Raw genomic sequence first — 57,671 nt, 5'->3', positions numbered from 1 at the left:
TCTCTTCATAGCTCATAGCAAAACTCATTGGTACAAACCTTCTTTTTCGATATAATCAGCCACAGCTTCGGGCAATAAATAACGGATAGAACGTCCCGCTGCAATCCGCTCCCGGATCAGCGTGGAGGAAATCTCCATCATAGGCACTGCCAGTTCATGGATACGGCTTCGCAGTTCCGGGCCGAAATAATCCAGCAGCACTTTCTCGTCGAAAGGCACCTCCGGCCGGGTTGTGCCGATAAACTGGCAGGCCCCCACCAAATCCCGCGGATGGTTCCAGGTGGGCAGATCGTTGATGGAATCCGAACCCGTGATAAAGAACAGTTCTGCATCCTCTCCCTGCCGCTGCTGCATCTCCTGCACCATCAGCCAGGAATAAGATGGCCCCTTGCGCTCCATTTCCAGCAGATCGATGGCAAAATGCGGATTGCCCGCAATAGCCAGCTCCACCATCCGGATGCGCTGCGCGGCCGAGGCAATCCTGCGCCCCTGCTTGTGCGGCGGCTGCGCCGCCGGGATAAAGAGTACCCTGTCCAGCGCAAAAGCCTCCCGGGCTTCTTCCGCGATATGCAGATGCGCCAGATGGATGGGATCAAAAGTCCCCCCCATCAGGCCAATGCGTTCCTTCACAGGCTTACGCCTCCCACAAAATACAGAATCAGACAAACAACAACCATGGTCAGCAACATGATAAGCAGCGCCCGGGCATAGTCCCGGCTGTCATGCGCCCCCTTAGGGGTAGCGAGATATTGCCGCAGGGTGCGGTAATACCCGGATAGATGAAACATCAGCGAATCTGCCCCTCACCCATGATCAGATATTTGCAGCTCGTAAGCTCCATCAGCCCCATCGGCCCGCGGGCATGAAGTTTCTGCGTGCTGATGCCGATTTCTGCACCGAAACCGAATTCAAAACCATCCGTAAAACGGGTGGATGCGTTGACATAGACCGCCGCCGCATCCACTTCCTTCTGGAAGCGAGCCGCATTCACGAGGTCATTGGTCACGATGGTTTCCGAATGGCCGGTATTGTAGCGGTTGATATGTGCAATCGCAGCAGCTGCATCAGCCACCACCTTGACGGAAAGAATCAGATCACCATATTCTGTGCTCCAATCCTCTTCCTCTGCCGCCTGCATCTCCGGACAGATGGCTTTAGCCTGCGCGCACCCCCGCAGCTCGACTTTTTTCGCCATCATGGCTTCATAGAGCATGGGCAGGAATTTTTCCGCAATGTCCTGATGCACCAGCAGGGTTTCCATGGCATTGCAAACCGAAGGACGGCTGGTCTTGGCATTGATGGCAATATCGAGAGCCATCTGCAGATCCGCACTCGCATCCACGAAGGTATGGCAGACACCTGTGCCTGTTTCGATCACGGGTACGGAGCTGTCCTCTACCACGCGTTTGATCAGGCCGGCACCACCGCGCGGGATAATCACATCCAGGAGGCCAGTCAGATGCGTCATCACACCTACGGCCTCACGGTCGGTGAAATCGATGAACTGGATAGCCCCCTCAGGGATACCATGCGTATAGGCAGCTTCTGCGAGCAAAGAACTGATGGCGATATTCGAGCGAATGGCCTCACTGCCGCCACGCAGCAGGACCGCATTGCCGGATTTCAGGCAAAGAGCCAAAGCATCCGCCGTGACATTGGGGCGGGCTTCATAGATGATGCCCACCACGCCCAGCGGCACCCGCACGCGGCGGATGGAGAGACCATTGGGCCGCACGGTGCTATAGTCGCCCAGACCAATCGGGTCCGGCAGCGCCGCCGTCTGCCGCAGGCCTTCGGCCATACCGGCAATGCGGTTCTCATCGAGCATCAGGCGGTCCAGATAGGAACGCTTGACGCCCTTTTCCCTCGCCTCTTCCAAATCCTGCGCATTGGCTTCCAGGATCATGGAGCTGCGCTGTTCCAAGGCATGGGCCATGGCCAGCAACGCTTCATTCTTCACCTTTGTCGAAAGCGTGCCCAGCTTATAGGAAGCTGCCTTGGCGGCTTCTGCTTTTTTACGTACTTCGCGCTGAATATCCAATCCGATTCCTCCCGTACTAAAAAACCATCACACCATCAATACCATATTATCCCGATGAATGACCTCTGTAGGTACATCACCAGCTAAAATCTTGCTGATATCCTCGGTCTGCTGGCCGAGGATTCTCTGCAGATCCGTTTCTTTAAAGTTCACGATGCCCCGGGCAATTTCCTGCTGGCTTTGCGTCAAAACCCGCACGGTACTGCCGGCGGCAAAATCACCCTCACAGGCCGTAACGCCCGCAGCCAGGATGCTCGCACCGTTTTCCCGCAGGGCAGCGGCACAGCCATCATCCACCGTGATTTCCCCAGCCAGGCGCTTGCCAAAGGCCAGCCAGGACTTGCGCACCCGCAGATGCGATTCCCGCGCGGGGAACACCGTACCCAGAGCCTGACCGCTCAAGATATCCCGAAGCACATTCTCCCGGGAGCCGGAGGCGATGACCATCGTGACGCCGGCACTCATGGCAATTTGCGCCGCCTGGATCTTGGTCATCATGCCGCCCGTTCCGAGTTTGGAACCAGCACCGCCTGCAATGGCTTCCACCTTCGGCGTGATTTCCGGAATCTCTGCGATTAGCTCCGCCTCCGGATGGGTAGCCGGATTCGCGGTATAAAGCCCCTCGATATCCGACAGGATGATCAAAGCATCGGCATCCACCAAAGTGGCCACCATGGCCGACAGATTATCGTTGTCGCCAATCTTGATCTCGTCCACCGCCACCGCATCGTTTTCATTGATGACCGGGATAGCACCCATAGCGAGCTGGGCCAAAAGTGAATTACGGGAATGGATATACTGATGATGCTGCACAGAATTTTCCTTGGTCAGCAGCACCTGTCCCATCACCTGCCCATATTCGGCAAAGAGCTTCTCATAGATATGCATGAGCACTCCCTGCCCGATGGCCGCCACCGCCTGCTTTTCCGGGATGGAATCCGGCTTCTTGTCGAGCCCCAATTTTCCCAGGCCGGCAGCAATGGCTCCCGAAGATACGAGAATCATTTCCTTGCCCTGATTCTTGAGATCCGCAATTTCCCGCAGCAGCAGGTCAATGCGATGAAGATTTAGTTTTCCTGTTTCATGGGTCAGGGTACTGGTGCCCACCTTGACCACAATGCGTTTGGCCTCACGCAAACGCTCTCTGGCAGTTCCCATGCTTTTGCCTCCGATATATTACGGCAGTTCGATTTTCGGCTTGTCGTAGTTGCGCTTGAACAGCAGACCGTTGCGGCCAATGATCTGCACAAGGTTCACATCGGCACGCTCAGCCAGCATCGTGATAGCATCTTCCGGCTCTTCCATGCAGTTCTGCAGCACACGCACCTTGATCAGCTCACGCTTCTTGATGGCTTCTCGGGCAGCTTCGACTACCGTAGGCGTAACACCTTCCTTGCCCATCATGACCACCGGTTCCAGCTTCTGGCCCATGGAGCGCAAAAAGCTCTTCTGCTTGCCCGTCAATGAATTTCTTAACAAATCTATTCCTCCGTATTTCCTTACTTATACAATCACGCTTAATCACGGAATTCGAATTCCATCTCACCGATATGGATGGTGTCGCCCTCTTTGGCGCCCTTTTCCCGCAGCTTCTCATCGAGATTCTTGATGCGCCAGATATACTGGAAGCGGCGCACAGCTTCATCGTTGAGGAAATTGGTCATCTTCACGAGCTTTTCGATATTCTGACCGGATACCACGAGTTCACCGCTAATATTGCGGGTGATGGTAATCTTGTCCGGATCTTCCTCATTCTCGTCATAGACCACGACTTCATCTTCCGTCTCCGGCTCTTCCACATAGTTGTCGAGCCATTCACCGGTATAGTCGATAAGCTCCTGCACGCCTTCGCGCGTAGCTGCCGAAATGGCAAAGAACTTCAAGCCGTTCTCCTCGGCCAGCTTCTGCAGGCGCGGCAGATTCTCCTGCGCTTCCGGCAGGTCAATCTTATTAGCTACAAGCACCTGCGTACGGCGGGCAATCTTTTCGCTGTATTTCTTGAGCTCCGCATTGATCTTGTAGTAATCATCAATAGGATCACGGCCTTCGAGCCCCGAAGCATCCACGATATGCAGGATCAGCTTCGTGCGCTCCACATGGCGCAGGAAGTCATGGCCAAGCCCCACACCATCAGCAGCACCTTCGATAAGGCCCGGGATATCCGCCATCACGAAGCTCTTCTCATAGTCCGTCTTGACCACACCGAGCACCGGCGTAATCGTCGTGAAGTGATACTCCGCAATCTCCGGCCGAGCAGCCGAACAGCTGGCTACGAGACTGGATTTGCCTACACTCGGATAGCCTACCAGACCAACATCAGCCAAAAGCTTCAATTCCAGAATCAGGTTCTTGGCTTCACCCGGTTCACCGAATTCGGCAAAGGTTGGCGTGCGGTTGGCGGAGTTCGCAAACTTCGCATTGCCACGGCCGCCACGGCCGCCCTTGCAGACCACAGCTTCCTGACCGATTTCCGTGAGGTCAGCCAACACCTTGCCCGTAGCCTCGTCCTTCACAATCGTTCCAGGCGGTACCTTCACATAGCAAGCCGGAGCATTGGCACCATACTGATTCTTGATATCCCCATTCTCACCATTCTTGGCCGTGAACTTCCGGTGAAAACGGAAATCCAGCAGGGTATTCATATTCTGGTCAACGACAAAAATAACGTCGCCGCCCCGGCCGCCATCGCCACCAGACGGCCCACCTTTCGGCACAAACTTCTCCCGGCGGAAAGCAGACTTCCCATGCCCACCATCTCCCGCTTTAACAATCACGCGAGTTCTATCAATAAACTGCATTTTTTCCTCCACATCTATATAAAGACACTGTAATCCCGGCGCCCAAGGACGGGCGCCTGTGGACGTAAATCACGTGATGTGATTTCAGTCCACGTTTTCTTTTGGATACTTTTCTTTGCGCCAAAGAAAAGTATCACCACACATTTGCAATACACAAAGGCAAGAGCCGGCATTGCGTTCAATACCGGCTCTTGCCTTTATGCACTACAACGCAACCTAACGCCGTTCCTTATAATATAACAATACCTGCGCTTTTAGGCGCAGGTATCCGTTATATGTCTTACATAGCTTCTTCAACCGTGTAAACGCTGACCTGACGCTGGTAGCGGCCTTTGCGCTCGAAAGCAACCTTGCCGGCAACCTTTGCGAACAGGGTATCATCCTTACCGATACCAACGTTGTGGCCCGGATGGAAATGCGTGCCGCGCTGACGAACCAGAATGCTGCCAGCCGTTACAACCGTACCAGCCTGTTCCTTAACGCCAAGGCGCTTGGAATGGCTGTCACGACCGTTACGCGTGGAGCTAACACCCTTCTTATGTGCGAACAACTGCAAATCAAAAGTAAACATCGAATTCACCTCCGCTGCTTAAAGAATCCGTACAGCCTCTGGACTGAGCTTCTGAATCTCCATCAGCCCTAGAAGCATTGTCTGTAAAATCGCCTCGGTCAGATCATCAGGAGCCCCCTTGAGCCTCATTTTGAGCTCTCCACTCGCTACGGAATAGTCCAAGTCGCGATGCAGATGCTCGCCGAGTCCCAAAAGCGCCGTCTGTGTAAGGGACGAAACCCCAGCACAGACAATGTCCTGACCATGCTCTGCCGTGCCGCTATGGCCGGCAACTTCAAAGCCAACGATACGACCCGCTGACTCCTTAAAGATTTTCACCTTAATCATGGATTAAGCTTCGATCTTTTCGATAACAACCTTCGTGAACGGCTGACGATGACCCTGACGTTTGCGATAGTTGCTCTTAGCTTTGTACTTGAAGACCAGAATCTTCTTGTCCTTGCCCTGAGCTTCAACCTTGCCCGTTACCTTGGCACCTTCAACAACCGGCTTGCCAACTTTGACATCACCGTCGTTTACTACCGTCAGAACTTCGTCAAACACTACAGCTTCGCCTTCAGCAGCGGAGAGCTTCTCCACCATGATTACATCACCTTCAGCGACCTTGTACTGCTTGCCACCAGTTTTGATAATTGCGTACATGAAAACACCTCCCTATAAGATTACTCGCCAACTACGGCACTGCCACAAGGCAGTTTCAACAGCCTCGCTGTGCGGTTGGGGATGGGCTTTTAACCCAAATCAGACGCACTACAGGCGCCTACAGTTAGTAATAATAGCATAGGGCTCAAGGGGTGTCAAGAAAAATAATACCTCAACACCAGAATATTTTTCCAGTCAGCCCATCAAAAGTGAAAATCCATTTCAGATGCATATCTTCCATTCATTATCTAAAACACAATTTTAATTCCGTTCGGTTCCATTATTTTTTGTGCAAGGTCCCTAACGGATAGCGATATCTTCGGATTCACTTCCAAATCAAAATCTGTAAGCCCCATGATTCCAATGTTGCCAGATACTCCTTGCGAAATGATATTGATCATTTCATTCTCTGACATCTCAACATGTCCCCAGAACATATGCTGCACCAGCTTCGGCGTGCTAAATATAATGATTTTTGTTCCCTGATTTCCTCGACTGGCTTTTTTCATAACAGAGTCAATCTTACTTGCAGCACCTTTATCGTCAGTCAGAACACACAACTTTCCATCTGCTACTCCAGGCAGGTTAGATAAGAGGTGAACACATATTGCTATCATCTCTTCTCCTAAATCATCCTCATGCTCTTTGTTTCCTCTTACCGCGGAAAAGAATCTTTGATACAGATTCGAAGCCTTCAGTTTTTTTCCTTCACGCACTTCTGAATTCAGTCTGCTATCCGCCTTCAGAGTATCTGCGATTGTACTAACAGGGGAGCATACCATTCGCACAGCCCACATAAGATACTCATTTATTCTCTCAATCGAAGAAAAGCAATCTGAAAGAATATTATATGCATATTCTTCATTAAACAATATAACTCTTATGTTGGCATCATTTAGACTCTTTATGTAATCAGTAACTCGTCTCTCCAAGCTATGCTGATTTCCTGACAGCTCCATTAATATACATCTGGTCAGAAAAATCGTTACCCCCTGCTTCTCAAAGTACTGAATCAGTATATTTCTTTCGGTGTCTTTCAGATTGGAATGTCTTTGGAAGGAACATGCATCGTAAAAGAATACTCGGTCAGCCTGATAGAACATACGCTTAATTTCATTAATTTCTGTAATGACTGATGCTTCTATTTCATGCAAATTATCAGGGGTTTCCGTATATGTTGTCGCCATACTTACGTCCCCTTAATCTTCAAATATAACTCACGCATGTTCTTTAGCGCTTTATTGACCGTTCTTTTATTAATGTATTCATCTTCAACAAACTCTTTTCCAACCGTTGATACAACGGTCTCAATGTGAGCATAATCATCCTTACGTGAGGGTTCCATGATGCTTTCATCCAGCCACAAATCTTTCAGCTTTTCATTGATATGGTCTCTTTCAATATTGAATGTCTCTTCCCGCACCTCACTTCTAGCAATCATCCCCAGTTCTAAACTTCTAATCAATACCGCCATATATGGCACCTGATAATATGACATCAATCTTATGATTATCTCAGCTCTATTTCCATCAGAATCCTCTTTGAATTTAGAAAACATTCTTCTAAAACTAACCTCCGGCATCAATAACATACCCGCAAAAAGATTAGCTGCGTACTCTTCTTCATGTTCATAATAGTGATCGTCTGCGAATTCAACCTTGGAAACTAATTCATCAGATCCGAAAAAAACATGATATATTTCATGAGCTATGGCAAAGTTTACATTTACCCGGGGCAAAGATGTGTTCAGTACGACATACCCCATTCCATCCCCTTTATAGCATAATGCTCCGATTTCATCATCAGCAAACGGCATTTCAAAAACAAGATACCCCCTTTTTTTAAAGGATGATCTTACGATTTGTAAAACATTCAAGAGATCACTCTCATATTCAATTCCCGCAAATGAACAGAATCGTTTTACCATAGAATGTATATCCTCACGATTCTTATCACTATAGGCAATGATTGTACGTAAACGATCTATCTCCATTTCCTATCCCCTTGCCATGTTTTCAAATCGACACTTTGCACTCATTACTTCATCGATATTTTCCATTAGCTCCATCAACTGATTGGCAATCTGTTGCTGCTCTCCGGATGGCTCTCCAGCATAAAAAGCAATTTTATTAGCAGCGGATGTGCAGGCTCGCGGAATAATAATTGTATCAGCCAAAAAAAATTCTATATTCTTTCCCAGCCCTCGAGCAATTTTTTCCATATCAGTTCCACTTTCCTCTTGTACGCCGGTCAACAAACGCGACATCTTATTCTTATCAATGCCTGTAATCATGCTCAGATAAGCTTGTTTGATCTTCATCTCTGACAAGTATTTATTTACATTGTTAATAAATTTAGTCATAGCCTCCACCCCTTACGATCTTTAAAAATGAGATTATACTACCTTTAATAATTATTATACTCTTTTAAGGGCAAAACATCAAGCGTAATATCTCATATCTAGAGATATTTATAGACAGCGACTAATACAATATACTCCAGATGAGTATTCCACAACCTTGGATACCATATTTTTCAGTTGACAAACCTCTTAAGCCATGCCATACTGACGTTATAATGACATGTCAGTATATCAAAGGAGGTGCTTATTATGTCCGTCAATGTAATTCAAGGAAGTAACTCTCTTGCCCAAAAGATAAGACAAAGAAGGGCCGAACTAGGGTTGACTATCGAGGAAGCCGCATCTCGCGCAGGTGTAGGCACGAAAACTTGGAGCAGGTATGAATCTGGTGAGTCGATTCGTCAAGATAAGGTCAAAGGCATATGCAAGGCACTAAATTGGCATCAATGGGAAGGCTTGGATGAAAAAACATCAACTGCATTCTCTATTGATTTTTACAAAGCGCATGAAGAGTGGTCTGAATACTTAGAAAAAAGATTCGGAACCATAGCTGCTTTATCTTTTGTCATAGGCAGCGATATCTTACATGATTATATCACGGATGATATGGCAGAACTTGCCAGAATGCCGAAAGGTTCACATATTGGACAATTAGATTGTTCTTTTCTATCCAATATATTACCCCCTCAGTTTCTGATGTACTATAACTATGATTTTCTTTACCATTTACTAACTGAACTTCAACGTTTAATAGCATGTGCACAAGCAGGAAGAGAAATTATTGCGCATAGCGTATTAGATGAATTAATACTATATCTTTGCAACGAAGAAGCACAAATATTGATAGAAGCAGAAAAAGGATCTCTCGAATTGAAACGAAAAGAGTGGGCCAAATACTCCAAAGACTGGATATTTGATTTATTTGATGATATGGATATTATCACCTTCCTATACTCCGATATCTATTTAGATTCTAAGAACCCGTACCATTTTTCACACTGGGGAGACGTACAATTTTATACCAACAATCTTTGATTGAATATTCCAGGCTTGACGGGACGACACCTGCGCTCCGGGAAAAAGAAACCACTCCCATTGCAGCGCACAGCGGTGACAACGGCATAGAGCAGGAATGCTTGATTGATTGCTCTCCTGCCTGTCCGATGAGAAGAGCCACACATTCTGATGGTGAGAGCCATCCGTTCTGATGGGCAGAGCCACCACACCAGACCTTGAGACTGAATGACCGGTGAGATATGTGGCTCTCACCATCATATTACCTGGCTCCCCAATTCCCTCTCAGCCCTCTCCAGGGCACTCTTTATCACATCATCCATATCATAATACTTATACTCTGCCAGGCGGCCACCGAAGATAACATTCCTCTCACCAGCCGCCAGGTCTGCATACTGTTTATACAGCTCCTGATTCCTGTCATTATTCACTGGATAATAAGCCTCTTCCCCTGGCTGCCAATTAGCAGGATACTCGCGGGTTATGTAAGTAACCGGCTGCCTGCCGAACTCGAAATGCTTGTGCTCGATAATACGGGTGTAGGGTACCTCCCTAGCCGTGAAATTCATCACCGCCACGCCCTGGAAGTTCTCCTGCTCCAGCCGCTCCGTCTCGAATCTCAGCCCACGGTACTCGAGCCGCCCCAGCTTGTAACCGAAATATTCATCAATAGGACCAGTGTAGACAATCTTCTTCGCCAATCGATCAAAGTTTGACTTGTCTTTCAGATAATCCGTATCCAATCGCACCTCAATTCCCTCCAGCAGGGCATCTATCAGCTTGTTGTATCCTCCCACCGGAATCCCCTGATAACGGTCATTGAAGTAATTGTTGTCAAAAGTATAGCGCACAGGCAGACGCTTGATGATAAAAGCAGGCAGTTCCTTACAAGGACGTCCCCATTGCTTTTCCGTATATCCCTTGATCAGCTTCTCATATACCGTACGGCCAATCAAAGAAATTGCCTGCTCCTCCAGATTCCGTGGCTCGCCAATGCCAGCAGCCTTACGTTCAATTTCAATCCTCGCCGCCACTTCAACAGGAGTGTGCAATTCCGGCCAAAGCTTGGTGAAAGTATTCATATTAAAGGGAAGGTTATAGAGTTCTTCATGAAAGTTAGCCACAGGAGAGTTCACATAGTTATTGAATTCCACAAATTTGTTCACATAGTCCCATACATCCTTATAAGATGTATGAAAAATATGGGCACCATACCTATGAATGTTGATGCCCTCTTTCTCCTCGCAGTAAACATTCCCGCCCGCATGGCTCCTGCGCTCCAGCACCAGGCAGAACTTGCCTTGCTCCTTCATTTCATGGGCAAAGACGGCTCCAAAAAGGCCGCTGCCTACAATTAAATGGTCGTACATAAACTTCATCTACCATCTAAAGAATCTCACAGCACAAACATAACCTTGCAATACATCTCCCTGCGCTCATGCATAAGAGAGAATGCTTCCTTATATTCTGCCAAAGCATATCTATGGGTAATGAGGCTCTTCAGATCCAGACGCTTATCATGCATAGCCTTGACGGCCTCAAGCCAGTCATTTTCCCTGCTGCCAAAGCTGCTGTTCCAAGTCCCCATCAGGATCAGTTCCTTGCGAAGGATCCTCCAATAAGCATCCTGAGACAGACTCATATTGGCTTGGGGATTCCCCATACAGACCACTCTGCCACCAGCTTTGGCATTGCTCAAGCACTCTGCCCACGGCTCCGGTGCTCCCGTCCCCTCAATGCATGCATCTGCGCCCCTGCCTTCGGTGACTTCATCCACCAGATCTTTCAAGCTCTCCTTTTCAGCATTAACAGCCATATCAAAACCCAATTTCTTCGCAAAATTCACTTTATCATCTGTCCTAGTTGCCAACAGGATATTCTTCACGCCTGCCGCCCTGGCCCATTGGGCAATAATCATTCCAATAGTACCTATCCCATAGATAAGAAGTGTATCACCCTGTCCTACACCACTTTTATGAAAAGCATGGAGGGCTACCGCAGCAGGCTCGCTCATAGCCGCCTCCTCATAACTCACGCCAGCAGGCAGAAAGCAAAGATTCTCACGCTTCACCGCCAGATACTCAGCCATGGCACCATCACGGCGGGAACCGTAGTAGTCATAATTGGAGCAACGGGCATACTGCTCGTCCCGACAAGCTTCACATTTGCCACAAGGAAGAAGCGGAAAGACAGCCGCCCCCTGCCCTACAAGATCCTTATCTTCCGCCTCCACGATTTCCCCGGCAAATTCATGGCCGATAATCGTAGGAAAATGATAGGTACCCTTTGTGAACACCCTAGGGATATCGCTGCCACAGATGCCCACAGCCTTGATTTGCAACAACACCTCTCCTGCCTTAGGCTCAGGCCTCGGCACTTCCTCGTATCGCAGATCTCCCACACCATGCAGATTCAACACCTTCATTTCAGCCACTCATCCCTTTCCGTGGCCAGCATGGCCTTGAATATATCTATATCCTCTGTACGAGTCAATTTGATATTTCTCTCACTGCCCTTCGCAAAGAAAATCTGCCATCCCAAAGCCACCTGCAGTGCCGAGATAGAATCAATCTCCACCCCCTGCTCCGCTGCCCGGGCATACATCTCCCGCATGCGCCTGCCAGACACGCATTCCGGGGTCTGCCCTCGAACCAGTCCAGCTCTTTCCACGACCTGACCGGTAGAGTCGGGAGACTGACGCATATACATCGTATCGGCACAATCCAGCACGGTCATGGCATTGTCATGCTCTTTACACACACGAATCATATCGGAGATTGACTCTGGCGACACCAACGGACGCACTGCATCATGGACAATCAGCACATCATCATCCGCCACATCGCCCAAAGCCATCATACCAGCCTTGGTAGATAAAAAGCGGGTAGCTCCGCCAGAAACGATCCCCCGCAGCTTGGAAATATTAAACTGCTTCACATAACCAGACAGCACTCTTTCCCATCCTTCAATACAAACTGCCTCCACTGCATCAATTTCAGGATGCCGCTCCAGCACCAGCAAGGTATAAATAATTATAGGTATATTATTCACATGAATGAACTGCTTAGGGATATCCTGCCCCATGCGGCTGCCCATGCCTCCTGCCAAAAGAACTACAATATTCATGAAAATTTCAACTCCCGTATAGCCTTTAACGTTTCACCATAAGGTTTAGCCTTGCCAAAAAGCAAGGTTGTCCCCAACACAAACCCTTTAACTCCCATGGGAGCAAATTTCCATATCTTATCCGGGCCACAGGCACCATCCCAGTAGATTTCAAAATCCATTTCATCCTTCACCGACAACAGCTTATTGATTTTTTCCCCCACATAAGGCAGAAACATCTGTCCCGCATTGCCGGGATTCACTGCCATCACCAGTACACTCTTCACAATCCGCAGCATCTCATGAATGGTTTCAAAACTAGTGCCAGGATTGATAGCGATCCCCGGAGTAATCCCTGCATTGATGATCTTCTGTAGCGTTGTAGAAGGATGATACTCCGCCTCAGGATGTATGTAAATCGTATCCCCCAATCGCAAACTCTCAATAAATATCTCAATCGTATTATTGGGATGCTCCACCATCAGATGTACATCCAAGGGCTTATCTGTAAGCGACCGTATACACCGCAAATCATTAAGCGACATGGCATAATTAGGCACATAGCGCCCATCCATAATATCTATATGGAAGGAATCAATCCCGCCCGCATCAAGCTCTTCCACTTCCCGCTGCAAATTTCGGTAGTCAGCACACATCATCGAGGCCATAAGTTCAAATTCCATCTTCACCCCTGCCTTCCCGACAAAAATCTCCATAAATTTCTATTCGCCCATATCCCTTCAAAATCCTGCCACCACTGTAAGACCGTGCTTTTCGAGAAAGGCATTGCAGCCCACATCTTCAAGGAGTGCGTTGAAGAATATAGGAATAGCGGTCATAAAAATAGTTCTTATTGAAATATGTACCACTATGGTCTATAATATTTATATGAGGAGGCTTCTTTATGCCCAATGTTTTAGATAAGTACACACCAACCTATGACCTGGAATCATTCAAGCATTCCAAGTACGAAATCAAAATGTCAGCTATCCGTGGCGCATTCGCACTTGGATTCAACAGAACCGATATTCGTACCGCTATCCAGGCCATGGAGCGCAAGCATTTTTACAAATCCATGACATCCTATCAGGACCATCATATCTGGCAAGATGTTTATCACGTTCCTTATAAAGGGTTCACCCTTTATATCAAATTCACGCAAGGTACCATTACTGACTTTACGCTTTTGTCGTTTAAAGAGAAATGAGGTATTACTATGGAAACAATTAAATATGATGCCGAGACTGGCGAAAAACTCGTCCGTGACATTCGAAATATCACGCTTACCTACCAAGGCCACAGTAAAACCTTCCCCATGCCTGGTTGGTATCCAGCTGACATCGATGAAGGAACCTTCACCGATGAGGATATGAAAGTCTACGACCGTGCTCTCAACCAGGTAAAGGCAGAAGCTGAAAATCTGTTACTTCCCAACGATATACGTTCCATCCGTAAGAAACTGAAGCTCACACAGGTTCAGGCTGGGACTATCCTTGGCGGTGGGAAAAAAGCTTTTCAAAAATATGAGAGTGGTGAAATCCTTCCCAGCCGGGCAATCTCCAACCTGCTTAAGCTGCTTTCCTTGCAGCCTAACCTATTAAAATCTTTATAAGCAACCTTCCATATTCTCCCGCCCCGGCGGGAGCTTTCTTTATGCAAAAAAGTCTAGCCCCACTCCTTTTCAACCCTCTCCAGAACACTCTTGATTACATCATCCATATCATAATACTTGTATTCTGCCAGGCGGCCGCCGAAGATGACCTTCTGCTCCTTGGCCGCCAGCGCCGCATACTGCTGGTAAAGACTCTGATTCTCGTCATTGTTCACCGGATAGTACGCCTCTTCACCTGGTTGCCAATCCGCAAGGTACTCGCGGGTTATGTAAGTAACGGGCTGGGTGCCGAACTCAAAATGCTTGTGTTCGATAATGCGGGTGTAGGGCACCTCTCGGGCAGTGAAGTTCATCACCGCTACCCCCTGGAAGTTTTCCTGCTCCAGGCGCTCTGTTTCAAACCTCAGTCCCCGGTACTCAAGCCTACCCAGGCTGTAACCGAAATACTCATCAATAGGGCCGGTGTAGACAATCTTCTTTGCCAACTTGTCGAAGCTCTCTCTGTCATTCAGATAATCCGTATCCAGCCGCACCTCAATGCCTTCCAGCAGGGCATCTATCAGCTTGTTATAGCCTCCCACAGGAATTCCCTGATAGCGGTCGTTGAAGTAATTGTTATCAAAGGTATAGCGCACAGGCAGGCGCTTGATGATAAAAGCAGGCAGCTCAGTGCAGGCACGCCCCCACTGCTTTTCCGTGTAGCCCTTGATAAGCTTCTCATACACCGTACGGCCAATCAGAGAAATAGCCTGCTCCTCCAGATTTCGCGGCTCTCCAATACCCGCCTCCCGGCGCTCAGCCTCAATCTTTGCTGCCACCTCAGCAGGAGTATGCACCTCCAGCCACAGCTTGGTGAATGTATTCATATTAAACGGCAGGTTGTAAAGCTCTCCTCGAAAATTCGCCACAGGTGAATTCACATAATTATTGAACTCCACAAACCTATTCACATAGTCCCACACATCCTTATAGGAAGTGTGGAAGATATGAGCACCATACCTGTGAACGTTGATGCCCTCTTTCTCCTCGCAATAAACATTGCCTCCCGCATGGCTCCTGCGCTCCAGAACCAGGCAGGACTTGCCCTGCGCTTTCATTTCATGGGCAAAGACGGCCCCGAAAAGGCCGCTGCCAACAAACAGATAATCGTACATGACTTCATCTCACATTCTCCAAAACACCAATTCCCATCAGTTGGTTAGGATATTCTGAAAAAATATGATGCCTATGCTCTGGTGTCATGTCCACAACTTCTTTCCACGTGCGAACAGTTCCACCATTCAATCGATCATATTCATGCGCATAGATATCATGGAATACCGTCAATTTTTTCGCATATTGGCCAAGATTCATATAATCACGCATTGACGCATCATATGAATGATCCGCATCAATAAATACAAAGTCATAACTATTACCTACATAATCTTCCGATGTAGATGGTATTCTCTTACGTAATTGAGGTAAAATATCATGAAATTCCTCAAAATTATCCAGATTATCTGCAATATCCACCAAATCATAAACAAGGTTCGGATTCTTCCTGGCTAACAAAGCACACATAAAATATGAGGTTTTTCCACGAAAAACACCTACTTCTATAGCCGTTTCTATATTCCAATTGCTCAAATACGTGCAATACTTAGTAAATTCATCAGGCCTTTGCTGCATTCCCATAACTGTTACTATAGCATCATCAATTCCATCCATATCCTCATCAAGTAATGGATAAATACCATATCTTCCTACAACTTTACGCATCCAATCAAAGCTTGCAACCTCCTGATCAGATGCCGAAAGTATATTTTTGATAACGTCCAATTGTATAGGTAATTGGACATTAATAATACTATCAACCATCTCTTTAACTGGTGTATAACAATAAACACTTACTATTTTGTCCTTATTAACACCAGCCGCACATAAATCAGCATATATTTCTTTTGCAACTGGATCTTGTGCTGTAATAATAACATAATCTATATCCATGTGGACTACTTCACTTACGGACAATATGTTATAGTTATGAAACTTCATTCCTTCCTGCAACCTTCTATCAATGGCACCTATAATCTTTATTTTCTTATCTTTTTGAAGCCCTCTAAAAATTCCCTCGTAGCCACGAAAAATCCCACCTAAACCGTAAAGAACAACTCTATCCATTTTGCAGACTCCTATTCATTCCCTAAAAAAACGCTCAACAAACTTTTCAGGGTCAGAAAAATATTTAATATTTAATTGAATTTTATCAATATCCCATTCCCACCATTTTATTTTCATCATTTTTTTCACTATATCCTCTTTGAAGCGATATTTGATAATTTTCGCAGGATTCCCTCCTACGATAGCAAACGGGGGAACATTCGATACCACCACACTATCAGAAGCTATAACCGCCCCATCTCCTATTATAAGTCTTCCATTCACTTTAAATCTACATCCGCGACCAATCCATACATCTGACCCGATCTCCAAATAGCCAACATCTGTCTTGACGTCAAAGTCCTCCCACCAATCCAATACGCCATAATCCCAAGTTGTGACTCTATGGTAATCATGCTGTCCGTTCAATCCAAGTTCATAGACACAATTCCATGCCACCGAAGTAAAATCTCCCACTTTAATCTCTGCAGGACCATCACGCCATCCCCACTCTATCCTACCTGAAAAATAGCTTTTTCTGCCTATTGCTATTTTTCTGTAGCCATCGGTGTAAACCTTTGGATAAATAGCATGCGTGTTCTCTCCAATAATGCTTTGATGACTATTTAAATCCATTTTAGGCAACGGTACTATAGCAACTTTTTCTTGCAAAAAACGCTCAAGAACCAATCCCTCCACCCCAAAGATTCTGGCATCGATTATTCGTTCATCTGGAATTGACGGATTCCATTGCTTAATTATATTCTTGCCCACTTGATACTTATTTGTCAACAAAAACACATAATCTATTATTAGTTCCTTATCACCATCTATTACCGAAAGTACCAATCCATTTCCTTCTGGCTTAATCACTGCGCAAATCTTGATTAATCCTTCATCTTCCATGCCATTAATCTTTTTCAATGTTTCCGGAGGAAAATCATCACCAATATATACTAAAATTACACGATATTCGTAACATTGCTTTCCCATTTTACCCACACCTCTTGACGGCTGTTTTATCCAATGAAAACTTTTTCTGCATGGGCAATTTTCCAGTTTTTCTTATTATATAAGAAATATAAGGTAATAAGTCTTTCTGTGCAAAATCCAGCATATCGATTATAGTAGGTATCCTCTATATCCCCTACAATATTCTCTACATCCATGACTATAGGAAACATCCATTCGCACAAATCATTTAAGACTTCACGACGAAGAATGCACATATTACTGGCATAAAAAATTCTTCCCTCGAAAATTTTCTTAGCGGCCTCATAATATTCTAAAGAATGCTTTTTCATAACCTCCATCATTGGCTGCCAAACAGTCGGTATATGCTTGAGCAGATAATCCTCATGCACAGAATGCTCGCAAAGCGTAGGCAATGGCAAAACAGCATCTATATCTGTTCTTTGCAACATCTCTGCAATCTTGTCCAAATCTACCCATAAACGCCTATAATGGCAGATTCCCAAATAATCTGCTGTCTTGTCATTTTTCCACATCCAATAAAATGCTGTCATTTCAGAATATCTACGGTTTCTGTCTGATATATTATCACCTGTGTCATCAGTAAGATTAGCTATTCGCTTTTCTGTCAGTGCTGCACCTACTTGTATAGGCAACACATAATCTGACAGTACAGGTTCTTTACTAAGAGGTTTGTCCACCTCACATCTTGCCATGTATACCTTCATGCTACATGGCTTTATTTCATGCTTCACTGGCATATCTGCCAACATAAACAGTGACTTTCCTTGCTCATTGTAAATAAATTTGAAAAAATCTACCTTAAGCTGATTATCAAGTTTGGCATCGTAAATACATAGGTTCTTAAATCCAAGTTTATGCAAGTGTACCTGGGCTTTATCCTTCCACTTGGCCGAAAAGCAAACTAACACACAGGTTTCACTGCTATTTTTATTTAACTTTACATCCAAAGCCGCCAAATTAAACTTTGATGCATCTATTTCATCTATAGCAGAGCATACTTCCACTACTATCAATCGCAAGTCCGGGCGAAGCTTCTCCAAATACGTTCTAACTCTAACCACATAATCGTGCTGGCCATAAATTATAAGTTCACTGCTATATGAAAACTTCTCTCCCATGATATATTCTGACATATCATTACCACCTTATTCATATTTAATATATTGCTGCAAATTTACAACATGTGCTGATATGTCCATATTATTTATAGCATCAAAAACAATCTGATTGGAGGCCACGATAAGCCCGTCACTGTGTTTTACCTCATCTGTATCAACAATAGTAAAACCAAAAGGTGTAGCATTGCCTATTGACTCATTAAGAGCATCACAAATGCCTCGTAACTGAATATCATGTTTCTTGCAAAATCTTTGAAAGGCCATGCCTCTCTTGCCATTTCCCCACAAATATATAGTTTCAAATCGCCCCAATACTGCCTCAATTTCATTTTTATTCATTTCCAGCTGGTCAAAAAAAGTCATTTCGGCTTTTTGCCCCATTTCGACTCTTTTTGCAACCGCCTCATGGTACTTGTAATCCGTTTCTTTATCAAGGGTCTCAAGCATAGACACCATTCGATTAAAATGTTCCGTCCTTAAATGAGCATCTTTTTCCATACGCGTGCTCCATGCCCCCTCTACCCCGGAGCGATATGCAGCCATTTCATCGTCAATATAGTATGCACCACCCCGCAGAGATCCTTTTATTTGCCATACATAATCTAACTCCATTACCTTTTCAAACTCGTATGACATAACGGACAAAGCAGAGCGCCTAAAAAATAATGAGGCTGATGCAAAATACTGTCCACCACCAGCGATGACATCCTGTACAGGGATAATACATTCATGCTCCTTCGGGCGCATCAAACCTATGCGATTCCCAGTAATAGCATCGACCACTACACCTCTGCCCGCACATAAATCAACTTGAGGATGACTTTCCATGGCATCATATTGCTTTTGCAATTTAAGATTATCAAGCCAGTAATCGTCACCCTCACAAAATGCTATATATTTCCCTTTGGCAGTATCATTTGTCATTTCCCTCACTATTCTTCTTCCACTAGCATATTGGTTTTCATCTTCATAGATAGGAACAATTAAATTCGGGTATCTTTTCGCATATTCACGTAATATATCCGTAGTGCCATCCATCGAACAATCATCATGTACTATAATCTCATAATCAAAATCTGTTATCTGATTAATCATGCTGTCCAAAGACTGCCTTAGCAACTCACCATGATTATATGTCAGGCAAATAATGCTTACTTCAGTTGATGTTGACAAAACAACCACTCTCCTCAACATTAGCCAGCAGTATTTACCCAGAGATAAACACCATGACTACAAATCTGCTAAACTTCACCAAATTAACCAGAAAATCAATAGCAAATCCCTATCCAATTCTCTGGCATTCACGTATACAATTGCAAATCCTACGCACAGCTTCCAAATCCAGGTCAGCATATATAGGCAGGCACAATATTTCCTTGGAAACTCTGTATGCCACAGGCGTGTCCGCTGGCGAGCCTATATCCATATAGCAGTCAAATGCATTGGTCAACGGATAGAAATACTTCCTAGTATTCACGCCTATCTCTGCTAATCTGTCAAACACATCATCTCTGGTGCAGCCGAAGTTCTCCGGAACAACACGAATGGGGAAATATGCGTAATTTGCCTCAACCTCTGCCTGTTCCTTCCAGACCACTATCCCCTTTAAACCATCCAGATTCTCCTGATAAGCTTCTGCCACATGTCTTCTCTTTTCAATTTCCTCTGCAATATGCCGCAAGTTACAAAGCCCCATAGCTGCCTGGAACTCACTCATCTTGGCATTAGCGCCAACATCCTTGATCACTTCCGGTCCTTGAATACCAAAGTTCTTAAGATAATACAGTGGCTTCTCCAAATCCTCATCCTTAAAGCAAACCGCACCACCTTCAATGGTATGGAATACCTTGGTAGCATGGAAACTAAGCATGGATGCATCACCAAAAGAGGCAGCACCTTTGCCTTTATAGGTAACGCCAAAGGTGTGGGCTGCATCATAAACCACCTTGATGTTATACTTCTCAGCAATTCTGTCAATGGCTTCAACATCGCACATATTTCCGTAAACATGCACAGGGACAATGGCGGAAGTGCGCTCAGAAATCAACGATTCAATTTTACTGACATCAATAGTGTAATCATCATCCCTGATGTCGCAGAAAACCGGCACCAAGCCATTCCTTACAATTGCATGAGTCGTTGAGGCAAAGGTAAATGGAGTGGTGATAACTTCACCGGACAAATTAAAAGCCTGTAACGCCATTTCTAAAGCCATATGACCATTGACCATCAACGAGATATGCGGTACCTGCAAATACTTGCAAAGCTTTTCTTCCAGCTCTTTATGCTTTGCTCCCATATTGGTCAGCCAACGCGTTTCCCAAAGGCTTCGTATTTCCTCAACGTATTCTTCAAAAGAAGGCATAGAGGATTGTGTTACATTTATTCTTCTTTGCTTTTCCATGATATCTGCCTCCTCAGTTACAGGCAACAGTATTATCTGATATCTATTTCCCTTGACATCCTGCGAATAAAATCAATGCCATCCCAAACAAGCCTAAAGTCCAAGGTGCTGCCAATAGGAACAACCCTATCCACACCTCTTGGAGCATTCTTGGCAAGAAAACTGCCCCAATCTTCCTTTGGTATGCCATAATAGGAAACCGTCTGACAGCGTTCCTTACATATGGGTGCTATGTCATCAAGGGAATTTGCCATATACTCCATAAAGAAACCACTATTCCCCTTAAAATTTGCCAAATCTCCATCCAATTCACTCAGCAACGCCCTAGTGACGATATTATCCTCTGCTTTTGCTATCTTCACCTCCCTGTTGCTTGCCAAAAGGCAGGATTTTAGCAGCTTGTCAACAGCCTGCACGGGCTGCAAGGCATATTCATTGACAGCAATGTCGTGCACATATTTCCAAAAAACTTCCCTTGCCCTATCCCTGTTGTTCCCAAGCCATATCACAATGCAGGGCGAAGTGCAGGCATTTTGATCTGTATGGTAGGTGTCATTATAAAAGCCGCGCGCTATCCTGTCTTTATCTTCAGCTTCAAGATAGGCCTCCGCCTCAATGACCGCTATGGAATAACGGTCCGCAAGGGTAATCTCTGTCCCCCTGGGAGGAAGTGGCGACTGCCTCAGGAGACTGATGGTCTTATCTCCGCCCCATATTACCCGTATATCGCAGGCTGCAGAGAAAAAGTCATTAATGTCTTTTTCATGGCCGTAGCGTACAAAAGCAATATAAGGGCGAAGTTCCGGCACCAGCTCAAGCATAGACTGTATAGCCTCACAAACAATATCCGTCTGCCGGAAGTCTCTTGACGGCAACCTTACAACGCTGGCATTGCCAGCCAGGAGCGCCGCCACAAAGGAATAGGCAAAATTCAAAGGCACATTGGACGGAGCTATATGGAATGCCATGCCACGCCCAATACGAAACCTGCCATCTTCATAATCCCGTTTTTGCTCAGATATGGAAGCCTTGCGGCACCAAAAAGCAAACGTCATGACATCGGGATATTTTCTTGTTTCTGCCTTTTTTAGCAAAATCTTCGACAACACGGACAGGCCATTCATCGCCAGTTCTGAAAAAATAGGCAAAGGCCTGCAGTCAGGCATGGCTCTAACAACGTCCTCTGAGCCCACCATATATTTGATATTAGAATTTATCTGCATACGTATCACTGCATCCTCTTATTTCCGCATTCTTCAACCGGCCCAGTATCTCGAAATATTTGCCCTTGCGTCCACAAGGGCAGTCATCCACACCCAAAATTACACCTTCATCTTCTGTCAAAAGAGAATGTCCCGGATATGATTTAGGAAGCAAGGATATTACTTGTATGATGCCTTTCTCGCCAATATCCGCCACTGAAAAGTCCCTGCCACGACGTATAATTATATCTGAATAGGAGCTGACATGCAGATGCCCCTCCTCGCACTCCATACAGATGCAGCCTGTCTGCTCCACCATGCCATAGTAATTGTGAACTTCCGTTATGCCGCACACTTCCTGTAGTGCTTTGCGAAATTCCAGAGGGGAGACCGCTTCCTGCTGCAATTTCTTCCAGCCGCCACCATGTATAAGCACACCATTGCCAAGGTCAAGCTTTACGCCTTGCTCTTTCAGCGTCTTATAGAAATGCTGCCAGATCATGAAAGTAAAGCCAAAAAGAAGTATCTTCTCACCTTGATGCTCAGCCAGGAATTCCGCAACCTTATCAACTTCAAGCTCCATATCATCGTTCAGCGCATAGATTTTCTTCTTGCCAAATATGGAAAAGCCAAGGATGCCGGCCCCACGGGCTGAAAACATTTCTCTCTTCTTCAGAACAGATGGACAGTCGATAATAAGCATGGGCAACCTGTGACCACCTGTGTACTCCGAAACAATCCTTGCCAAGGTTTTCTGCTGGTTGGCTGCAGTTTCTTTGTCCAAATAGATTTTAGATACAGCCTGCCCCGATGTGCCTGATGAAGTCATGGTTTTGAAAACTTCATCTTCAGTACAGCTTCGCAAGTCCATTTCCTTGAACACTCTCACCGGCAGGAAGGGCAGATTGACATAGTCATCAGTTTCTCCTTCATAGTCCAGTGCTTTCAGGATATTACGATATGATTTGCAATTATTCTGATGATACAATGTCAGTTTATTCAAAGCTTCCGAAAACACCCTCCTTTTGTCTTGCTGCGACAGTGAAAAAGGCTCATATTCTTTTAGGAAATCAACATATTCCATCTTTATCACTCACATTCGTTGCTTAAAATCATATCATTGCTTCAAGTTTGGAATATAGAATCTTGCCTGATGAGTTTTTAGGAATAGAATCAACATCATGTACACGTATAGCCAAATGATGAATGTTAAACTTAGTGGAAACATATTCCTTTATATCTTCAGTAAGATTAATATCTTCTATGAAGATATGCATCAAGTCATCCACACCGGAAACAGCAATCCCCAAAGTATCAAAATGTTTTTGTAGTATGAATTCTACTTCCTGAAGATTGACCCTTTTGCCGTATATTTTTAAGAATCTTTTCTTGCGGCCTACTACAAAATAATAACCTTCTTCATCAAACTTCGCTAAGTCCCCAGTCTTGAGCCGCCCCTGCGCCTCGTCACCCTTGGCTAAATCTTCACCGTGCTCGGCGTACCCTAGCATTACATTATCGCCATAGTAAACCAATTCCCCGATGGTATCCAGCGTATTTATTTCTTTGCCGTTATCATCAATCAGGATGAACTTTCCTCCTGGGATAGGTATTCCCATAGCGCCACATTTTCGCAACGACTCCTCAGGCGGCAAATATCCCATGCGGGCCGTTGCCTCCGCAGCACCATACATCACAATGAATCTTTTCCCGTTCTTCAATGCATAATCCGCAAATTTTTCGTGAAGTTCAGGAGGCAGTTTGCCGCCTGCCTGGGTAATGGTTTTCAAGGCAGGCAGTTCCATCTTGAAAAACCGCAAACGATTAAGCATTTCAAAGGTATAGGGCACACCACCAAAATTGGTAACGTTCTTTTCTCGCATCATTTGCCAGAATTCTTTCTGGAACATGGATTTTTCTGTCAAAACGATGGAAGCACCGGCATAGAGGTGGGTATTTATAATGGACAAGCCATAAACATAGTGCATGGGGAGATTTGTGACAGAACGCTCTTTCTCATCAATTTCCAAGTAATCAATGATAGACCTGGTATTGGCTAAAATGTTTTTATAACTGAGCCTAACCAGTTTCGGGCTGCCTGTCGAACCAGAGGTGGTCATGAGCAAGGCTAGTTCGTCATACAAAGAAAAAGCTTTCCTCTCATGGCATCTAAGCAACACATACGACTCTAAAGCATAAATTTCCTCGCAATTCGAAAACAATTTACTCATGCTAGCAGGTGCCCAGAAATACTCGGGCCGGTATCGCTTTGCCAAATTCAACAGCAATTCTGTATTCAAACTGCTGTCAACCATCACAGGTACTATTTCATGGTTCAAAAAACATACGTATCCCACCACGGATTCCACAGTATTTGTACACAGCAAAAACACCAGGGAACGTCGAGGAATATTTTTACATATCTGCTCAGACATCACATTCAGTTGACCATAATCAACCATTCCATCTTCGGAGATGAGTGCAATGTTATTTTTGTATTTACAGAAGTCCCATATCATGTTTTTCATCTCCCACTTTTACACTATACAAATGTCTGTTGGCTTAAAGGATAATTCTATCCTTGCTATCAAACCAAAAAAGAAACTTGTAACGCCACTTCTTTATTTCCATTAACTGATAAACATAATAATCGTTGAACCCCATCTTTTCCAATGTAGGTACTATTTCCCTATAGTACATCCCTGTAGAGATAAGTATTACGATTTTATTTGGATCTTCATCCGCAAGTGAATCAAGGCTACAGATACGACGACCAAATATATATTTACCCTTTTTCCTCTCATTTCTATCCACTATGTATTTAGCTTTAAACCTATCATAGTATTGATTAAGTATATCTCGCGCTCCACCACCAGCACCATATATAACAATTTCTTTGCCATCAGCAGCTTTATAGAAATCATCCCATGTTTTATTCAATTTGTTATAAATTGATTCATCAGGACGAGGAGGGTCTGTATTCCTAATACTAGGATAAATAGTAGAGAGATACATCGATTTAATTAGAAGCTTAAAATAATAAAATTTTTCCGGTGTTCTTTTCAACATTTTCATCACACAGTTCCAGCGTCCCAGGGACGGCATTTGAAATAAGTAATTTACCATGTAATAAAACAGCGGAGTCTTGCTAACCCTCAAATCTAAAGGGATATTCAAAACCTCTCTGGCATATCTTTCTAAATTTACTTGATATATAAATGAATCATAAAAATGAAACTGATTGCTTCCTTGAGATGAATTCCAACTATCCCCCTTACCATGCATATTACGACGATAGCATGACATTTTGTCTGTCATTACAAAAAATCTTCCATGGGAGAGCAATAACAGCAAGTATGTCCAGTCTCCTACGAATGGATCTGCTTTATATATGATGGATGTGTCCTTATCCTCCAAAAAGAAATTATGATACACCCATGTCCCCCCTTGAGCAGGAAGCTTATTTTGCATAAAATCCTGCACAGTGAATTCGCCATTAAAACCATACCAAAATCTCTTATCAAAAGCAGAAATATCCGACTCATCTATAAAATCGCCATTTTCATCCACATATATAAATGCATGAGCGCATGTGTAGTATTCTGGATGCGATTCCAGAAAGTCTACCTGTTTTTGTAACTTATAAGGATCTGACCAATAATCATCACCTTCTAGGCCAGCTATATACTTACCCTTAGCACATAAATCAAGCTCATATGTATTTCGATTGGCCCCTAAATTCTTCTCTCGATAGAAAATTCGGAACTTTCCTGGGTATTTCTTTTCATAGCCACGCAAGACTTCTGCCGTACCGTCCGTGGAACAGTCTTCTCCAATCAATATCTCAATTGGAAAATCGACTTTCTGTGCCAGAATACTCTCTACAGCTTTACCTATGTATTTTTCTTGGTTATATGTAGTAAGAATGACGCTTACAGTAATATTTGTATCAGACACAATACCACATCCATTCTCCAATTATTTTTAATAAGGTTTCGATTTCCTAAGCTCAGATAAAACTTCCTTGATACTGAGGATACGTGGCGCCGTCACCTGGCCACTAATTTCTCTTTCTATTTCGCCGTAATTTGTAAGTGAGCATATAACAATCGTATATTGGTAATCTGTAGGCAACTCCTCGACTTTTGTTATAGTAATTCCCTGTTCTACTGCTGATGCGCGATTTTTATCAATCAAACGATCAACTTCTATGCCAGTACCTGCCAATGCATCCAAGAACATTACTCCCACCATACCGACTCCATGTATGGCAAGACGTCTTATATTCTGTTGCTCGAAAAATTTCTTTAATTTACTAGCTATATCATGATCTTTTGAAAACATCTCAGATATTTCCCTGGCACCTAATCCGCAGCCACGTTCTGCCAAATAGGTAATCAAATCGCCATTCTCACTGTTCCTTCCCCCAGACCAGTCAGCCACCTTAGGATGCTTGAAAATTGGATTTTTCATAACTTCCAAGTATTCCTGATGATAAGGATGATATGCTCCTCTCACATCCATAAACCACTCTACTTCCGGTGGTTGCGCCCCACAATCATCAAAAGGTCTCAGACGCACTACGTCCGCACCAAACTCTTCTATACATCTTCTAGTAAATTCTGGCATAGTACGGAAATTCCGCTCCTGCACCACTGTTGCCAATTCCAAATAGTTAATTACTCCCTGCTCACGCAGTCCTTTGACAAATCGCAGATTGTTCTCTATTTGACTAATTGGCAGTTTTGTTCCAGAGCAAAACTGATATGTCGCTTCATCAAAACTCATAACCGTAATTGACACACGCAAATTATACTGCCCTAGATTTTCTATTTGCTTCCAATGATTCTCATCAAATAAAGAACCATTTGTTTCCAGTAACACAGTAATATCTTCCTTAGGTGCCAAAGGTTTCCAATTGGAAAGCAGTTTTAGAATATGAGGGCTAACAAATAACTCACCTAAACCATTAGCTGCTATAAACTTTAAATGAGGCATAACTTCTTTGAGTTTTTCCGTAATGAGTTGGTATCCTTCAAATTCTCCCTGCCGATGAACATTACAACTACCAAAAGACGCTGTGCAGCAAGTACAAGCATAGTTGCAATTTCTGTCAAAAGCTAACCAAATATGCTCTGGATATTCGGGAATTTCTTCTATATCGATACAATGTTCTTCTATCTCATTTCTTGACAAATACGGACATTGATCAATATTGCACCAAGAATAGTCACCTTGTGAGAGTTTTTCCCTAAGCTTTTCTGCTTTCTCACCATGCCAAATCTCATACAGACTTTTCTCTTGTAGTTTTCCTATTATGCCATCCCCCACCTCCTTTCTAATCCAAGAACACATCCTAACAGTCCCCTGATAATCAGTAATCTGCAGATAATTTAATGCACGCTCGCAAATATGCAATAAAAACGCCTCCCTGCATTATTCAACATATATTTTATGCAACTCTTCTCCATCATACAGGATAATAGTTGCATTGCCCATCATCCTAACAATAAATTTCTCTTAAAATCTCTTCAACGATATCTTTTACATTTAAAACACAAGGTGCTTCAATTTTTTCTTCTATCTCTTGCTTTATCTCATCAAAAAAGAATGGTGCCGTTATCACGATAGGTTTAGTATAATCAACTGGCATATCTTTTAAGCCTGACACAGACAATCCATTTATTGATTCACCACACAATGCCTTGTCAATCAGTTTGTCTATTTTTAACCTACTTCCCCTCAAAGTCTTAAGGAACGCCTTTCCAGGATATCCTAAGCCGTAAACCGAAATTTCACTTATGCCCTTATCTATGAAATACGCCTCCAATTTCTCTTCAATACCATCCTCACCAGCAAAAATCTTAACCAAATCATAGTTCACCTGCTCCCTGCTGCCTACAGGAGCTCCATGCTGTGCAAGGTAAGTGCGAATGTCTCCGTTCTCGCTATCTCTGCCACCGGACCAGTCACGAACTTTGGGATGCTTGAAAATTGGATCTTTCATTACCTCTAGATATTCCTGATGATACGGATGATGCTTGCAGCGCACATCCCAAAACCACTCGACTTCAGGTGGCTGTGAACCGGTATCATCAAAAGGTCTCAACCTTACCGTGTCTGCACCAAATTCCTCTATAAACCTTCTGGTGAGTTCTGGCAAAGTGCGGAAATTCCTCTCCTGGACAACGGTAGCAAGTTCTATACTATTAATAATTCCCTTCTCACGCAAGCTTTTTACAAACCTCAAGTTGTTTTCTATCTGCGTGATTGGCAATTTAGTACCATGACAGAACTGATATGTTTTTTCATCAAGACTCATTACCGTTATAGCGACATTAAGCCTATACTGACCAAGATTCTCTATCTTTTTCCAATGTTTCTCATCAAATAGAGAACCATTAGTTTCCAATACAACAGTAATATCTTCTTTAGGTGCCAACGGCTTCCATTCAGAAAGAATCTTTAGTGTATGGGGACTTGCAAAAAGTTCGCCAAGTCCATTACCAGAAATCAACTTCAAATGAGGCAATATATCTTTGATTTTTTCCTCTATATTCTTATAGCCAGCTTCCACATCTTTATTAAGCAAATCACTCTTACAGTTTGGAGTATGGCAACATGGACAGGAATAATTACAAATTTTCTCAAAAGCCAGCCACAGATGATCCGGATATTCCGGAATCTCATCTATTTCAATTTTATGCTCCTCAATTGTTCCCATGGAAAGATATGGACACTGGTCTATGTTACATAAGCTATAGTCATCATTAGCCAACCGATTTTGGACGTCTCTTATTGCTTTACCATGCCATACATCATAGAGACTGTTATCCCTCAGGCTACCAATATTTCCAGCACCGGGAATACGAAGCCAGCCGCACAGGCGGACTGTCCCCTCATAATCACTTATTTGAAGAAAATTTATTGCGCGCTCGCAAATCCGCATAATTATCCCCTCACTAATCAGACATTGTATTAACACCAGGCATACAAAACAGTTTCTTCCCACCATGAGGAATAATGACGGAAAGTAAATTGGTAATTGGAATTCAACTGCAAAATCAGGTCTGGCAAAACAACAAAATCATTATCTTTATGATATACAGAAATGGCCAATCTAGGACTATATTTTTGTATAGTCTCTTTTGCCCCTTCTAAAGCCTGATATTCTGCACCTTCAATATCCATTTTAATAAATGTAGCTTTTTCTCCTAAAAGCATTTTATCAATGGTAGTCGTACTGATTTTTTCCGACCCATTTCTAATATCAATCTGGCTTCCAGCACCGCAATTTGTACGGTTAAACGAAACCTCTCCATCTTGGTTCCAAGCACCTTTGGTTATCAGATTGTAATTCTTAACAGAATATTCCTTCATAGCTTGATGACATAATGCCTCGTTATCAGGATTAGCTTCCATCATGTAAATCTTTTCGTATGAATTATTGGTCCATTTTGCAAAGTCTACACTCGTCATGCCATTATATGCACCTGCATCAACAAAAACCTCTCCCGTATTTGGCTGAAAAAAATCAAAATATTGCCTTCCTGTATAGCCTGTGAGAAAGCCTCTTGACGGATAGTATATTTTCTCTCTATCTATTCCAGCCCATAAGCACTGCTCGTACATTTCTCGTGCATAATTAAAGCTTCCTAGCACTACAATATATTCTTTATCAAGATTACAAAGTTCATCAAATGATATAACATTAATACCATCTACAACTTTGCCACTATTTTCACTGCTACTATCACAAAAAGTTATATCAGTTATCCCCCCCCCGCATAGAAGCTTCGCCGTGTATTTACCCACAGCACCAGCCCCGAAGACAACTACAGACTTTCCTTCTGTGAAATATCTATCAAAATCTTTTTGTAGAAAACAATTCAAATTATATTTTTGTTCTCCCTGTAGCATAGTTGACATTTTCCATTTATCGATCTTCCCCAACATGCACTGCATCCTTGCATCAAAAATGCTTTTAGAAGTATCATCCGATAAGCGATTATATACATCAACACATTTATCAAAAAAAGTCATTTTACCACTCCTAGTAATTCTGCATCGTAACAGGAATACAATACAGGACCAATTCCGACTCCGTTGAAAGATGATGCTTTTTTAAAAAGAATTGATAAACCTTATCTTTCCGCTCAAAAGACTTGATATACTGAGGGATATCAAGCAAATCAGAAGCCCTATGATATACACAAATAGCCAACGCTGGCATATCACGACTCAATATCTTTGATGCTCCTCGCAGGGCTGGCAATTCACTCCCCTCGATATCCATCTTAAGGAAATCAATCCTTGATTCACCTACCATATTATCAAGAGTATCAACCTCTATAGAACTTCCAGTATCGCACACCTGTTTTGTTCCTTCGTAGCTCCCTCCAAAATAAAGTGTTTTTTTGCTATCCCACGCACCAAAAGGAATAATTTCCACATCATGGTATACTTCATCTTTCACCAGTTGTTTCAAATCGCCTAAGTATTCGTCACTAGCTTCAACCGCAAAAATCTTTTTATAGTTTCCATTTGTCCATTCTACATATTCTTTAACTGTATCACCTCTATACGCTCCACAGTCTAAGAATGTCCCCCCCCCGCGAACATCTGTGTGGTTTTGTTAAAATACTGTCTGCCTGCTCGCGGAGCATTAAAATTATACAAAACGTTACCACTTACCTTCAAATTCAAATAGGCCACAAAAGTCTGCTTGGATTCCTCATCGCTCAGCCAATCATAAGTACGTTGAAACTTCTCTCGATTATCTGAAAGATATTCGTAAGTAATTTCTTCATGGTCCACATCTGGCTTAGATATTGTATAGTGGATAATAGAATCATCCTCTAAGAATCTCTTCAGTGGCATCCCATCGCTTGCATCGCCTATAGCTGATACGAAAACATATTTTTCCGGTGATTTTTTTATAATCGCAAAATCATAAACTGGTTTGCCCATAAAGCTATCGTTTAGACGATATGGAGCGTCTACAGCATAGGCAGCAACTTCTATCCCTTTGCCATTCAACTTTTCAGTTACACGCCTGCTTATGTCCCCCATACCATAAAGGATAATAGGAAGTTTATGCGATACTATACGTTCAAATATCCCTTTTTGTTCATTTGGTACATTCTCTATCAAATCAAGAAACATCGTTGCAATCACCTCAATGAACGCTCTCCGCTATATTTACAATTTCGTTAAATATCCCCGCTTCATCCAGCCCATACTTATTCAGCAACGTCTCATGCGAAGCCCCATGCGGATACTCATCCCAAAATCCCATCCTATACACAGGCGGATGCTGAGGCTTGTCCGCATAAAACTCTGCCACGGCACTTCCAAGCCCACCAATCACACTATGCTCTTCCACGGTAATGATTGCCTTGACCTGCCCGACCAAACGTGACAGCAGTTCCTCATCCAAAGGCTTCACTGTATGGAAGTCATACACCGCAATATCCCTGCCATGCTCCTCCTTGTATCTCTTGGCAGCCTTCATGGCATGATAAACCTGCGGTCCGTTGGCAATGATGGCTATATCCCCTTCTGGAATCACAGGCACAGCCTTGCCAATGGCAAACTCATAGTCCTCCTCATACACCATAGGAATGCCAGTCTTATCCATGAGCCGAATATACACCGAACCAGGATACTCTGCCGCAGCCTCCACAATCTTGACCACTTCCATGCTATCGGCAGGGGTGACCACCGCAACATTGGGAATTGCACGAAGCAGAGCCACATCCTCAATGGTGCAGTGGGTGAAGCCTAGTTCCCCGTAGGCAACGCCGCCTGCCAGACCAACCATGACTACTTTGTGCCCCATGTATCCTTGATTGACCCTTATCTGCTCCAAGCATCGCATTGCCTGAAATGGCGCAAAAGTCGCCGTGAATACCGTATATCCCTCGCTGGACAAGCCAGCGGCTATGCCCATCATATTCTGCTCGGCGATGCCTACGTTGATTACCTGCTCCGGCAATTCTTTGTTCATATTGGCCAGGCCGGCAGAATTTACCACGTCTGCCACCACCGCCATTATGTTCTTGTTTTCCTTCGCCAGTTCAAACAGGGCAGTCCCAAAGGTGGGCCTCTGGCCTATGATTGACCAGCGTTTGGCATTTTTCTTGGTATATTCCATCATAGTCATTCTCCAAATCCCAGGTCTTTCAGGCCCTGCTCATAGAATTTCTGCGTCACTACGGCATGATGCCAGCCATTGTCGTTCTCCGCAAAAGACATGCCTTTGCCCTTCACCGTGTCCATAACGACAGCCAAGGGCACGTGTTTATCTTCCTTTTTAGCTAGAGCCGCGCATAGCGCTTCCACATCGTGGCCGTCTACCTGCACAGTCTCCCATCCAAAAGCTTTCAGTTTCCCTGACAGATTCCCCAGCGACATCACTTCATCGTTGGCACCACTAAGCTGAAACTTGTTGCAGTCGATGATAGCGGTCAGATTGCCCAGCTTGAAATTTGGGGCAGACATAAATGCCTCCCAAACGGAACCCTCATTGCATTCGCCATCTCCCAAAATCACATAGACATGATTGGGTAGGCCCTTCTTCTTGCAACCGATAGCCACCCCAATCCCCAAGGACAAACCCATGCCCAGGGAGCCATTGGTGAACTCAATGCCTATTTCCCGATTTTGCACAGGATGCCCCAGGAGGCTGCTGTCATCATCCTCAAAGGTATCTTTCAAAGCCTCGTCCATGATTCCGGCTTCCATCAAGGCCGAGTAAAGCCCCAAGGAAGCATGCCCCTTGCTGAGAATAACCCTATCACGCTCAGGGGATTCCATGCCCTTTTCCCTTATATTGGTCACGCCAAAGTAAAGTACTGCCATCACATCGGCAATGGACATAGCTCCCCCCAGATGAGCTGCATGTCCTCCGGCGTGCTTGCCCATATCCAGCATGAGCTTGCGCATATTTCTGGCGTGATTTTCTATCTCTGCATAGTTCATAATCATTTCTCTCCCGGAACAAACTCCCGCATGATATCCGGCAAGCCAATCTTAAGGTCGGCTGAAAGAGCAAATTCACCGTCCACCGTAGCCTCCACATGTCCCTGGGCCACACCACGACGGAAGGATTTCAGGCGGGCCTCAATGATGAGCGTGTCCCCTGGCTCCAGTTTCCTGCGGAAGCGAAGGTTATCCACATTAAGAAACGCCGTCTTCTTGCCCTTGTGTTCTGGCATGGACAAGAAAGTCATAATAAACGTTTGAGCCAGTATCTCCATCTGGATAAAACCAGGCACATTAGGCTCATCAGCAAAATGCGCTGGGAAGAACCACTCATCATAGGTAAAGTTTTTCTTGGCTCTTACATACTCACCAGGGATGACTTCCTCTACCACGTCCAGGAAAAGCAACGGATACCTGTTCTGCTGATACTGTTGTATTTCATAAGCGCCAATCTTATATATTGGGTCAAACTTAGCTGCCATGTTTCCTGACCTCCCCTGTCACTCAATAACCACGTCGTACTTCTTCAAAATCTCGATTCCCTTGGCAAAAGAACCAAATTCTACGATATCATCTGTCTCCATCTCAATATCAAAGGCATCCTCAATCCCTGCAATAAGTCCCATATGCCCCACGCTGTCCCACGTAGGTATAGCCTGATATTCCAGTTTTGGAGCATCTTCTGCAGTTACATCAAGGTTTTCAACAAAAGCTTCAATATATTTTTCCATGTTAGTCATAATCGTTTTTCCTCCAAATCCAATTCAAACTGACAAGCCTCGGTAAAATGGATTTTCTGTCTCATAGAAATCCCCTTCAAGCCTGTTATAGTCTATATCTGCAGCTTCTATGCCAAGATATCTGAAAACTTCATACACAGCCTGGCCATAATGTCCAAAAAGCACTGCACCATGATGTGGGAAATGCTTTTCCACCAGCACATGACGATAAAACCGTCCCATACCCTTGACAGCGCAAATACCAATACTACCATAGGATTTTGTCGCCACGGGGAGAATCTCACCTTGAGCCACATAAGCACAGAGTTTTCCAGCTGCCGTACTTTGCAGCCTGTACAAAGTGGCCTTGCCAGACTGTAAATCACCCTGAAGTGTGCCTTGGGTAATTTCTTCCGGCAGGTTCTTGGACATCATTTGATGGCTGCACAGCTTGCAGTCCTTCATCTTGCAGGCTGACGTATTACCGCAGTGGAACGCCATAAAAAGATCTCGCAAGCCGTATGTGCCATCAATAAAGCTCTGTCCCCTGATGCTCTCCTCATACATCCCCCTTGGCACGGAATTGTTTATGTCGAGGATTGTCACCGCATCAGCTGTCACGCAGGTACCTATATACTCAGACAAGGCACCATAGATATCCACCTCACAAGCCACAGGGTATCCCTTGGCCGTCAAGCGACTGTTCACATAGCAAGGCACAAAGCCAAACTGTGGTGCAAAGGCAGGCCAGCATTTGCTGGTCAGGGCAACATACTTGCGCTGACCTTTGTGCGTGCGTATCCAGTCCATCAAGGTCAGCTCATACTGGGCCAGCTTCGGCAGTATCCCCGGCGAGGCACTCCCCGCACCGAGTTCAGTCGCCATCTCCTCTACCAGTCCGGGAATACGCTTATCCCCTTCATGCTTCTGGAAAGCATCCAGCAAATCAAGCTCTGAGTTTTCCTCAATCTCTACACCAAGGTCAAACAAAGGCTTGATGGGTGCATTACAGGCCAGGAAATTATTGGGACGCGGTCCAAAAGAAATGATCTTTAGATTTCTCAATCCCTCCACAGCACGGGCAATGGGCAGGAAATCATGTATCATCTCCGCACACTCAGCCGTATCGCCGACCGGCTCCTCGGGAATATAAACACGCTTGTTCCGTATTCCCAACGCATAGCTGGCATTCAGCATACCGCAATAAGCATCCCCACGACCATCAAACAAATCCTCGCTATCGTCCTCTGCCGCAGCGCAAAACATCACAGGCCCAAAAAATTTCTCCGCCAGCATGGTCTCAGCTATCTCAGGACCATAATTCCCCAAATAAATGCACAGGGCATTACATTCTTCCTTCTGGATATTTTTCAACACCCTGCCCACGCTAACCTCATTGTCGCCTACGCAGATAGGGCATTCGTATATATCTGCCTCATCGTATTTAGAGCGGTATATTTCTGCCACTTTCTTGCGACGATTCGCAGACAGTTCCTCGGAGAAACCATTACGGCTGGCCGCTACGACAGCTATTTTCATTGCAGGAATATTTTTCAAATCTGCTCACCTCCCTGCTTTGCTCAAACTACACTTCAACTTGTACCGTGCTGCATTCACTGACTTCACAGAAATGCGTTTCACTAAAATCAGCTGCCAAAGCCGCCCCTGACATGCCAGTACCAAAGCTGCAAAGCACCGTCTTTTGCCATTCACTCCTATGCTCCCGCTCCAGGCACATGGCCAAAAGCACAGAGCCTCCGCCGATATTGCCGTATCCGTCCACCTGAACCATAGCCTTCTTCTTGCTAAGTTTCATGGCCCGCACCAGGCTCTTTACCATAAACTCGTTGGCCTGATGGAACACGAATGCACCAACCTCATCTTTAGACCAGCCCTGCTGTGCCAAAACCTCATCCACTCGTGGAGGCATCTCATTCATGACGAACCGCATGACTTCCAGCCCGTCCATGAACTCCTCCTCCAAGGTACGGACATTGCCCTCAGCATCAGTTGATTCTATGTCCGTCACACCCGGCTGGATAGGCATCCTCTCCCCACCTGCAGGGGTGTAAAGATACTTCAGCCCACTGCCATCATGGACAAAGGAATACTTCATGGGAAGTTTGCCTCCAGCCGTAACCAACAAAGCTGAACCGCCATCTCCCGCCACCATTTTTAAGGCCCTGTCTCTTGGATTCATATGCTTGGCCGCCGTATCACCACAACAGACCAATACATTTTGGCACTGTCCGCTTTCCACCAGCAATGAGGCTGTGAAAATCCCATAGATTACCCCTGTGCATGAATGGTTGATGTCCATGACAATACATTTTGTCGGAATCCCCAGTGCACTCTGGATCAAGCCACTATCCCCAGGATATATGTAATTAGGATGTGGCGTAAGCATCACTATGCCGTCAATGGTCTTGGGATCTATGGATAGATCTCTGAAAAGTTTCTTGGCTGCGTCAATGCAATAATCGGCAGCTGACATTTCTGGGGGAGCCTGTCGGATCTTGTGTATCCCTGTCAGCTTCATGGTTCGCTTTAGAGTATAGTCATCGATATCCAAATCCATAAGGTCAAATTGCTTGTCAGGAACGGATGCAGCCACCCCTACTACCTGCGCTATTTTGCTATCTATGCTCATGCTAATCACTCCATAACTCAAAACTTAACGGGCATTCAAATACCCGCCATCAATCACGAAATCCTGTCCTGTAATCCATTTAGCACGATTACTAAGCAAAAACAGCACCATGCCTGAAACATCCTGTGGAGTCCCCACTCCTAAAGGGCCGGTGTGAATTTCCTCTTTATCCACACCAACACTATCTAAATATGTGGTAGTCATCTCCGTCTGAATCCATCCGGGGCTGACACTATTTACACGTTGGCCTCGATGTGAAATCTCCTTGGACATCACCCGCACAGCCGAGTGAACCGCTCCTTTGGCTGCCGCATAAAAAAGTATTCCCTTCGGGCCCTCATAGGCTGCAACAGAAGAAAAGATAACATACGATGCACCTGCATCAGCATATTTTTTCCTGGTAGCATGTTGCATGAATTTCACACCACCAGCAACAGAAATATCCATCATACTTTTAGCAAGATTTTCATCATATGCCTTAAGTGGTGTGCAGCCAGTAATTCCAGCAGTATAAACACCACCATTAAGTTTGCCAACCTTCGCAGCAAAATCTGCAAACGCTTTATCCCATTCTTCATGTGAAGATGAAACTACATCAAGGCAAGCTATATGAACTCTCTCACTGGCCAGTGCTTTAACTTCCTCCAGCCTTTTCATGTTTCTGGCAACTATAAGCACATTTGCCCCTGACTCAATCAGCTCTGTAGCCACCTGACGCCCCATGCCAGAAGAAGCGCCCACCACCACAAAATTTTTGCCACTGAAATCGAATACTACTTCCTTCATAGCTCACCAGTCTCCAAAACTTTTGTATGGCTCAAATCTACAATAGCAGAAGCTACAGACATTCCCACGCCAAAACCTGAAAGCAACACCTTCCTGAAAGGCTTAAACTCGCCTCTCCTTTGCATTTCTGACATAAGAACAGGAATGGACGCCGAACTGGTATTGCCTATATTCTCCGAACGGAAAGGCATTTTCTCTCGTTGTATCCCCAGCTTATCTGCCAAAGACGAGACTATCATACTATTTGCCTGGTGGACCAAAGCCAGCTCGATTTCCTCAATACCAATAGAAGCATACTCAAAAAGTTGCTCTATATTTTTAGGCACATCTTCAAGAGAAAAAGCCATTACCCCAAGGCCATCCATGTTGCAATAATTCTCTATATTGTCAGTCAGTCTTTCACCTTCAGTCAAACGCAAGGCACGATAGCCGCCACGCTTCACCAAGAGCATATCAGCTCGCTCACCAAAACTTTCAATATGGAAAACAATCTCAGAAGTCTCATTAGAACCAATGATTGCTGCAGCTCCAGCATCTCCTGCTATAGAAAGAAGCCCTGTGTCCTGAGGGAAAGCGTTCCTGCTGGAAGTATCTCCGACCATCAACAGAACTTTACGACCTCCCAAAAAAGTCAGCATGCTCGCTGCCTGAAAAATTCCATAAACAAATCCAGAACAACCAAGGTTTACATCATAGGCAATAATATCCTTTGGCAAATGCAAACGTTCCTGTAAATAGTAGCTAGTAGCTGGGGTAAGATAATCCGCTGTTTGCGTAATAAAGATAAGTGCACCTATATCATTTCTATCCCAGCCACTTGCAAAAATCTTTTCCGCTGCCTGATAGCATAAATCTGAAGTACAAACTTCAGGCACTGCAATACTGAGCTTATGTATACCAGTGCCCTTTGCCAACCTCGATGCTTTCTTGGCAGACAACAGATTCTTGCATCTAGCTTCCACGGACACACGATTTTTGCTGACTACAGCTCCCACAGCTTCGATTACTACCCCGGATAATTTGCCAAGCATTACTTATCCCCCATCAGCAGATTATACAAATCACGCAAAGTTTCAGCAGCCTTCACATCTGCGGGCCAAATTTTCTCTTTCGCAATGGTTGCACCAAAAGCCAAAAAAGCTACATAGCTAAGAGAATCCCATTCCTCAACATCCTTTAGTACCGTATCCATAGAAAGCTCTGCTTCCGTATCCATAATCTCAGCCATCTTCTCCAAAAAATCTTTTTCCTGCATGATTTTTCTCCTTTCAAGATTCAGCAATCCTTTTCCCTCATAAAACATCCATTCTGATACACCAAATTCTTGCACAAGCAAGGTTCACTATGCCCAGGCATAATCATAAGATCATCTTTTAAGCCAAGAAGAAATGATTCTGTCTTTTGCTTATATAAAGTCTTAGAACCTCCTGGAAAACGTAAGATTATAGGTGTATCAGGAATCATATAGTCTCCCGTGAAAACATGGGTGTTATCAACTATAATTACAGAACTGCCCATGGAATGACCTGGACAAGACTGCATGCTTATATGATGCCCTTGCCATTCAAAAACATAACTGTCATCAAAAACAATATCTACATCGATAGGCTCAACCGGCAAGGCATCATAGAAATCCAGTATTTCTCTTTTTTCCGTCTCTGTTTTATCTTCTACCATTGGCATAAAAACAAAGGGACGGTTGTTTTTGGCTACGCTTATGCTTTCTGCACATTTTCTTTGGCATATCACTGTAGTGTCGAACTGCTTTTTATACCAGTTCACACCTGTAATATGATCAAAATGCTCATGTGTAAGAAGAATATACAGCGACTGTATTTTATTTTTCTTCAGTGCGACAAGCGCTTCTTCCGATCGATTCGGGTCAATTAATAAAGCAGCATCATTTTCTATTTCTAAGTACATATTCGATTCAGAATATCTTAGTATGTATCTTGAAAAATTCATCATAGCAAAAACACTCCACGCAACACTTACAATGGCATCGCCGGATTGCCAAAGACCCGCTGGCCTTTCTTCACACGCTTGAACACCACGCTGGCCACGCCAACATATGCATCATCTTCAATCTTGCTATGGGCCATGGCCACAGAATTCGTTCCCCAGAAGGTCCTTTTTCCTACTACGGCATAACCATTGATGCTGACCACTCCCATTAGACTAGAGTAATCCCCTACTACTGCATCATGTCCTATGCCATCACGGCCATTCAAGATGACATAATTTCCTATAACGGATAAATCGTGAATAGTAGTAAAGTGCCCTATGATATTACCTATACCTATCTTTGCTGTATCATGTATGATAGCTGTCTTGTGAATGAGGTTTATGAATTTAGCCCCACAGGATAGCATTATCTCCACAAGTTTCTTCCTGCCAACAGGAGATGCTATAGCACATATGAAAATATCATCATCCTCTACGGGATATTTCCCTACCTCCCCCAGCAAAGGCAATGGAAGCTTTTTATATTCCTTCTCCGGCAACTTTATATCGCCATCAAGAAATCCCTTAACATCCCACTCTTCACCATATCCAATAGAACCTTGTGCATGCCAGTACACTTCACGTGCATAGCCGCCAACGCCTATGATAATTAAATGCTTCATTGTTTTCTCCGTCTCTAAAACAGCTTATCAAATTCTATTCTCTCAAAAGCCTCTAGATTGCCACCACGGGTAGCATTATAAATACGGAAACCATGCTGACGGGAGTACTTTTCTGCCTTTTCGAAAGCGCGAACTATCCTAGGCAGACTTACATCATCACCAACATTTTTGTAAAGATGTCTGTCTTCTTCTTTTATGTAACCATTAATAAAATGCTCTTCTTTCTTTCCAATGTCTTTTGTAAACGATAAATCAACCCCTAGTATATATATCTCATCAAAGCCCATATATGCAGCAAATTGCAGAGACATATCATAGATAACTGTCCAACCCAAGTATACACCTTTGGTAATATCATCAGAGAACTTGGGATAATTCCGTGGATAATAGGCCTCTTCAAAAAAATGCACAGGTTCAAAACCATCCAACAAAAATTCATTCTCTCTATGATTTTGGTCAGCTATAAATTTTACACCAGGAACATCCTCCAAGTTATCTTTTCTCATCTCTTCAATGACCCTATGGTCTGTCACCATAAGATAGTCCGCACGCCACTTCGTTTTAGGATATATCCTGTAAACTTTATTACATCCAATGCATATCTCATTATTATCATGAAGGACTTCTAAATCTTCAACTGTAAGCGATGGACCATTTCCCAACACAAAGCATCTCTTCCCCTTATGAATGCCTTTATATTTCTTAAGTTCTGGATGAAAAAACATTGGCATCTCTTGTTCTACTTCAAATAAACGTAGAATATGGAAATCATGCTCGCACTCTTCCAGTTCATCACAATAGTATGTATCGGCCCGATGCGAATTAACAACAAGACAATCTATTTTTCTCTTAGCTTCTTCCCAGTCAATCAGTGGCAGCCCTAATTTGTTGGCTTCATGCGCTTCTGGAGTGTCAATCACACCAATGATATGTTCAAATCCAGCTTGAAATGCAATAGCAGAAATAAGGTATGGTAAAAATTCATTAGCACCAAGTATGGCCACATTTTTATATACAGAAATATTATGGTCAAACAATCGCTTGGTATACGATACATGCTCCCAACGCCTATACAGACGATAATAAGGCAACATTGGCCATATCTTAATAGTATCTGATTCACTGAACACAAAATATCTGTCACCCCCAGCTTCTAAAAGCTGTGAAACCATCTCCTGTGAATAGTTTCCTGAAGCTACCACGACAATGGTTTGACCCTCGTTGTATATTTCCATCATAGCAGGAAAGTCTATGATATCTTTCTCTACTTCGATAGTCCCCATTGTCGCATACATTTTTTGTCCAGCTTTATAGTTGTCTACAAAGCACTTCACGCAATCATTTTGAAGAAAAAACCAAGCCTTTATTCCTACTTCACCTGCACCGAATATAATATAATGCATTTATCGTCTCCTATATTCTCTTATTCTTCCCTTTTTCTGTTTGCGTTGCAATGTGGTTGTCTTGCCTTTGTAATTCTCTCCAACATCTTTATTTTGAATTCTCTTCTTTTCTTCTTCTTTAAGATTATACAAAAATACTCGATAACAAGGATGAATGTCCCAGGTATATTTTTGAACATCATTCCATCTAGTCCACGATACCAACGTCTCATCATATGGTATGAACGAATACCCTCTTTTTTGAGTATTGTCTATTGCACGTGGATTTATAAAGCCAATATTAAACAACAAATCCCAAACCTTTATAACTTTATCATCCAGTAATTTTATAGTTTTTCCATTGAATATAATATTTCCCTGTCCTAAAAAATCACTTAGATGTTTTCGTAATTCTTCAGGCTGCATCTCAAATGTTGCCAATGAAAACGATCTTATAAGTGGCTCAATTTTAGAAAACATGTCTTCATTTTGTTGTATCAAATCACCCACACGCTCTTCCGAATATTTCAACGCAGTATTTTCTACATCCACATCACTAATTCTCGAAGCCATCTTCTTCTGTGCATTACGCACAAGAAAACTCACCAGTTGAATCAAATCTCTTGGGTTTTCTCTACTAGAAGATATTAGATAATCATACCATCTTCTTCTCTCTAATGAATTAGGGACTTGACAATCTTCCCCCTCAAAAAAAGCATCATACAAATTATTGGATTTAATTTCATAACGCTCTTTACAAAATAACAATCTGCGCTCCAAAATACATTTCAGTTTCTCCCTATCCGAACGTAATGTACACACCATATTTCTAATTTGATCATACTTGTCCCTGTTTCCATTATTAATACTTAGTTTGCGCCATATTTCTCTTCTTACAGAAACTATAGGAACTATATTGGGAATATTAATTGCAATTTTCAATAACGCCAGCACTTCTGCCCATATCACATCATAATAATCACTACGACAAGCATTACATATTTGATCTATGTCATCCAACAAAACATAAAAAACTTTTCTATCTTTCATATAAGAAGATACCACTCGCTCACGACTTGCTGAAGTAAATGCATACGATGGCAACATCTCTTTAAAATCTATTTTGGTCACAGCTTTACCTATGGGCATTATAATATTTAAAATTTTGGATACTGCTGTTGGTTCTCTAACGCCTTCTCTAATCGCCTCTTGGAGCAACCTATTATCATCATCGCTCAATAATCCTTTTTGTCTAATCCCCAATTCCAACGCCATAGCCTTTAATATTGACGCATATATATTTGAAATCATACTTGCCGGTGAAGCATTTTCGCTAAAATTCCACTCTGGAAAGTCTGTAGGCGTAAGTTGGATAACAGGAATATCCAATTTCTCTGCACGATCTTTCAGATAGCCCAATAAAGCACTCTTACCGCTCCCCTTATTTCCTACTAAAATTTTCAAAGTATTATTCTTTGGTTTGATAATGCTAAGAAAATCTTCTGTAGTAACAAAAACATCATTAAGAAAGCTTTTTTCAGTTTCTGCACTTCCGCTATCAAAAAATTCACTTAAGCATTCCAAGTTATCCATAGCATCCCACCACCAATTACCAATGTAAATTAGAAAACTCAAAGGTCGCTATCTACGTACCCTGAGACATAGCACATTCTTCAATATGCCCCAATATTTACCGAATTTTATTGCAAAAACTTGTTGCAAATGTGTTTTACCCATCTCTGCTTCATGTTTCACATGTACAATAGTACTTGAAAGAAGGTGAACATCATGCAGAGATTGCCTGAAAACGGCTCCCATGCTGCCTACCAACAGCTCCTCTCCCAACACATTGGCAACAAGCGTTTCAAACGCTTCAACAAAAAGATGCGTAAACTCGCAAACAAACTCCGAACTCTTGACCTTTCACCGGTTGACGAAATCATGCGCCCCTTTCTACTCAGAGGAAGGTCGCCCGGCATGGCTGCCTTCCTCGATGCTGCGCTCTTACCTCCTTTCCATATGGCTCAAGTGCACTTCTCTCGTTGAGTGGGCCAAACGCCTGCGCTCAGATAAATGTGTGGCTGTGCTGTCAGGCTTCACCCCGGGGCATACACCGACTTACGCTTCTTTTTACGACTTCTTCCATCGATTGTGGCCTGGATCCAACAACTTCTCGCCTCAACTGCGTTACCCGCAAGAAAAAAACTCCAAAAGAGAAATCCACGGGCGACAAGTCTCCAAACTTCACCCCGGATCACGCTGCCACCATCATTAAGTATTTCGAAGGGCATAGTGCCGGCGGCTTTCTCAAAACCAAACTGCATATCATAGGCGAAATCTTTAAACGTGTTTTCATTGCGGGTTCGGTGCGCAGGCAAATCATTGATATCAACCATATGTTGCTAGCCGGCGATGGCACGCCCGTTAAAGTTTCCAATCGTGAACGCAGTCATTCAACCTGTGACTGTCATAAAAACGGTATCGCAAATTGCTGCCATAAACGCTGGTTCTCCCAACCAGATGCCAACTGGGGGTGGGATTCGTCCAGAAACTTCTTTTACTACAGTTACAATCTCTACCTCTTCACAGATGCAGAATCCGGACTGCCAGTCTTTCCTATCCTGGAGCGTGCCTCCCGCTATGATCTTCCTGCTATGCTGCACGGACTTGCCTGCATCAAGACATTTTTTGCGGACTGGAAAATTTCTGCTTTAATCCTCGATGCCGCACATGATGCCAGCGCAGTCTAAACGACGTGTAAAAGAAACAACATAACTCCCTTCATTAACTTGAACGCACGCAACATCAAGTCTCCAGAAGACAAAAGTTATACCACAGTGCCTGATGGTGTACCTGTTTGCCCATTAGGACTTCCTATGAAACCCAACGGTACAGATGTACAGGGCCAAGTATATTTGTCCCAAAACAAAATATGCTGAAAGACTCTGTATGTGCCTCTCCACCTGTACAAATTCTACTTATGGACGCGTTGTAAACATAAGCCTCAAAGATGATCCACGGCTTTTCTGCGATCCACCACGGGGGTCGACCCAGTAGAAAGCCATTTACAAAAAACGCACATCTGCCGAAAGGTCAAACAAACGCATAAAGATTGATGGGCTGCTGGAAGAAGGACGTCACCATTCTTCCATGATGTGGTATATCATGTTATTCGCCATAATATCCGTTATCCACGTAGATGCCTAGCATAATAGCAACTGAACCTTGAAAAAAATTGGTATTTCAAGGGCTGGGAATTATGCGCCAATTTTCAACCACCTTCTTCAAAATTACGATATTCCAGTCCCATGTAAAAGCATTTCGCATCACCGCCTTACTAATAACATGGCATTATTCTTTAGTCTGCTTGGTTTTCTAATTTACATTCTTAGGAATCCCCCCCCTAAAAACTGTCTTCTTAAACGCGCTATTATTTTTATATTTTTCTACAATTTCTGCCACTTGATTAGAATATGTCATTTTATATTTCTCAGCATAAGATATAGCTCTAACTGCATTTATATGAACATATGGACTTTGTTTAAATACAACACTAATTTTTTTATTACGTTCCGCCATATCATAAGCTTTTTTATAAAACTTATTTCTACGAAAATCATAAACTATTCCATCTACGTTTAAAAAAACACTATTTTCCAAGTTAGTATAATTTGCTACCATACTTGAATTCTTAAAAGCCCATGTGTCCTTTAATTCCCATATATCAATTTTAATTTTACCTATCTGTATCTTATATCCACCGAACTTATTGCGTGAATATCTAATTTGTCTGTTACATAATATTTTTCTCAGCGTTCTTCCCTTTTTATACTCGACAACAAAGTCAAAGTCTTTAGGTAAATTATTTATATCGAATCGATAACCATTTTCTATGTAATTTCTCACTGCACCTCCCATCATATATATATTGTGACTACGTTCTATATCTTTTATAAAATTTAGAGCCCTTATATTCTTTCTTATAAGAAAATAAAAGGCAATTTTTAAGCTAAACATTTATACTCCATATGGCAATTTATACCCTGTAAGTTCTCTATATAACTTCAATGCGTAAGAGTCAGTCATCCCACTTATGTAATCTGTCAATAGCAGATGCCTATAATAACTCGTATCAGGCCCACTATTATATACTCTTATAAAGTTAGGTGATATCAAAGAATATAATTTACCTTCTCTGTTTTTCTTTTTAGCCCCTTCATTTATCGCAGGCCAAAACATATCCATCAGCCCTGTTAAAATGCTATCACCCGCAAGTTCTAATTTAAGAACTTCTTTAGAGTTAAAACAACATCTCCTTGTCACTTCTTTTAATGTAGGCACATATTTACCTAAAGTGCTATTTATTACCAAATCTCCATTAAAATCATTATTCATAATATCATCATACTTGGTAACAAATACATCATTCGCCGACAAAATCATTCCGCCTTGAACAAGGACGCGGAAATTTTGTACAGACCTATATGCTAATTCCTTTTCTTTTATTTCACTATTATTTAACTTCTCTTCTTTTTCATAAAACCGCTCAGCCAATTTATCATCTATTTTTGCTAACTCATCTACAAGTTTTTTCTTTTCATCCCCCCATTCTATAACTCCTTTTCTAACTCCGTCCTCGATATCATCAAGCAAATAAGTTATATCATCTGCTGCTTCAAGAATATACGAAAGCGGATTTTTCCGTTCATGCTTACCAGTCTCCGTAGCTTCAAATATGCGTTTCATCAATTCTTCTTCTGATGCAAAATATCCAAATTTCTTTTTATTGGTTGATAATTCTTCAGATCCTCTCGGGTATTTAATCATTGCACCTAACGTTGCATATGTTAAATTTAATCCATATCCATCATTAAGATTTTGCAATTTGGATACAATTCTTAACGATTGAGCATTACCTTCAAAGTTAAGAAAATCTTTCTGTTCCCTCTTATCTTTCTCGACACCATTCAACGTGGTGAATTTATTTTCGAACCATTTTCTTATGATGCTTTCACCATAATGGCCGAATGGTGGGTTCCCTAAATCGTGAATCAAACCAGTCACTGCAAGTATATTGGCTATATTATTCCCTATACTTGAATCTGCTCCATCTTTTTTTGCCTTATCTTTTATCCTGTCATCATCTATTAATGCATTGCCTATAGCTTGCCCCATAGATCTACCTATGGATGAAACTTCCATAGAATGAGTCAATCTATTGCGAACAATATCATTTTCCTGAAGAGGAAATACCTGTGTCTTATTCTGCAATCTTCTTACCGCAGACGAACATATAGTACGATTATAATCTTTTTCGAATTCAGTCCTTTTATCCGAATTGTAAATATCATTTTTTTCTTCTGGTTTACGTTCCCTATCTGTCGAAAGCAGCCTCTGCCAGTTATATCTTTTTACATCCACAAGTTTTTCCTCCTTTTTATTTGATTGTGAATTTCCCATGTTTTTAACTATCTAAAATTTTCAAACTCGCATGAATAGCGGCTTCACGATAGATAGTTAATTTCATAGGAAGTTCACATTAACGTGTTACCTAACGACAACCAGCCCAAGTCTAAGTAACAGCTTCTCGCTAGGTTTACCATGGTAGAAACTCCATCTACCTATACTTACTGTACTGAACTGGCGCACCATTATAGACACCTCAAAAAAACATTTGTTTATTTTTCCACTTAATCATTAGTATATTTTGGACATAAGGTAACATTTGAACTCCGACATTATACCATTTTATACAGCGAAGGTGTTATAAATTCCACATCAATTTCATTAGTCATATCCATTATCATGTCGCTAATTATTTCATTATTATGCACTAGTACCCCTTCTTCACTAGCAAATGAATAACTGACATCATAATAATCACTATTATCTCCAGTAAACCCATCAAATCCAGCTAAAAAAATTTTTCTTTTTCCTATTCTTTGCATCAATTTCATAACCAATAATAAAGCATTATCCTTTTTATAGTTCTCTCCCCTCAAAAGAGAACTATAATTTATAACATAGTCTGGTTTCCTATCAAAAGCATTTATATTAGATGTGAGAATCATCTTACAGGACTGTGGCAACATATTAAACATATCTGCCCATGCATTATAGCGCTTCGCATTACTAAGAAAAACATATTCGCTTTCGAACAGTTCGGTAGCGAAATTAACAGATATGGTTACCGCACCCTTTTCTTTAATAATATTTTTTATTCTCTTTTCATTTTCTACAATACTTCCTCCAGGCCCGAGCAGAAGTACTTCTTTATCTCCCAGTGCTTCCGTGAGACGCGCACAAGCTTCACTATCATCTATATTATTAGTTTGATGTTCTGAATAAAGCTTCTCTATACAAATCTCATCATATAAAAGCTTCTTTTCCTCAGGCAGTGCTGACAATATCTCATTTATTGACGTCACAGTCAGTGTTTTTTTATCGAGTAAGTATTGTACATAATTTGGATGACAGTTCTGCATTGCCGATATATAGAAATTATATTTATAACCCCAAAAGCGTTTCTGATAGATAGGCATGAGATTAACATCCATTATTTCCAAAAAAGAATTTATATCATACTTCTTATCAAAGTATTTATTCATCTGCATGGAAAGAAGTTCAATCGGACAATTCCCTGCACTTTTGCCCATGCCATAAACAGTAGCATCTACAACTCGGTCTCGCTTCGTATTTATATGTAAAAAATTCATCGAATTGCTAAACGCCAACTGAAAATTATTATGTGCGTGATACCCAACAATAATCTCTGGATCAAGATTATTATCAATAAGGTTAAAATAATGTGTCAACCATTTTGTATCAAGCAATCCGTATGTATCTACAATAGAAAAAGCATATGGCTTAATCCCGTTAATTTTCTCAACATACTTCAGCATTTCCATATCCGAATACGCTGTAATGGAGATTGCCTGTATAAAAAGCTTGTATCCCTTTTCCTTGATAGCCTTACAAAAAGGTAATGCTTTATCAATCTTTTCTTTTTTAAATATTACACGAATACCTTCAATAAAAGTAGTCGAGCAATCACCTATATTACTTAAATCACATGTTCCAAAGTTAATCATTGCTACTGGCAACGCATGTTTTTTCTTCACATCTTTAAATATTTCATAAAAACATTCCGTATTAGGAGCAATGGAGCGATTAGGATCAAATGGACGGCGATCATCCAGAAACCCCACTTCTATATAATCTACTCCAGCTGAATCTAACTGCTTATATATAGATGTTATTGAGTGGTGACCAAAATTCCAGTCATTTACATATCCACCATCCCGAAGCGTACAGTCCAATAAATGAAGTTTATCAGTTATTATATTTGACACATTAACCACCTCGAAATGATAATAATAGTATTACTCCGATAAAAATTTCTCCAAAAATTTCGAAGCATTTTTTATCTCACTAGATTGTATATCATGCACAATTTCCAAATCTATATTGTTATTCATCAATATGGCCGTAATATTCGAATCTATTTGTTTTTTATCCTTATGTATAGCTACTTCCAGTTCTCCTGCTTTTAAATCAATACCATTTTTGTACAACGGAATTATACGCTTTATAATTTTTTCAATTCTATGAACTACCTCTTCTGAAATCATGCACCTGGAAAGACTGATGCGATTAGCCATCACCATCCCCATTGCCACTGCCGTACCATGAGGCACAGCATAATCTGTTACTGCCTCTATTGCATGTCCAAAGGTATGTCCATAATTCAAAAGGACCCTAGTTCCTTTATCAAATTCATCTTCCTCTATTATATTTTTCTTGAACTCTAAGGACGCTTTTACGTAGGGCAACAATTTGTCTGGGGCACGCTGCAATAACTCTGGCATATCCTTTTCCATAGAAGCAAGCTGGTTGTCTCCACCCATGACGTTAAACTTGACAACTTCTCCTAGGCCACTCAAGAAGTCACCTTCTTCGAGTGTCTTAAATAAGGACGAACAAATATAAATTTCATCAGGAGGATAAAATGTTCCCAACAGATTCTTGAATTTGTCATAATTCAGTGAAGTTTTGCCACCAATACAACTGTCACAGGCGGAAAGTAGAGTAGTAGGTACAAAGGTCCAAGCAATTCCCCTATATAGGATATTAGCTGCAAAACCAGTAACATCTTGAACAATGCCTCCACCTATGGACACCAGTCGGGTATTCCGTTTAGATGCCATTACTGTCATTGCTGCACAAACGTCCAATGCCGTATATATTGTTTTATTTTCCTCCCTGGCATCCATCAGATACATACGCTCTTTCGGCAGACAAGAGAATAATTCATTCTTGTATATTTCATATACTTTCCTATCCAAAACATAAAATCTATTGCTGCTATCTCCCTTGAGCCAGTCTAGGTTATTTACAATATGAACTTCATAGTTCTTGCTTTTGGAATGTACAATCATTGGGAAGTATACCCCCCATCTACTGTAATCTTTTGTCCTGTCAAATATGTATTATTTTCATTGCCAAAGAAATAAACCACATTAGCTATTTCCTCTGGCTCTGCCATTCTTCCTAGTGGTATTTCACGGCTGATTTTCGCTATAGCCTCTGCGTCATTGTTTTTCCTAGTCAAATCAGTCAGCGTAAACCCAGGGCAAACTGTATTCACAAGAATATTGTAGGGCGCAAGTTCCACCGCCAAGGTCTTGGTCACCCCATGTATGCCATGCTTAGTGGCACTATACACAGTCCTGCCCCCCTTAGAGACCACCGCCCAAATTGAACCGATGTTAACAATTCTGCCGAAGTTATTCTTCTTCATATTTCTGGCGAAGCCTCGAATAAGTCTGATTGGTGATATTAGATTAACCTGCATCATCTGTTCCAATTCTTCGTCCGTTATTTCATCTATAAGGTTAACATCATTTACTCCAGCATTATTGACAATAATATCGATTCGTTCATCCTGATATCTACGAATAAATTCCTCAACAGAATTCTCAGCTGCTAAATTACATTCCTCTCTGTCTGGAGCAATAACCTTATATCCTTCTTGCCTATATTTATTAGCAATTGCCTTGCCTATACCACGGACCCCTCCCGTTACTAAAACAGTATACATCTGTGTTATGCTCCTTACTTAGCAGGTTTCCCCCACCACGTTCCAGCAACTCTTATCTAAAGTCCATATATTACATGACCAACATGCTCTGCCAGCTTGAAATCTTCAATTGTGTTAATATCAACAGCTTCGAACTTCGAAACTATATGTATGTATGGATGCGCCCCTATCCTACAATGATATTTTTCTGCAGATTCTCGAGTTACACCATATAATCCAGTTGTTTCCTCAAAAATCGGCAACATATCCTGACTCCTTGGCAGTACACAAGGACGATAATTGACAGGGTTGCCAGCCATCCAATAAAAACCATGATTCTCTGTTGCCGTAAAACATGAATCATAGACATTGCTTTCCGTCATATTCTTAAAACATGCACGTATTGATTCCGGCTGTAGAAAAGGCGCTGTGGCAAAAGCTTGGAAGTAGTAATCATATTCTGGATATAACAGCAAGTGATACTTAAGCAAATCATTACCATTGGCGTTTTTTTCTGCCAGAGCTGACAGTCTTTCTATGACCTTGAAGCCACATCCCACTGCATAAGAGGCTACTTCCCCACTGTTTGTATCCACATATACATCATCAAAAACACCAGCTTCCTTCACATGATGGAGGATATGCTGATACAGTTTGAGGCCATTTAAAACCCTCAAATTCTTGCCTGGCACACGTTCTGAATTTGCCTTTATGGGGATAAAACATGCACTTTTCATGCCACCATCTCCCTGGTGGAAAAAAGACTACTTTCCACAAATTCAGTTGATTTCTGTTGTATCAGTAAGCTACCTCCTATGCGTGTCCATTGATTTAAATTTGAATGCCCCCCCCGCGCACATCGTGATACTTTGTTTACTGCTGTTACATGTTTTGCCATAATCTCACGTACCTTTTCTAAATCCCTCGGTGTGTCCACCGACAAGGCATCGGTTTCCACCAATTTATGCTTGACCTTAATGTGATGTTCCAAAAACCTCTGCAACGTTACATCTTCTATACTCTCTATTGCCCCCTTGGGCTGCGATACGAAATAGTCTAGCGAAGCCTTGTTGTAGCATTCCACACCAATAAGCTTCTTATAACGAAACATTATCGTCTTATAGGGAAAAGGCACCGGTGACCGTGTCAGCATTATAGTGTCTTCTTCTTTATTGGTGGCTACCTTTATATTAGCAGGATCTACTACCTCAGCAGGGTCAGTAAAATATCTGCATAAACCTCCCACACAGTATTCTTCTTTCTCGTCTATAACATCGAAGATCTTTCTAATCACATCAGCCTCAATCAATGGTTCATCTCCACACACAACCACATAGTAGTCAGCAGACACCTTTTCACTGACCTCATGAATACGTGAAACATGAGTAATATGATCCTTTCGAGTCATTATGCAAGCAATATCAAATGCCTCACATACCTCCTGGATTCGTTCATCATCTGTAGCTACAAAAACCTGCTCTAACTCCTTAACTTTAGCAGCTTGTTGATATACCCACCAAATCATAGGCTTTCCACAAATATCTTCCAAGGGCTTACCTGGAAAACGTGACGATTCGTATCTTGCAGGTATAACTCCGATTAACTTCAATTATGTCAAACCCCTTCTTTTATCAACTGATAAATATACTCTCCTATTAATCTTTCTTCTAATTCATCTTCAGCCTTCAAATCAAAAGTCTTCATATATTCTAAATAATCTTCAATAGAAACTACAGCTTCAAATGTAATTCTATTTTCATCTAAAACATGATTTATTATATTTTTCCCCAAAGAGTTCAACAACTCCGAGGAATATCTTATAGCTTCGAAATAAAACTTTTTCTCCTTCGCATTAAACCTAAGAAGACCATTGCCGGCTCTAGGGTATAGATAAAGATTTTCTCCATCTTCCCTATAGCCTAAAAATAGCAACGAGCCTCGTATATCACGCTCAAACCCTGGAGGAAAATTATATGTCAAATTTTCCCATTTATTAGAGGATGGACTAAACATCCAAAATCTGTCCTCACGACCAGATGGTAAAATCAATTTATCTTGATAAGGAATCAGTTGAATATAGGGAACTACCTCATCTGTAGCTTCGTATGGAATATCATAAATATCTCCGGTATTATCAGTCTCACACCAACGTCCTATAACGTGGTTCATACCAGTAAAATAAAACCAACCATCTACATAATTTATATATCTCAAGCGTATATGTATAGGTAACTCAATTTTCTCTACTGCAAAAGTCCTTAAAGAAATTTTCAAAATTATATTTGTAGGACATAATGCCAAATACAAAAATCCATCCACATTTATTGCACCATAAAGAGAGAAAATTTCGTAACGTGTGGGATGCGAAATCATTCCTGCGATTTCCTTTGAAACTTTTTCTATATAATCTATTTTCTCATTCTTTAAATCAAAGAAAGCAAATGGCGTATTTAAATTCACAGGAATCAGCATTAATTTTTCATCAACTTCAATGCATTGCATATAATGCACATACTCATCATCCCCACCAGGAATCTTTAATAAGTTGAATTTACTATTCCTACAATCATAAACCGAAATACCATGTCCATTTATAGGAATAAAAAACAGTTTATCCCCCTTAACAAATACATTTCTATGCAAATCTCCCTGCCATGGTTCTTCTCCGGGAAAACTCCCCAGAAATTCCGCCTTTGTCTCTCCTACTCTATAACGAAACAATCCGTTGAAACTGTTTTCGGAAAAGTACATATACCCATCTTTCTCAACAGAATCCATAAAATGTGAAATTCCACTAAACAAATTCTTACCTGCCCTGCAATTTTGTATAAAGACCTTCTTCCCCGTCTTTTCATACAGATGTACCAAGCTGCTCCAATCCCCATAATATCCATCTGTACATTCAATTGCTCTGTCCATATCCGGAGTATCGTCATAAATCCCCCATTTCTCGCTACGATATGTATTGACAATCTCCTCATACTCCGCCAAAAGTTCAGGATGCATAGACCTAAATGTAGATATCAGCAACGGATGAGGCCGCCACCAAAGCAATACATCATTCTGCTTTTTAAAGGTTTCTATAACAGAGCGCACCTTCTCTACAAACTTCTTTCTATGATCCAGCATAGCACTAAGTCCTGTGTTATAGAAAATCGTCTTCCGCCCAGCTATCAATCTCTCCCATTCCTCCGGTATCTGATAATCTTCTTTTTTGCTACCAAACACCTTGTCAAACTTCGGCGATCCCAGCCCCAAAATACGCTTCTCCCAATATTCCTTGGTTGCATTGGTATGTCTGGCGAGAATCTTTACATAGACCTGTTTCATAGCCTCAGACTGCACAATAGTGTAATCTGCATTTATCACACCAGGCTCAAGGACAAAATTGGCAATTTTATTCTCAGTTTCCTGTATTTCCTTTTTCTTTTCTGGATCATCATAATCAAAATTCGGTTCAGCAAGTACAAAATAGGGAATGTAGATCAACTTATCTGCACATTCTTTCAGGTTGCTGCTATAATAAGTCCCCTCTACGCTGGTCACTCTATTATTATTATCATATGGATTATGATAGAAAATCACTTCCGGATGCCAGGCTTTCAAATCCACACTTTGCCAATCCAATGTAGGTACATATTCAGGAAATTCATATCTTTCGCAATGCCACTCCCTGGCAGTGCCATCAGGATTCCTGTCACAGTAGGGAATCGGCATCACATAAGCGATGCAGTTTTCCTTATCCTCATCTGCCGCTTTCCACACACTCTCGAGGCTGTCCCACATACTGGCTTTATACGGCAGGAAGAATATTTCCTTCTTAAATTTATCTTCCTTAATTGTTTCTACAACAATATGCTGCAGAAGCTCCATGCACAGAGCTATAATCGCCTGTGCATCTCCCGCAGCCTCACCGGACTGTATCTCTTTAATCGCCATGATGAGCCCGTCATAGATTTCCTCATATTTTTTATAAGCGGCTTCAGGCAAGCCTTTTTGGCAAAGGCTCTGTGCATCTGTCAATCTCTGCAGAAGATCATTGATGTCCAAAGGCTTTCCCTTTTGAAGCATATCGAGAGCTGCATTGGCGCTTTTCAGTTTTGCTAAAAGTCTTTTCTGTATAGCCATCAGACATTACCTCTCTAAACGACGACATAACCGCCCTATAAGCCCCTTCCACCGTCTTCGACAGTTCCCCTCCCACGTAAAAGGGGAGGCTGGCATGACAAGGTTAGTGAGATTTACTATAATTGTACGGCTTTCCTATCCACTTGATACTTCCTTTTTTCATCCTTTAGTCTAAATTTTCGACATTGAACGATTATTTCCTTCTTTTTTCTCGAATTCACGTGTTTGATCACAGATATACAAAAAACCCGACCATCAGGCACTTATCGACTGATGGCCGGGTTCGGCGCGTTATAGATTTTTAGGAACGCATAAAGAGATTAATCATAAAGGCAATGCTGACGAGCCACATGATGGGGCTGACTTCCCTGGCCTTGCCGGACAGGGATTTCATGAACGCATAGCTGATGAAACCGAAGGCGAAGCCGTTGGCGATGGAAGAAGTCATGGGCATCATGATGATGGTCAGGAAGGCGGGCAGGCCGTCGGTGAAGTCGGCGAAATTCACCTTGCCTACTTCAGACATCATCAGGGCGCCGACGAGAATCAGCGGCGGTGCCGTGGCAAAGCCTGGCACGAGGCCAATCAGCGGTGCGAACAGCAGGGACACGAGGAAGAGTACGGCAACGGTCACAGCCGTGAGGCCGGTCTTGCCGCCTGCTGCGATACCGGCAGCGCTTTCGATATAAGAGGTGACCGTGGAAGTACCGAAGACTGCGGAGAAGATCGTACCCACAGCATCGGTATTCAGGGCTTTGTCGAGATTCTCGATCTCGCCGTTCTTCTTGACGAGATTGGCCTTGGCCGTGAGACCAATCAGGGTACCCATGTTATCGAAGAGTTCGACGACCGTGAAGGTGAAGATGATGGACAGGATACCGTAGTTCCAGGCACCCATGATATCCAGCTTGCCAAAGGTTTCGCCCATATGCGGCAGGCTCGTGCTGACCACATCAGAGAATGCATGAGGAACCGGGGAATAGCCCAGCACCATGGAAAGGACCGTCGTAGCGATGATACCAATCAGGATGGAGCCCTGCACGTCACGGGCCATCAGGACACCGGTGAGTACGAGACCGAACAGGGACATCGCCGTTTCCGGTTTGGTCACATGACCGAGGGTGATGAAAGTAGCGGGATCGCTGACAATCAGGCCGGTGCCTTTAAGACCGATAAAAGCGATGAATAAGCCAATACCCACGCCGATAGCCACGCGCAGATTCTGCGGCACGGCGTTGATGATGGCCTGACGCACATGACTGATGGTCAGGATCAAAAACAGCAAACCAGAGAAGAATACTGCGCCCAGCGCTACCGTCCAGTGGAGTCCTAACACACCGCAGACGTAGTAAGCGAAGAACGCATTGAGCCCCATGCCCGGTGCCAGAGCGACCGGGTAGTTAGCGAACACGCCCATCATCATCGTGGACAGCGCCGCAATCCAGATGGTGGATGCAATGGCGGCCTCTTTGGGCACGCCGGCATCAGCGAGGATGTTCGGGTTGACGAACATGATATACGCTAGGGCGATAAAGGTGGTGAAACCAGCGATAATCTCCGTGCGTACCGTGGTTCCCTTTTCCGAGAGCTTAAAGAAGCGCTCCAGGAAAGACTGACTTGCTTGAACTTGCATAAAAAATAATAGCCTCCTCTTTCTTAGCAGGCGGACTCATAAGTCACCGCAAGAAAAAGGAAGCTTCAACTATCAATGCTTCGTTTTTCTTGTAGACTGTGACAATTTACGGTTGCCTGTAGAAACGCCCATACCATATTCATGGGCTTATACAAGAAATTAACGATAACAGAATAGCAAAAAACAGGACATATGTCAATTTATTAGAAAATTTATCTTTTTTACACAGGAGTCTATCCCGGATTTTGTGTAAACCTCCCAAGTGATGTAAAATAGAGACATTACTTGGGAGGTATTTTTATGAGCAGGAAAACACGCACCCCAGAAGAACAGGCCCGCCGGGAGAAGATTCGGGCATTGCTGCAGGAAAGCAACGTTACCAGCATGGAAGACATCCAGAACTTGTTCAAGGAAACCATTGCTGAATTCATGGAGAATGGTCTTGAATCTGAGTTGGATGAATCCTTGGGTTACGGCAAGTATGACTACAAGAACAAGGATACGGACAACAGCCGTAACGGACACAGCAAGAAGAACCTCCGTACCAGTTTTGGCAATGTGGAGATTTCCGTTCCCCGCGACCGCAAGGGGGAATTTGAGCCGCAGCTCGTCAAGAAGAATCAGACCAGCATCAGCCAAGACATTGAAGAAAAGATATTTTCTATGTACGCAAAAGGTATGAGCACCAGCGACATTGAAAGCCACATACAGGACATCTATGGCCTTTCTGTCTCAGACACGACCATCAGCCGCATAACGGACAAGATTCTTCCACTGGTCAGAGAATGGCAGCAGAGGCCCCTTGAAAACCTGTATGCGGTGGTATTTATGGACGCTATTCACTACCATGTACGCAGTGAAGGACAGATTGTCAAGAAAGCCGTTTATATTGCCATAGGCATTAACCTCGATGGCCGCAAGGAAGTATTGGGCATGTGGGTAGGCGAAAACGAGAGTGCAAAATTCTGGGCCAGCATTCTGAACAGCATGAGGAACCGTGGCGTGGAAGATATACTCATTGCCTGCACGGACAACCTCACAGGCTTTTCCTCCGCCATAGAAGCAGTATTTCCCAAAACAGAGATACAGAACTGCATAATCCACCAGCTTCGTAACTCCAGCAAGTATGTGAGCTACAAGGATTTAAAGGAACTGATGGCTGACTTGAAAGAGGTTTACGCTGCTCCTGATGAGAATGCTGCCACAGCAGCACTGGAAAGTTTCTCCGACCGGTGGGACAAGAAATACCCCAAGATTTCCCAGTCATGGCTCGATAACTGGGCCAACCTCAGCACCTATTTCAAATATCCGGCTGAGCTTAGGCGGCTTATCTATACCACCAATACCATAGAGGGGTTCAACCGCCAGCTACGCAAGGTGACAAAAGCCAAGTCTGTATTCCCGACAGATGACAGTCTACTGAAAATGCTCTATCTTGCCATGATGGACATAACGAAGAAATGGACAGGCCGCCGCCAGGATTGGAGCATTATTCACGCACAGCTGGCCGTCTATTTTGAAGACAGGCTTCCGGAATAAAAAACTGCACGTTCAAGGATTTCTTGACGTGCAGAGCGAAATATGTTTGGTATTAGCAACAAGGGCTTACGGCTCTTGCCTTAATAACAATTTTACATCACGATATGGAGTTTACACAGAATTTGGGACAGCCTC

Annotated in this window: 59 protein-coding genes, 1 pseudogene and 1 riboswitch (1 of these 61 running past the window's edge); of the genes and pseudogenes, 6 read left to right on the top strand and 54 right to left on the bottom strand. The window is 43.0% G+C overall.

What is annotated here, in order from left to right:
- The 13 genes from yqeK to BLQ59_RS07740 all read right to left on the bottom strand — a co-directional run.
- A protein-coding gene (gene yqeK, locus BLQ59_RS07795) for a bis(5'-nucleosyl)-tetraphosphatase (symmetrical) YqeK (RefSeq protein ID WP_256324635.1) crosses the window boundary here: on the bottom strand, positions 1-28 show its 5' portion. 551 nt of this gene lie to the left of the window's left edge; the window shows 28 of its 579 coding nt (coding positions 1-28); it begins with the start codon at positions 26-28; the stop codon falls past the left edge of the window.
- A complete protein-coding gene (gene nadD, locus BLQ59_RS07790) occupies positions 25-630 on the bottom strand; it encodes a nicotinate-nucleotide adenylyltransferase (RefSeq protein WP_074572305.1) in 606 nt (201 codons plus the stop codon). Before nadD ends, yqeK begins: the two co-directional genes overlap by 4 nt.
- On the bottom strand, positions 627-788 hold the full coding sequence (locus BLQ59_RS16015; RefSeq protein WP_176756759.1) for a hypothetical protein: 162 nt from the start codon (positions 786-788) through the stop codon (positions 627-629). The genes nadD and BLQ59_RS16015 overlap by 4 nt, the downstream gene beginning before the upstream one ends.
- The gene (locus BLQ59_RS07785; protein ID WP_074572304.1) at positions 788-2,041 is read right to left on the bottom strand and encodes a glutamate-5-semialdehyde dehydrogenase; all 1,254 of its coding nucleotides are present in this window, start codon (positions 2,039-2,041) and stop codon (positions 788-790) included. Before BLQ59_RS07785 ends, BLQ59_RS16015 begins: the two co-directional genes overlap by 1 nt.
- A gap of 27 nt (positions 2,042-2,068) precedes the next feature.
- A complete protein-coding gene (gene proB, locus BLQ59_RS07780) occupies positions 2,069-3,199 on the bottom strand; it encodes a glutamate 5-kinase (protein WP_074572303.1) in 1,131 nt (376 codons plus the stop codon).
- 18 nt (positions 3,200-3,217) lie between these two features.
- Positions 3,218-3,520 carry a ribosome assembly RNA-binding protein YhbY gene (gene yhbY / locus BLQ59_RS07775; protein ID WP_014425456.1) on the bottom strand — a complete coding sequence of 101 codons (303 nt, stop codon included), beginning with the start codon at positions 3,518-3,520 and terminating at the stop codon, positions 3,218-3,220.
- 38 nt (positions 3,521-3,558) lie between these two features.
- Complete coding sequence (gene obgE, locus BLQ59_RS07770; protein WP_014425457.1) at positions 3,559-4,839, bottom strand: GTPase ObgE; 1,281 nt, start codon at positions 4,837-4,839, stop codon at positions 3,559-3,561.
- Positions 4,840-5,119: 280 nt separating this feature from the next.
- Positions 5,120-5,410, bottom strand: coding sequence for a 50S ribosomal protein L27 (gene rpmA / locus BLQ59_RS07765; protein ID WP_014425458.1), 291 nt, complete (start codon positions 5,408-5,410; stop codon positions 5,120-5,122).
- 18 nt (positions 5,411-5,428) lie between these two features.
- Positions 5,429-5,737, bottom strand: a complete 309-nt coding sequence (locus BLQ59_RS07760; RefSeq protein WP_014425459.1) for a ribosomal-processing cysteine protease Prp — start codon at positions 5,735-5,737, stop codon at positions 5,429-5,431.
- 3 nt (positions 5,738-5,740) lie between these two features.
- On the bottom strand, positions 5,741-6,052 hold the full coding sequence (gene rplU / locus BLQ59_RS07755; protein ID WP_014425460.1) for a 50S ribosomal protein L21: 312 nt from the start codon (positions 6,050-6,052) through the stop codon (positions 5,741-5,743).
- A 248-nt stretch (positions 6,053-6,300) separates the two neighbouring features.
- Positions 6,301-7,239: a hypothetical protein gene (locus BLQ59_RS07750; protein ID WP_074572302.1), complete on the bottom strand. Its 939-nt coding sequence runs from the start codon at positions 7,237-7,239 to the stop codon at positions 6,301-6,303.
- 2 nt (positions 7,240-7,241) lie between these two features.
- Positions 7,242-8,045: an ImmA/IrrE family metallo-endopeptidase gene (locus BLQ59_RS07745; RefSeq protein WP_074572301.1), complete on the bottom strand. Its 804-nt coding sequence runs from the start codon at positions 8,043-8,045 to the stop codon at positions 7,242-7,244.
- 3 nt (positions 8,046-8,048) lie between these two features.
- Positions 8,049-8,414: a helix-turn-helix domain-containing protein gene (locus BLQ59_RS07740; RefSeq protein WP_074572300.1), complete on the bottom strand. Its 366-nt coding sequence runs from the start codon at positions 8,412-8,414 to the stop codon at positions 8,049-8,051.
- A 249-nt stretch (positions 8,415-8,663) separates the two neighbouring features.
- Here BLQ59_RS07740 and BLQ59_RS07735 point away from each other — a divergent pair, with 249 nt between their 5' ends.
- Positions 8,664-9,449: a helix-turn-helix domain-containing protein gene (locus tag BLQ59_RS07735; protein WP_074572299.1), complete on the top strand. Its 786-nt coding sequence runs from the start codon at positions 8,664-8,666 to the stop codon at positions 9,447-9,449.
- A gap of 236 nt (positions 9,450-9,685) precedes the next feature.
- On the opposite strand, the gene glf (BLQ59_RS07730) is transcribed toward BLQ59_RS07735, so the two are convergent.
- From glf (BLQ59_RS07730) to BLQ59_RS07715, 4 genes are read right to left on the bottom strand one after another with little or no spacing between them, the layout of a single operon-like run.
- The gene (gene glf / locus BLQ59_RS07730) at positions 9,686-10,798 is read right to left on the bottom strand and encodes a UDP-galactopyranose mutase (protein ID WP_074572298.1); all 1,113 of its coding nucleotides are present in this window, start codon (positions 10,796-10,798) and stop codon (positions 9,686-9,688) included.
- A 26-nt stretch (positions 10,799-10,824) separates the two neighbouring features.
- A complete protein-coding gene (locus tag BLQ59_RS07725) occupies positions 10,825-11,853 on the bottom strand; it encodes a galactitol-1-phosphate 5-dehydrogenase (protein WP_074572297.1) in 1,029 nt (342 codons plus the stop codon).
- Complete coding sequence (locus BLQ59_RS07720; RefSeq protein ID WP_074572296.1) at positions 11,850-12,554, bottom strand: IspD/TarI family cytidylyltransferase; 705 nt, start codon at positions 12,552-12,554, stop codon at positions 11,850-11,852. The genes BLQ59_RS07725 and BLQ59_RS07720 overlap by 4 nt, the downstream gene beginning before the upstream one ends.
- Positions 12,551-13,249 carry a ribulose-phosphate 3-epimerase gene (locus BLQ59_RS07715; protein ID WP_256324634.1) on the bottom strand — a complete coding sequence of 233 codons (699 nt, stop codon included), beginning with the start codon at positions 13,247-13,249 and terminating at the stop codon, positions 12,551-12,553. The genes BLQ59_RS07720 and BLQ59_RS07715 overlap by 4 nt, the downstream gene beginning before the upstream one ends.
- A gap of 188 nt (positions 13,250-13,437) precedes the next feature.
- Between BLQ59_RS07715 and BLQ59_RS07710 the strand changes: the two genes are divergently transcribed.
- Together BLQ59_RS07710 and BLQ59_RS07705 are read left to right on the top strand one after the other, a co-directional pair.
- A complete protein-coding gene (locus BLQ59_RS07710; protein WP_074572295.1) occupies positions 13,438-13,740 on the top strand; it encodes a type II toxin-antitoxin system MqsR family toxin in 303 nt (100 codons plus the stop codon).
- 9 nt (positions 13,741-13,749) lie between these two features.
- A complete protein-coding gene (locus tag BLQ59_RS07705) occupies positions 13,750-14,145 on the top strand; it encodes a type II toxin-antitoxin system MqsA family antitoxin (protein WP_074572294.1) in 396 nt (131 codons plus the stop codon).
- 53 nt (positions 14,146-14,198) lie between these two features.
- On the opposite strand, the gene glf (BLQ59_RS07700) is transcribed toward BLQ59_RS07705, so the two are convergent.
- From glf (BLQ59_RS07700) to BLQ59_RS07565, 28 genes and pseudogenes are all read right to left on the bottom strand, one after another.
- Entirely contained in the window at positions 14,199-15,299 is a 1,101-nt protein-coding gene (glf, locus tag BLQ59_RS07700) for a UDP-galactopyranose mutase (RefSeq protein ID WP_074572293.1), read from the bottom strand.
- Positions 15,300-15,303: 4 nt separating this feature from the next.
- The gene (locus BLQ59_RS07695; protein ID WP_074572292.1) at positions 15,304-16,308 is read right to left on the bottom strand and encodes a class I SAM-dependent methyltransferase; all 1,005 of its coding nucleotides are present in this window, start codon (positions 16,306-16,308) and stop codon (positions 15,304-15,306) included.
- A gap of 15 nt (positions 16,309-16,323) precedes the next feature.
- Positions 16,324-17,280 carry a CatB-related O-acetyltransferase gene (locus tag BLQ59_RS07690; RefSeq protein ID WP_074572291.1) on the bottom strand — a complete coding sequence of 319 codons (957 nt, stop codon included), beginning with the start codon at positions 17,278-17,280 and terminating at the stop codon, positions 16,324-16,326.
- A 26-nt stretch (positions 17,281-17,306) separates the two neighbouring features.
- A complete protein-coding gene (locus tag BLQ59_RS07685) occupies positions 17,307-18,416 on the bottom strand; it encodes a DUF4422 domain-containing protein (protein WP_074572290.1) in 1,110 nt (369 codons plus the stop codon).
- A 12-nt stretch (positions 18,417-18,428) separates the two neighbouring features.
- Complete coding sequence (locus BLQ59_RS07680; protein ID WP_074572289.1) at positions 18,429-19,574, bottom strand: glycosyltransferase; 1,146 nt, start codon at positions 19,572-19,574, stop codon at positions 18,429-18,431.
- A 109-nt stretch (positions 19,575-19,683) separates the two neighbouring features.
- Entirely contained in the window at positions 19,684-20,805 is a 1,122-nt protein-coding gene (locus tag BLQ59_RS07675) for a DegT/DnrJ/EryC1/StrS family aminotransferase (RefSeq protein ID WP_074572288.1), read from the bottom strand.
- A gap of 32 nt (positions 20,806-20,837) precedes the next feature.
- Entirely contained in the window at positions 20,838-22,028 is a 1,191-nt protein-coding gene (locus BLQ59_RS07670; RefSeq protein WP_074572287.1) for an acyl-CoA reductase, read from the bottom strand.
- A complete protein-coding gene (locus tag BLQ59_RS07665) occupies positions 22,012-23,091 on the bottom strand; it encodes a LuxE/PaaK family acyltransferase (RefSeq protein WP_074572286.1) in 1,080 nt (359 codons plus the stop codon). The genes BLQ59_RS07670 and BLQ59_RS07665 overlap by 17 nt, the downstream gene beginning before the upstream one ends.
- A gap of 28 nt (positions 23,092-23,119) precedes the next feature.
- Positions 23,120-24,526, bottom strand: coding sequence for an AMP-binding protein (locus tag BLQ59_RS07660; protein ID WP_074572285.1), 1,407 nt, complete (start codon positions 24,524-24,526; stop codon positions 23,120-23,122).
- A gap of 43 nt (positions 24,527-24,569) precedes the next feature.
- On the bottom strand, positions 24,570-25,964 hold the full coding sequence (locus BLQ59_RS07655; protein WP_074572284.1) for a glycosyltransferase: 1,395 nt from the start codon (positions 25,962-25,964) through the stop codon (positions 24,570-24,572).
- A 27-nt stretch (positions 25,965-25,991) separates the two neighbouring features.
- Entirely contained in the window at positions 25,992-27,425 is a 1,434-nt protein-coding gene (locus BLQ59_RS07650; protein WP_074572283.1) for a radical SAM/SPASM domain-containing protein, read from the bottom strand.
- A gap of 85 nt (positions 27,426-27,510) precedes the next feature.
- A complete protein-coding gene (locus BLQ59_RS07645) occupies positions 27,511-28,956 on the bottom strand; it encodes a radical SAM protein (protein ID WP_074572282.1) in 1,446 nt (481 codons plus the stop codon).
- A gap of 29 nt (positions 28,957-28,985) precedes the next feature.
- Positions 28,986-30,050, bottom strand: a complete 1,065-nt coding sequence (locus tag BLQ59_RS07640) for an FkbM family methyltransferase (protein WP_074572281.1) — start codon at positions 30,048-30,050, stop codon at positions 28,986-28,988.
- Between the two features lie 10 nt (positions 30,051-30,060).
- Positions 30,061-30,591, bottom strand: a pseudogene (locus BLQ59_RS07635) (FkbM family methyltransferase); the annotation flags it as partial.
- An 11-nt stretch (positions 30,592-30,602) separates the two neighbouring features.
- Positions 30,603-31,172, bottom strand: coding sequence for a hypothetical protein (locus BLQ59_RS07630; RefSeq protein WP_074572279.1), 570 nt, complete (start codon positions 31,170-31,172; stop codon positions 30,603-30,605).
- A gap of 13 nt (positions 31,173-31,185) precedes the next feature.
- Entirely contained in the window at positions 31,186-32,166 is a 981-nt protein-coding gene (locus BLQ59_RS07625; RefSeq protein WP_074572278.1) for a transketolase family protein, read from the bottom strand.
- A 2-nt stretch (positions 32,167-32,168) separates the two neighbouring features.
- Positions 32,169-32,990: a transketolase gene (locus BLQ59_RS07620; RefSeq protein WP_074572277.1), complete on the bottom strand. Its 822-nt coding sequence runs from the start codon at positions 32,988-32,990 to the stop codon at positions 32,169-32,171.
- 2 nt (positions 32,991-32,992) lie between these two features.
- Positions 32,993-33,475 (bottom strand): 3-hydroxyacyl-ACP dehydratase FabZ family protein, encoded by a 483-nt coding sequence (locus BLQ59_RS07615; RefSeq protein ID WP_074572276.1) that lies wholly within the window; start codon positions 33,473-33,475, stop codon positions 32,993-32,995.
- Between the two features lie 18 nt (positions 33,476-33,493).
- A complete protein-coding gene (locus BLQ59_RS07610; RefSeq protein WP_176756758.1) occupies positions 33,494-33,733 on the bottom strand; it encodes an acyl carrier protein in 240 nt (79 codons plus the stop codon).
- A gap of 24 nt (positions 33,734-33,757) precedes the next feature.
- Positions 33,758-35,269, bottom strand: a complete 1,512-nt coding sequence (locus tag BLQ59_RS07605; RefSeq protein WP_074572275.1) for an L-fucose/L-arabinose isomerase family protein — start codon at positions 35,267-35,269, stop codon at positions 33,758-33,760.
- 28 nt (positions 35,270-35,297) lie between these two features.
- Positions 35,298-36,362: a ketoacyl-ACP synthase III gene (locus BLQ59_RS07600; RefSeq protein WP_074572274.1), complete on the bottom strand. Its 1,065-nt coding sequence runs from the start codon at positions 36,360-36,362 to the stop codon at positions 35,298-35,300.
- A 24-nt stretch (positions 36,363-36,386) separates the two neighbouring features.
- Positions 36,387-37,148 carry an SDR family NAD(P)-dependent oxidoreductase gene (locus BLQ59_RS07595; protein WP_074572273.1) on the bottom strand — a complete coding sequence of 254 codons (762 nt, stop codon included), beginning with the start codon at positions 37,146-37,148 and terminating at the stop codon, positions 36,387-36,389.
- Positions 37,145-38,179: a 3-oxoacyl-[acyl-carrier-protein] synthase III C-terminal domain-containing protein gene (locus BLQ59_RS07590; protein WP_074572272.1), complete on the bottom strand. Its 1,035-nt coding sequence runs from the start codon at positions 38,177-38,179 to the stop codon at positions 37,145-37,147. The genes BLQ59_RS07595 and BLQ59_RS07590 overlap by 4 nt, the downstream gene beginning before the upstream one ends.
- Positions 38,179-38,403: a hypothetical protein gene (locus BLQ59_RS07585; protein ID WP_074572271.1), complete on the bottom strand. Its 225-nt coding sequence runs from the start codon at positions 38,401-38,403 to the stop codon at positions 38,179-38,181. The genes BLQ59_RS07590 and BLQ59_RS07585 overlap by 1 nt, the downstream gene beginning before the upstream one ends.
- Positions 38,404-38,423: 20 nt before the next feature.
- On the bottom strand, positions 38,424-39,116 hold the full coding sequence (locus BLQ59_RS07580) for an MBL fold metallo-hydrolase (RefSeq protein ID WP_074572270.1): 693 nt from the start codon (positions 39,114-39,116) through the stop codon (positions 38,424-38,426).
- Between the two features lie 23 nt (positions 39,117-39,139).
- Positions 39,140-39,775 (bottom strand): acetyltransferase, encoded by a 636-nt coding sequence (locus tag BLQ59_RS07575; RefSeq protein WP_074572269.1) that lies wholly within the window; start codon positions 39,773-39,775, stop codon positions 39,140-39,142.
- A 14-nt stretch (positions 39,776-39,789) separates the two neighbouring features.
- Positions 39,790-41,178 (bottom strand): 6-hydroxymethylpterin diphosphokinase MptE-like protein, encoded by a 1,389-nt coding sequence (locus BLQ59_RS07570; RefSeq protein ID WP_074572268.1) that lies wholly within the window; start codon positions 41,176-41,178, stop codon positions 39,790-39,792.
- Entirely contained in the window at positions 41,179-42,750 is a 1,572-nt protein-coding gene (locus BLQ59_RS07565) for a P-loop ATPase, Sll1717 family (protein WP_074572267.1), read from the bottom strand.
- Between the two features lie 195 nt (positions 42,751-42,945).
- Between BLQ59_RS07565 and BLQ59_RS16395 the strand changes: the two genes are divergently transcribed.
- Together BLQ59_RS16395 and BLQ59_RS16390 are read left to right on the top strand one after the other, a co-directional pair.
- The gene (locus BLQ59_RS16395) at positions 42,946-43,203 is read left to right on the top strand and encodes a hypothetical protein (protein WP_081342497.1); all 258 of its coding nucleotides are present in this window, start codon (positions 42,946-42,948) and stop codon (positions 43,201-43,203) included.
- Complete coding sequence (locus BLQ59_RS16390; protein ID WP_256324633.1) at positions 43,200-43,907, top strand: hypothetical protein; 708 nt, start codon at positions 43,200-43,202, stop codon at positions 43,905-43,907. The genes BLQ59_RS16395 and BLQ59_RS16390 overlap by 4 nt, the downstream gene beginning before the upstream one ends.
- Positions 43,908-44,532: 625 nt before the next feature.
- On the opposite strand, the gene BLQ59_RS07550 is transcribed toward BLQ59_RS16390, so the two are convergent.
- From BLQ59_RS07550 to BLQ59_RS07510, 9 genes are all read right to left on the bottom strand, one after another.
- Positions 44,533-45,174: a hypothetical protein gene (locus tag BLQ59_RS07550; protein ID WP_074572265.1), complete on the bottom strand. Its 642-nt coding sequence runs from the start codon at positions 45,172-45,174 to the stop codon at positions 44,533-44,535.
- A complete protein-coding gene (gene dgt / locus BLQ59_RS07545; RefSeq protein WP_176756757.1) occupies positions 45,175-46,578 on the bottom strand; it encodes a dGTP triphosphohydrolase in 1,404 nt (467 codons plus the stop codon). It abuts the gene before it with no gap.
- A gap of 317 nt (positions 46,579-46,895) precedes the next feature.
- Positions 46,896-48,509: an aldolase catalytic domain-containing protein gene (locus tag BLQ59_RS07540; RefSeq protein WP_218122879.1), complete on the bottom strand. Its 1,614-nt coding sequence runs from the start codon at positions 48,507-48,509 to the stop codon at positions 46,896-46,898.
- A gap of 30 nt (positions 48,510-48,539) precedes the next feature.
- Positions 48,540-49,595 (bottom strand): AroB-related putative sugar phosphate phospholyase (cyclizing), encoded by a 1,056-nt coding sequence (locus tag BLQ59_RS07535; RefSeq protein ID WP_074572263.1) that lies wholly within the window; start codon positions 49,593-49,595, stop codon positions 48,540-48,542.
- Entirely contained in the window at positions 49,592-50,257 is a 666-nt protein-coding gene (locus tag BLQ59_RS07530) for an SDR family NAD(P)-dependent oxidoreductase (RefSeq protein WP_074572262.1), read from the bottom strand. The genes BLQ59_RS07535 and BLQ59_RS07530 overlap by 4 nt, the downstream gene beginning before the upstream one ends.
- Positions 50,258-50,313: 56 nt before the next feature.
- Complete coding sequence (locus BLQ59_RS07525; RefSeq protein WP_074572261.1) at positions 50,314-50,973, bottom strand: acylneuraminate cytidylyltransferase family protein; 660 nt, start codon at positions 50,971-50,973, stop codon at positions 50,314-50,316.
- Complete coding sequence (locus BLQ59_RS07520) at positions 50,970-51,845, bottom strand: 3-deoxy-manno-octulosonate cytidylyltransferase (RefSeq protein ID WP_074572260.1); 876 nt, start codon at positions 51,843-51,845, stop codon at positions 50,970-50,972. The genes BLQ59_RS07525 and BLQ59_RS07520 overlap by 4 nt, the downstream gene beginning before the upstream one ends.
- 5 nt (positions 51,846-51,850) lie before the next feature.
- A complete protein-coding gene (locus tag BLQ59_RS07515; protein WP_074572259.1) occupies positions 51,851-54,364 on the bottom strand; it encodes a hypothetical protein in 2,514 nt (837 codons plus the stop codon).
- 301 nt (positions 54,365-54,665) lie between these two features.
- Positions 54,666-55,997: an NCS2 family permease gene (locus BLQ59_RS07510; protein WP_014425508.1), complete on the bottom strand. Its 1,332-nt coding sequence runs from the start codon at positions 55,995-55,997 to the stop codon at positions 54,666-54,668.
- Between the two features lie 72 nt (positions 55,998-56,069).
- Positions 56,070-56,172: riboswitch (purine riboswitch) on the bottom strand.
- A 125-nt stretch (positions 56,173-56,297) separates the two neighbouring features.
- Here BLQ59_RS07510 and BLQ59_RS07505 point away from each other — a divergent pair.
- On the top strand, positions 56,298-57,536 hold the full coding sequence (locus BLQ59_RS07505; RefSeq protein ID WP_074572258.1) for an IS256 family transposase: 1,239 nt from the start codon (positions 56,298-56,300) through the stop codon (positions 57,534-57,536).
- Positions 57,537-57,671: the final 135 nt, after the last annotated feature.

It is taken from the genome of Pseudoselenomonas ruminantium (assembly GCF_900104055.1).
Lineage (GTDB): Bacteria > Bacillota > Negativicutes > Selenomonadales > Selenomonadaceae > Selenomonas_A > Selenomonas_A ruminantium_C.
The sequence above is the reverse complement of the archived record's forward strand: the minus strand, read 5'-3'. Positions and strand labels throughout refer to the sequence as shown.

Bases quoted from the DNA above. Each gene is read 5' to 3' on its own strand.
- BLQ59_RS07610 (WP_176756758.1), bottom strand. From the start codon at position 33,733: ATGACTAACATGGAAAAATATATTGAAGCTTTTGTTGAAAACCTTGAT.
- BLQ59_RS07685 (WP_074572290.1), bottom strand. From the start codon at position 18,416: ATGTCAGAATATATCATGGGAGAGAAGTTTTCATATAGCAGTGAACTT.
- BLQ59_RS07640 (WP_074572281.1), bottom strand. From the start codon at position 30,050: ATGACTTTTTTTGATAAATGTGTTGATGTATATAATCGCTTATCGGAT.
- BLQ59_RS07595 (WP_074572273.1), bottom strand. From the start codon at position 37,148: ATGAAGGAAGTAGTATTCGATTTCAGTGGCAAAAATTTTGTGGTGGTG.
- BLQ59_RS07715 (WP_256324634.1), bottom strand. From the start codon at position 13,249: ATGGAGATTTTTGTCGGGAAGGCAGGGGTGAAGATGGAATTTGAACTT.
- BLQ59_RS07565 (WP_074572267.1), bottom strand. From the start codon at position 42,750: ATGGATAACTTGGAATGCTTAAGTGAATTTTTTGATAGCGGAAGTGCA.
- BLQ59_RS07525 (WP_074572261.1), bottom strand. From the start codon at position 50,973: ATGAAAAGTGCATGTTTTATCCCCATAAAGGCAAATTCAGAACGTGTG.
- BLQ59_RS16395 (WP_081342497.1), top strand. From the start codon at position 42,946: ATGCAGAGATTGCCTGAAAACGGCTCCCATGCTGCCTACCAACAGCTC.
- BLQ59_RS07660 (WP_074572285.1), bottom strand. From the start codon at position 24,526: ATGATATGGGACTTCTGTAAATACAAAAATAACATTGCACTCATCTCC.
- BLQ59_RS07630 (WP_074572279.1), bottom strand. From the start codon at position 31,172: ATGTTTCTTGATTTGATAGAGAATGTACCAAATGAACAAAAAGGGATA.
- proB (WP_074572303.1), bottom strand. From the start codon at position 3,199: ATGGGAACTGCCAGAGAGCGTTTGCGTGAGGCCAAACGCATTGTGGTC.
- BLQ59_RS07600 (WP_074572274.1), bottom strand. From the start codon at position 36,362: ATGAGCATAGATAGCAAAATAGCGCAGGTAGTAGGGGTGGCTGCATCC.
- BLQ59_RS07585 (WP_074572271.1), bottom strand. From the start codon at position 38,403: ATGCAGGAAAAAGATTTTTTGGAGAAGATGGCTGAGATTATGGATACG.
- BLQ59_RS07740 (WP_074572300.1), bottom strand. From the start codon at position 8,414: ATGACTAAATTTATTAACAATGTAAATAAATACTTGTCAGAGATGAAG.
- BLQ59_RS07705 (WP_074572294.1), top strand. From the start codon at position 13,750: ATGGAAACAATTAAATATGATGCCGAGACTGGCGAAAAACTCGTCCGT.
- BLQ59_RS07750 (WP_074572302.1), bottom strand. From the start codon at position 7,239: ATGGCGACAACATATACGGAAACCCCTGATAATTTGCATGAAATAGAA.
- BLQ59_RS07675 (WP_074572288.1), bottom strand. From the start codon at position 20,805: ATGGAAAAGCAAAGAAGAATAAATGTAACACAATCCTCTATGCCTTCT.
- BLQ59_RS07590 (WP_074572272.1), bottom strand. From the start codon at position 38,179: ATGCTTGGCAAATTATCCGGGGTAGTAATCGAAGCTGTGGGAGCTGTA.
- BLQ59_RS07580 (WP_074572270.1), bottom strand. From the start codon at position 39,116: ATGATGAATTTTTCAAGATACATACTAAGATATTCTGAATCGAATATG.
- BLQ59_RS16015 (WP_176756759.1), bottom strand. From the start codon at position 788: ATGTTTCATCTATCCGGGTATTACCGCACCCTGCGGCAATATCTCGCT.
- BLQ59_RS07515 (WP_074572259.1), bottom strand. From the start codon at position 54,364: ATGGCTATACAGAAAAGACTTTTAGCAAAACTGAAAAGCGCCAATGCA.
- BLQ59_RS07710 (WP_074572295.1), top strand. From the start codon at position 13,438: ATGCCCAATGTTTTAGATAAGTACACACCAACCTATGACCTGGAATCA.
- BLQ59_RS07670 (WP_074572287.1), bottom strand. From the start codon at position 22,028: ATGCAGATAAATTCTAATATCAAATATATGGTGGGCTCAGAGGACGTT.
- BLQ59_RS07760 (WP_014425459.1), bottom strand. From the start codon at position 5,737: ATGATTAAGGTGAAAATCTTTAAGGAGTCAGCGGGTCGTATCGTTGGC.
- BLQ59_RS07695 (WP_074572292.1), bottom strand. From the start codon at position 16,308: ATGGATAGAGTTGTTCTTTACGGTTTAGGTGGGATTTTTCGTGGCTAC.
- rplU (WP_014425460.1), bottom strand. From the start codon at position 6,052: ATGTACGCAATTATCAAAACTGGTGGCAAGCAGTACAAGGTCGCTGAA.
- BLQ59_RS07745 (WP_074572301.1), bottom strand. From the start codon at position 8,045: ATGGAGATAGATCGTTTACGTACAATCATTGCCTATAGTGATAAGAAT.
- BLQ59_RS07505 (WP_074572258.1), top strand. From the start codon at position 56,298: ATGAGCAGGAAAACACGCACCCCAGAAGAACAGGCCCGCCGGGAGAAG.
- BLQ59_RS07530 (WP_074572262.1), bottom strand. From the start codon at position 50,257: ATGTATACTGTTTTAGTAACGGGAGGGGTCCGTGGTATAGGCAAGGCA.
- glf (WP_074572298.1), bottom strand. From the start codon at position 10,798: ATGTACGACCATTTAATTGTAGGCAGCGGCCTTTTTGGAGCCGTCTTT.
- BLQ59_RS07570 (WP_074572268.1), bottom strand. From the start codon at position 41,178: ATGCATTATATTATATTCGGTGCAGGTGAAGTAGGAATAAAGGCTTGG.
- BLQ59_RS07645 (WP_074572282.1), bottom strand. From the start codon at position 28,956: ATGCGGATTTGCGAGCGCGCAATAAATTTTCTTCAAATAAGTGATTAT.
- BLQ59_RS07725 (WP_074572297.1), bottom strand. From the start codon at position 11,853: ATGAAGGTGTTGAATCTGCATGGTGTGGGAGATCTGCGATACGAGGAA.
- BLQ59_RS07550 (WP_074572265.1), bottom strand. From the start codon at position 45,174: ATGTTTAGCTTAAAAATTGCCTTTTATTTTCTTATAAGAAAGAATATA.
- BLQ59_RS07510 (WP_014425508.1), bottom strand. From the start codon at position 55,997: ATGCAAGTTCAAGCAAGTCAGTCTTTCCTGGAGCGCTTCTTTAAGCTC.
- BLQ59_RS07625 (WP_074572278.1), bottom strand. From the start codon at position 32,166: ATGATGGAATATACCAAGAAAAATGCCAAACGCTGGTCAATCATAGGC.
- BLQ59_RS07735 (WP_074572299.1), top strand. From the start codon at position 8,664: ATGTCCGTCAATGTAATTCAAGGAAGTAACTCTCTTGCCCAAAAGATA.
- obgE (WP_014425457.1), bottom strand. From the start codon at position 4,839: ATGCAGTTTATTGATAGAACTCGCGTGATTGTTAAAGCGGGAGATGGT.
- BLQ59_RS07535 (WP_074572263.1), bottom strand. From the start codon at position 49,595: ATGATTGTACATTCCAAAAGCAAGAACTATGAAGTTCATATTGTAAAT.
- BLQ59_RS07615 (WP_074572276.1), bottom strand. From the start codon at position 33,475: ATGGCAGCTAAGTTTGACCCAATATATAAGATTGGCGCTTATGAAATA.
- BLQ59_RS07690 (WP_074572291.1), bottom strand. From the start codon at position 17,280: ATGGGAAAGCAATGTTACGAATATCGTGTAATTTTAGTATATATTGGT.
- BLQ59_RS07575 (WP_074572269.1), bottom strand. From the start codon at position 39,775: ATGAAGCATTTAATTATCATAGGCGTTGGCGGCTATGCACGTGAAGTG.
- glf (WP_074572293.1), bottom strand. From the start codon at position 15,299: ATGTACGATTATCTGTTTGTTGGCAGCGGCCTTTTCGGGGCCGTCTTT.
- rpmA (WP_014425458.1), bottom strand. From the start codon at position 5,410: ATGTTTACTTTTGATTTGCAGTTGTTCGCACATAAGAAGGGTGTTAGC.
- BLQ59_RS07665 (WP_074572286.1), bottom strand. From the start codon at position 23,091: ATGGAATATGTTGATTTCCTAAAAGAATATGAGCCTTTTTCACTGTCG.
- BLQ59_RS07720 (WP_074572296.1), bottom strand. From the start codon at position 12,554: ATGAATATTGTAGTTCTTTTGGCAGGAGGCATGGGCAGCCGCATGGGG.
- BLQ59_RS07620 (WP_074572277.1), bottom strand. From the start codon at position 32,990: ATGAACTATGCAGAGATAGAAAATCACGCCAGAAATATGCGCAAGCTC.